Genomic DNA, 55052 nt, shown 5'->3' with positions numbered 1-55052 from the left:
GCCAGCGCGATCGCGCAGCGGTCGGCCAGGGCGATGTCGACCGGATAGAACTTCGGCGCCAGGTTCAGCGGCAGGCCGCGCCACTCGCGCCAGCGCTGCAGTTCCACCAGGCGATAGCGCTGCCGCGCCGGCGCGCGCTTGGCCAGCGGCAGGCCGCCGTTGGCGTCGAACAGCTCGAAGATCCTCACCGGCCGGTAGACGAGCCGCGCGCCGGTCTCGCGCGCGACGTCGAGCACGGCGGCATGGCCCAGGTAGGAGTACGGCGAGATCAGGCTGAAGTAGTAGTCGACGGTTTTCATGGCGAGGCGCCGCTCCCGCTCAAACGAGCACGCCGTCCTGCGCCCGGCCTTCGCGCACGAACGGGAACTTCACCACCCGCACCGGCATCTCCTTGCCGCGGATGTCGACGCGCACGCCGCCGCCGGCGCCGAACGCGAGCTCCCCGGCCGGCACCCGCGCCAGCGCGATCGCCTTGCCCAGGGTCGGCGAGAAGGTACCCGAGAGGATCTCGCCCTCGCCGTGCGGGGTCAGCACCTTCTGGCCATGGCGCAGCACGCCCTTCTCGTCCATCACCAGCCCGATCGTCTGCCGCGGCACGCCCTCGGCCTGCTGCTTCTCGAGCGCGGCGCGGCCGACGAAGTCGCGGCCGGCGTCGAGGGCGACGGTCCAGCCGAGCGCCGCCTCGTATGGGGTGACGGTCTCGTCCATGTCCTGGCCGTAGAGGTTCATGCCGGCCTCCAGGCGCAGCGTGTCGCGCGCGCCGAGGCCGCAGGGCTTCACGCCCGCCGCCAGCAGCGCGTTCCAGAACGCCACCGCCGCCGGCTCCGGCACCATCACCTCGAAGCCGTCCTCGCCGGTGTAGCCGGTGCGGGCGACGAACACCGTCGCGCCGTCGGCGGTGCGCGCCTCGGTGGCGGCGAAGCGGCCGAGCTTGCCGATGCGCTCGCGCTCGGCCGGATCGAGCAGGCCGATCGTCTTGGCGCGCGCGTTCGGCCCCTGCACCGCGACCATCGCGTAGTCCGGGCGCTCGCGGACCTCGACGCCGAAACCCTGCGCCTGGCCGCCGATCCACTCCAGGTCCTTGTCGCGGGTGGCGGCGTTGACCACCAGGCGGAAGAAGGCTTCGTCGAGGTAGTAGACGATCAGGTCGTCGATCACCCCGCCGTGGGCGTTGAGCATGCAGGTGTACAGCGCCTTGCCCGGCGCCTTGAGCTTGTCCACCGAGTTGGCCACCAGCATCCGCAGGAACTCGCGCACGCGCGCGCCGTGCAGGTCGACCACGGTCATGTGGCTGACGTCGAACATGCCGGCGTCGCCGCGCACCTGGTGGTGCTCCTCGATCTGCGAGCCGTAGTGGATCGGCATGTCCCAGCCGCCGAAGTCGACCATCTTGGCGCCGAGCGCGCGGTGGGTGTCGTTGAGGATGGTCTTCTTCTGGGTCATGTCGCGGCCGCGATGCTGGGAATGAGCCGGCGATTATCCCACGGCGCGGCGGGCGCCACCGGCGCGGCCTCCGCGCTGCGCGGCAAGCGCGCGCGGAGCCCGCGAGGCCGGGAACGTTCCTGCCGCGTCGCGCGGTCGGGCGCGTGCGGGCTCAGCCGTCGTAGCCGTGGCCCTCGTTGACGCAGCGCACGCCCGCGGGCGGGATCTCGCGCAGGCGCTCGCGGGCGAAGTCGAATTCCCAGGCGCGGTACACGGGCTCGTACCACTCGCCCTCGCCTTCCGCATCGACCCAGGCGAGCAGCGCCGGAGCGTCGCGGCCGTCGCGCAGGCAGCCGTGGAAGGCGAGCATGCGCCCGGGCGGCTGCGTCGGGCGTTCGAGCACGTCGAGCACGCGCCACTGGGTCTGGTTGCCTTCGTGGCCGATCGCCTTGAGCACCAGCACGTGGCTGAGCCGCGGCCAGTCCGGCCCGTGCGCGGAGAACGCGTAGGCGCAGATCGCCGAGGCCGCCGGATCGGCGCTCGCGCCCGCCGGCGCGGAGAAGCAACTGCCGCCCAGGTCCGGCAGCTCCGGCGGAAACGGCGGCACGGTGCGGCCGATCAGCGCCTCGGCCTTGGGCGGCGCGGCACCGGCGAACGCGGTCGGGCAGAACGCCGCCGCGATCGCCGCCAACACCGCCGCCGCTCCGCGTCCGCCCATCCGCTCGCCTCCGTCAACGCGCCGCTTCGACCCGCAGAACCATACCCTCGACCGCGACCACCCGCACCGCGGCGCCGGCCGGCAATTCCGGCCCGGTCACGTCCCAGTAGGCGTCGGCGATCTGCACCCGGCCGCGGCCGTCGACGATCGCCCGCTCCAGCGGCACCACCCGCCCGACCAGCGCCTCGGCGCGGCGGTTGAGCAATGGCCGATCGGTCTGCCGCCCGCGGCCGCGGAACCAGGTGCGGTAGACCTGGATCGAGACGAAGCTCAGCGCCACGAACGCGGCCACCTGGGCCAGAATCGACAGGCCGGGAAACAGCAGCACCAGCGCGAACACCGCGGCCGCGGCGAAGCCGAGCCAGAGCATGAACGCGCCCGGCGCCAGCGCCTCGGCGGCGAACAGCAGCAGCGCGACCGCCGCCCAGGCGACCGATTCCCAGCTCCACTGCATGGCTCAGCCCCCGCGCGGCGCCGGCGGCGCGGCGCGCCCGCCCTGCTGCCGTTCCAGCGCGTCCCTGGCCAGCTCGGCGATGCCGGCGAGCGAGCCGATCACCCCGGCCGACTCCATCGGCATCATCACGAACTTCTGGTTCGGCGCCTCGGCCAGGGCCTTGAACGCCTCGATGTACTTCTGCGCGACGAAGTAGTTGATCGCCTGCACGTTGCCCGAGGCGATCGCCTCGGATACCAGCTGGGTCGCCTTGGCCTCGGCCTCGGCCAGGCGCTCGCGCGCCTCGGCCTCGCGGAACGCCGCCTCGCGCTTGCCCTCGGCCTCGAGGATCGCCGCCTGCTTCTCGCCCTCCGCGCGCAGGATTTCCGACTGGCGATGCCCCTCGGCCTCGAGGATGTTGGCGCGCTTCTCGCGCTCGGCCTTCATCTGCCGCGCCATCGAATCGACCAGGTCGCGCGGCGGCTGGATGTCCTTCAGCTCGATGCGGTTGACCTTCACGCCCCACGGATGCGTGGCCTGGTCCACCGCGGTCAGCACCTTGGCGTTGATCTCGTCGCGCTTGGACAGCGACTCGTCCAGGTCCATCGAGCCGATCGCGGTGCGGATGTTGGTCATCACCAGGTTGAGGATCGCGATCTCCAGCTGCGCGACCTCGTAGGCGGCCTTGGCCGCGTCCAGCACCTGGAAGTAGACCACGCCGTCCACCTTGACCACGGCGTTGTCCTTGGTGATGACGTCCTGGCTGGGCACGTCCATCACCTGCTCCATCATGTTGATCTTGCGGCCGACGGCCTGGTAGACCGGCACCAGGAAATGCAGCCCCGGGCCCATGGTGTGGGTGTACTTGCCGAAGCGCTCGACCGTCCATTCGTAGCCCTGCGGCACCATCCGCACCGCCTTGAACAGGATGATCACCGCCGCGGCCAGCAGCACGATAGCCAGAATCGATTCCATGGATGTCCCTCCCTGTCGTTGGCGCGAGTATAGGCCGAAGGCGGACGCGGCCGGCGCTGCGACGGTCCGGCCCGCTGCCGCATCCAGATCATCGACATGCCGCCGTCACCGCGCCCCGACCCGACGCCCGAGCCGCCCCTGCCCGCCCCGGCGGAGGCCGCCGCGGCGGTGCGTTCGAGCTTCGCGATCGACGTCCCCGAGGCGCTGCTGGCGCGCGCCCGCGCCGGCGAGGCGGCGGCGTTCGAGCAGATCTACCGGCGTTTCGAGCGGCCGGTGTTCACCCTGGCGCTGCGCCTGCTCGGCGGCGCGCGCGACGAGGCCGCCGACGTGCTGCAGGACACCATGCTCAAGGTGCTGGCCAAGATCGGCGACTACCGCGGCGGCGAGGGCGGCGGACCGTTCTGGGGCTGGCTGCGGCAGATCGCGATCAACGAGGCGCTGATGCGCCTGCGCAGCCGGCGCCGGCACGAACACGAGCTGCCGCTGGACGAGGACTTCGCCGCGGCCGACGCCGGGCCCCTGCCGGCCGCGGCCGCGGATGCCGCGGCGCTGGCGCGCGCGCTGGCGCAGCTGCCGGCGGCCACCCGCAGCGTGCTCTGGCTGTACCACGCCGAGGGCTACACCCACGAGGAGATCGCCGCGCTGATGCAGCGCACCCCGAGCTTCTCCAAATCCCAGCTGGCGCGCGGCGGCCGCCGCCTGCGCCGGCTGCTCGAGCCGGAGACGGCCCATGCCTGACCTGACCCCCCGACACGATCCGCCTGAGGGCTGGCGCGAGGCCTTCGCCGCGCTGCCGCTGGAAGCGCCGCCGGCCGACCGCTGGCCGCAGGTGGCGCGCGCGCTGCAGGCGCGGGCGGCCACGGCGCGGCGCCGGCGCCCCCTGCTGTGGCTGGCCGCCGCGGCGACGGTCGCCTGCGCGGCGCTGCTGCCGTTGCGGCTGCAACGCCAGGCGCCGCCCGCGGGCGAGGACGCCGCGCCGGTGGCGGCGGTCCCGCGCGCGGCGCCCGACGCCGCTTCGGCCGCGTCGTCGCGCCAGCCGCCGGCGGCGCTCGCGCCGGGCCGCGCCGCGGCGCCTGTCCCCGTGCGCGCCGACGCCGCAACGGAGCGACTCGCCGCGGTGCCCGCGGCGCGGAGCGCGCCGGGCGGGGACGCCGGCACGGAGATGCCCGGGCCGGCCGCCGCCGCCTCCGCCGGCGAACGCGCAGTGGCGGCCGCCGCGCCCGGGAACGCCGACGCGGGAGCGCTGCGCGAGCTGCAGGCCGAATCGGCGCGGCTGGAGGCGCTGATCGCCCTCGCCCGCGACGAACGCGTGATGTCCGCCCGCGACGCTGCGCTCAGCGACGCGCTGGGCGCGCGCGTCGGCGCGATCGACGCGGCCCTGTCGCAGCCCCGGCTGGATGCGCAGGCGCGCGACGCGCTGTGGCGCCAGCGCGTGTCGGCGCTGCGCGAACTGGCCGCGATCGAGACCACCCAACGCTGGCTGGCCGCACGCGGCGAGCGCTACGACGGCGCCCTGGTCGCCGTCGACTGATGTCCCCCCCTTGCCCCCAGGTGACGACCGCCATGACGTTCCGCTCGCTCAAACCCGCTCTCCTCGCCGCCACCGTCGGCCTGCTGCTGGCCGGTGCCGCCGACGTCCACGCCGCCCAGGACGACGCGGCCAAGCGCCGCGAACTGGACGCCGCGCGCGCCGAGCTCGACCGCGCCGCCAAGCGCGTGGCCGAGCTGTCGCGCGAGCTCGGCGTGGCGGGCGCGCCCGACCTGGTGATCGAACGCCGGTTCCAGCCGCGTCCGGTGCTCGGCGTGGTGCTGGCGCCGGACCCCGCCGGCGGCGTGCGCATCGCCGCGGTCACGCCCGATGGCGGCGCGGCCAAGGCCGGCCTGCGCAGCGGCGACCGCGTGACCGCGATCGCCGGCAGGACGCTCACCGAAGCCGATCCGGTCGCGCGGGTCGAGCAGGCGCGCGCGCTGCTCAAGGACCTGAAGCCCGACCGGCCGGTCGCGCTGAGCTACCAGCGCGACGGGCGCGCGGCCCGGGTCGAAGTCAAACCGCAGATCGGCGAACGCGCGCTGGTGATCCGCGATGGCCGGCCGGCGCCGCGCCCACGCGGCCACGTCCACGTGATCGGCACGCCCGACGGCAGCCTCGACATCAGCGGCGATGCCTTCGAGCTCGCGCCGCTGGTCGATCCGCAGGTGCGCGAGGAGCTGCGCCGCCTGGCCCCGGCGCTGGCCTGCTCCGGCGACGGCTGCCGGCTGCCGGCACTGACCGATGCGCTGCGCTGGAACGGCCTCAACCTGGCCGCGGTGGACGCGCAGCTCGGCCGCTACTTCGGCACCGACCGCGGGGTGCTGGTGCTCAGCACCGGGCCCGACCTGAAAGGGCTGCAGGCGGGCGACGTGATCCGCAAGATCGACGGCGAGCCGGTGAGCTCGCCGCGCGAGGCGATGGCCCGGTTGCGCGCCAAGCCGGCCGAGAGCCAGGTGACCGTCGACTATCTGCGCGACCGCAAGCCCGCGAGCGCGCGCCTCACCGTGCCCAAGGGCCGGCCGCTGCTGCTGCCGCCGGCGCCGCCCGCGCCACCGGCACCGCCCGCGCCGCCGGCCGCCGCGCCGGAGCCGCCCAATCCTCCCGCGCCGCCGGCACCGCCCCAGGCGCCGCCCGGCGACGGCGTGGCGATTTCGATCTGAGGCCGCGCAGGTCCGGGGCGCGCTCGGCGCCTCGCCGGCGCCGCAGCGGACCGCCGCGGGCCCTCCGGCCGGTGGAGTCCAGCCCGCTCAGCGCCCGCCCGCCGCCGGCGCCGGCGCGCGCTCGACCCACTGGGCGAACACCGCGTCGACCTTCGCCTCGTCGGCGCGGCCGCCCTTCTCCAGCGCCCCGGCCTGCTCGAACAGCGGCACGATCATCGCCATGCCGTCGACCTTGGTCTTCAGGCGCAGGCCCGGCGGCCGCTCCAGGTACGCGGCCCAGCGCGCGCGGATCCCGGCCCAGTAGTCGCGGGTGGCCTCCCAATAGCGGTAGGCCGGGGCGAAGTCGACGTCCCGCGTCCTGCGGTAGTCGTTGAAGCCGAACTCGCGCGCCAGCTCCACCTGCGCGCCGTCCGGCTTGCGCAGCACCTTGGTGTTGAACTGCTCGTGGGTCCAGCCGTCCGGGGTGATGGTGTGGCGATTGACCGCGCGGATCGCGTTGTAGTCGTCGCGCTTGGTGTACTCGCGCCGCGGCAGCGGGCGCCAGCTCGGATCGCTGGTCCAGGTGGCGATGCCGTTGTCGTAGGTCCATCGGCCGGTGCCGCAGTAGCGCGGCGCGTCGCTGACCTCGTACACGCATTGCGTCCACGCGCCGCGGGTCTGCTCCGCCGGGAGCGGGCGCACGCGCCAGGTCTGGTCCTCGGCGAACTCGAACCGGCTCGGCGCCTCGTAGGTCCAGTCCTGGCGCCAGTGCTTGGTCACGTGGCCGCTCTCCGGGTCCACCAGGATGTGCTGCAGCACGATCCGGGCCGGCCCGTCCTCCACCACGATCACCGTCTCGTCGCCGCCGCTGCGCTGCGCCGGACGGCGCTCGTAGCCGGGTTGCAGCAGCACGGTCTCGTCGAAGGCGAAGTCGACCGCGTACTCGCCGCGCATGGCGAGGATCGAGGCGCGGTCGCGCGCGAGGTCGGCGGCCGGTTCGGCGGCGAAGGCCGGCAGGCCGGCGGCGGCGAGGGACAGGAGCAGGATCGGCGGGCTCGGGTTCATGGCGGGCTCTGGATGGACGTTCGGAAAGGAGGTCGGCGGCGGCGCGCGCTCACCAGTTCAGCGCCACGCTGACGCCGAAGGTGCGGCCGGGGCTGGTGTAGCGGTCGAGCACGGCGCTCGTGGCCGGCACGCCGCTCGGCACGTCGCCGGCGTCCCAGTACTTGCGGTCGCCGAGGTTGAACACGCCGGCGTCGACGGTCGCGCCCGGCGCGAAGTTCCAGTGCGCGAGCAGGTCGAGCACGCCGTAGCCCGGAATCTCGAACTGCCCGGACGCGGGCAGCTCGTCCTGGCGCGCGGCGAAGCGGCCGACCAGCTCCACGCCCCAGGCGTCGCGGTCGTAGGCCAGGCCGAGCGTCGCGCGCAACGGGTCGATCGACGCCAGCGGCGCGCCGGTGTCGCGGTTCTCGCCCTTCGACCAGGCCGCGGCGGCGCGCAGCGACCAGCCGTCCAGCGCCGGCGCCAGCCGGCCGAGCTCGACGCCGCCGCGCGCCTCGACGCCGTGGATCTCGGCGTTCTGGACGTTCTGCGACTGGAACACCATCAGCCCGCGCTGGTCGACGCCGACCAGCCGCTGCGATTCGATGAAGTCGTCGTAGCGGTTGTAGTAGGCGGAGGCCTCCGCGTGCGCCGCGTCGCCGGCGAAGCGGACGCCGAGCTCGACCCCGTCGCTGGTTTCCGGCTTCAGGTCCGGGTTCGGGATCGCGGTGTAGCCGAACTGCAGGTTGGTGAAGCCGAGATTGACGTCGTTGTACGGCGGCGCGCGGAAGCCGCGCTGGTAGCCGCCGAACAGCGACCAGTCCGGCGCGAAATGCCATACCGCGCCGAGCTTCGGCGAGACCCGGGTCTCGCGCAGCGGCGTCACCGCCACGCCCGGGTTGTCGGTGGCGAAGACCGGGTCGAGCTCGGGTTCGAGCTCGTAGCGGTCCACGCGCAGGCCCGGCACCAGCCGGAACGCGCCGCCGGCGAAGGCGATCTCGTCCTGCAGGTACAGCGCCGCCTGGGTGGTCTCGCTCACCGGGAAGTCGCGCACCGGGAAGGTGTCGGGCAGGATCGTGCTGCTGACCGCGCCGGTGGCCAGGTTGACGGCGCGGCCGTCGCGCTTCTGCCGGGTCTCGGTGCGGGTCAGCTCCAGGCCGTAGGTGAAGGCGTGCTCGACCGCGCTTGCCTGCAAGGTCTTGTGCGCCACCGCCTCCAGGCCGTACAGGCGCTGGTCGAAGTTGAACTCGCGCTCGCGCAGGGTCGGGTTGAGCTCGCGGCCGCCGGCCAGGGTGACGCGGCGCTCGCGGGTGCGCTGGGTGGTCTCGCTGTCCTGGCGATACACCTGCCACCGCAGCGCGCCGGCCAGGGCGGCGTCGAGCGCATCCAGCTCGTGCGCGAACGCCACCCGCGCGCGGGTCTGGTGATCGTCGCCGGTCTGCGCGAGCACCCGCGCGCTCGGCGGCGCGCCCGCGGCCATGGACACATCGCCCAGGGCGCTGAGCACGTCGGTGTCGACGCTGTCCTCGGTGCCCTCCACGGTGAGCTTGAAGCGCTGGTCCGCGTCCGGCGCGAACACCAGTTTGCCGAGCAGGCCGCGGCCGTCGCTCTCCTGCGGGTTGGGCGCGGTGCGCGCCGCGCCGGCGCTGCGGTTCCCGCCCCGGTTCTCGCGCTCCCGCCCCTGGCGGTGGCTCACCGCGACCAGGCCCGACCAGCGTTCGCCGCCGAACGCCGCGGTGGCGCCGGCGAACAGGCCGTCGTTCTCGCCCAGGTATCCGGCCTTCAGGCCGAAGTGGGCGTCCTTGCCCGGCGCCAGATAGTCCGACGGGTCCTTGGTGACGAAGGCGACCACGCCGCCGAGCGCATCGGAGCCGTACAGCGCGCTGCTCGGCCCGCGCACCACCTCCACCGCCTTGAGCGTGTCCAGGTCGACGAAGTTGCGGTTGGCGTTCGAGAAGCTGCCGATCGCGAACGCGTCGGAAACGGCGATGCCGTCGGTCTCGATGCGCACGCGGTTGCCGCCGAGCCCGCGGATGCGGATGTCGCCCAGGCCGAAGCGGCCGACGCCGGACGTGACGGTGATGCCGGGCTCGTAGCGGAACAGCTGGCGCAGATCCTGGGCGAGCTCGCGATCCATCCGTGCGCGGTCGATCGCGGTGACCACCGCGGGCACGTCGGCGAGCGCGCGCTCGGTGCGGGTGGCGGTGACGACGATGCGGTCGAACTCGCTGACGCCGGCGGCGGCCACGGTCGAAGCGGCGGAGGCGTCGCCCTCATCGGCGACGGCGGCGACCGGCAGGGCCAGCGCCAAGGCAACGGCAAGAACGGTGGGAACGGGAGGCATGCACGGACTCGGACGAAAGAAGGGCCGAGGCGGGCTGGCAGCCGTTCGGGACGGCGGGCTTGCGGGCCTGGAGAGAGGAGAACGCAGACGCGTGCGCCCGCCGGCGCGGCGCCCGGCGCAACGCGGGATGCAGCGCGGCGCGCGCTACTTGGTCAGGATCAGCTTGTCGTTGCGGGTGTGGCGCAGGCGGTAGATCTCGCCGCCGTGGCGGATCAGCACTTCGCGGCTGCCGCGCAGCAGCGCCTCGCTGTCGACGCAGGCGCCCGGCGCAGCGGCGGCGGAAGACAGGGCGATCGGGAGCACGGGGCGTTCGGCGCGCGGCTTCAGGTGCAACGTCGGGGTGCGCAGGGACATGGTCGTGGCTCGCTCGAGGGATCGCCAGTGATGATAATCATTCTCATTTGTGAGTCAACCGGGCTCACCTGCGCGCGGCGGTGGCCTTCCGCCGGGCGCACCGCTCTCCGGTCGCAGCGCCGGGTCCGTCCGCGCCGTCCGGGAACCGCCGCAGCGGCACGACCGCCCGCTGCGCGATGCGGGCCGCGGCGCTCAGCCGAGCGCCGCCTCGACCCGCTGCCATTCGCCCTCGCCCAGGCGTTCGGCCAGCTCCAATGCCTGCAGGTTCTGCAGCAACTGCTCGGGCCGGCTGGCGCCGAGGATCACGCTCGACACATGCGGGTTGCGCAGGCACCAGGCGATCGCCAGCGGCGCCGGGGCCGCGTCCAGTTCCTGCGCGACCGCGACGAAGCGGCGCGCGCGCTCGACCCGCTGCTGCTCGCCGAGCACGTTGCGCGCCAGCCACTGCAGCTGTTCCTGGCCGAGCCTGCTCTGCTCCGGCACGCCGGCGTTGTACTTGCCGGTGAGCAAGCCGGACGCCAGCGGCGACCACACCGTCGTGCCCATGCCGAACTCGGCGTACAGCGGCGCGTACTCGAGCTCGACGCGCTCGCGATGCAGCAGGTTGTATTGCGGCTGCTCCATGCTCGGCGCGTGCAGATGCGCGGCGCGGGCGACCTTGTGCGCCTCGCGGATCAGCGCCGCCGGCCATTCCGAGGTGCCCCAGTACAGCACCTTGCCCTGGCGCACCAGGGCGTCCATCGCCCACACGGTTTCCTCGACCGGCGTGTCCGGGTCCGGCCGGTGGCAGAAGTACAGGTCGAGGTAGTCCACCCGCAGGCGCTTCAGCGCGGCGTGGCAGGCGTCGGTCACGTGTTTGCGCGACAGCCCGCGCTGGGTCGGGCGCGGGCTCTCGGCGGCGCCGAAGAACACCTTGCTCGACACGCAGAAGCCGTCGCGCGGCAGGCGCAGGTCGGCGATCACGTCGCCCATCACCCGCTCGGCCTCGCCGTTGGCGTAGCCCTCGGCGTTATCGAAGAAGTTGATGCCGTGGTCCCAGGCCGCGGCGACCAGTTCGCGCGCGGTGGAGCGGCCGATCTGGGCGCCGAAGGTCAGCCAGGCGCCGAAGGACAGGGCGGACAGTTGCAGGCCGGAGGAACCGAGGCGGCGGTATTGCATGGCGGGGCTCCGTGGAGGTGGGGACATCGGCAGCGGACGAATTCGCGTCATTCCTGCCAATCCCGCGAAGGCGGGGAATCCGGCGGCTTCCGCGGCGACGGCCAAGGCCGACTGCGCCTTTGCGGGGACGACGGCAGGACGGCGGAAGCGCCGCACCCATTCCAGTGTAAGCCGCGTGCGGTTCACGCCGCGGGACGCTACAATGCGCGCACTTCCTCCTCCGGGGAGTAGCCCGCCCGGCGCGCAGCGCGTACCGGGCCTCTGCGTCAACACACTTGGCCGGCAGGCCATGGCGCAGGAACGGCCGCCGCATCGTCGACGCGCCGCGGGCAAGACCGAAGGCAGGCGTCGCGCGCAACCCGGGCCGGGCCGCGCGGCGTTTGCCTTCGCCTCGCGCGAATGCCCGGCCCCGGAGTCGCCATGGAGCCGTTCCCCTTTTCCGCCGCGCTGGTCTCGACCGGCACCGTCGCGCTCGCCGAGATCGGCGACAAGACCCAGCTGCTGGCGCTGCTGCTGGCCGCGCGCTTCCGCCGGCCGTTGCCGATCGTCGCCGGCATCCTCCTCGCCACCCTGCTGAATCACGCCCTGGCCGGTTGGCTCGGCGCCTGGGTCGCGCATTGGCTGCGCCCGGAAGCGCTGCGCTGGATCGTCGCCGCCAGCTTCCTCGCGGTGGCGCTGTGGACCCTGAAGCCGGACAAGCTCGACGCGGACGAGGCGCTGGCCGGGCGCGCGGCCGGGCACGGCGCCTGGCATGCGTTCGCGGCCACGACGGTGGCGTTCTTCCTGGCCGAGATCGGCGACAAGACCCAGGTCGCGACCGTGCTGCTCGCCGCCCGGCTCGCGCCGCTGTGGGAGGTGGTGGTCGGCACCACGGTGGGCATGCTGCTGGCGAACGTGCCGATCGTGCTGCTCGGCAGCCGGCTTGCCGAACGCCTGCCGCTGAAGGCGGCGCGCCTGGCCGCGGCAGCGCTGTTCCTCGCCCTGGCGCTGTGGGTGGCCTGGCGCGGGCTGGGCTGAGCCGCGCGTCCGCGCGCGCTATGCTCGACCGGCGTGGACGGGGACCGGCCAGGAGTGCGGGGACGCTGGCTGCGCGCCGCGGCGCGTTCGGCGCTGGACGTGGCGCGCGCGCTGCTGGCGCGCCCGGACGAAGTGATGCTGGAGACCGGCGCCGGCGGCGAGCTGGTGGTGGCGCGGCTGCGCCAGGTGCTGGCCGCGCTGCTGCTGGCCTTGCCGCTGGTGAACGCGCTGGGCGGCGGCGGCGTGCAGGAGACCATGATCGGCCTCGGCGGCGCGGTGTTCGTCAACGCCTTCGCCCTGCTCTGGCTGGCGCTGGCGCGGCGCAAGCGCCAGTTCCGCTGGCTGCCGTACGCGACCTCGGCCTTCGACGTCGGCGCCACCACGCTGGTGCTGATCGTACTGGCGCTGTACCACGTACCGGCCGGGCTCAATAGCCTGATCGTCTGGTGCGGCTACGTGCTCGCGATCCTGCTGACCGCGCTGCGCAGCGACGGCCGCGTGACCCTGTTCGCGGGCGCGCTGGCGATCGTCCAGTACGGGCTGCTGGTGCTGGCCGTGTTCGCGCTGGTGCCGTCGCCGGAGCGGCTGCTGTCGGCCGACTATGGCGCCGTCACCCCGGCCGGCCAGGGCCAGCGCCTGCTGTTGCTGGCGATGGTCACGCTGATCGTGGCGATGGTGGTGTACCGCATGCAGCGGCTGATCGAACTGTCCGGCACCGACGGCCTCACCCGGCTGCCGAACCGGGCCTGGCTGCAGTACCGCGCCCCGCGCCTGTTCGACAGCGTGCGCCGCGAGGGCGACAGCCTCACCGTGGCGCTGATCGACCTGGACCACTTCAAGCGCATCAACGACCGTCACGGCCACCACGCCGGCGACCGCGCACTGCGCCACGCGGCGTCCGTACTGCGCGAACTGGCGGAGCCCGGCGAATGGCCGGTGCGCCTGCACGGCGCCGAGTTCGTGCTGCTGCTGCGCAAGCCGCTGGGCACGGCCTGGGAGCGCGTCGATGCGATCCGGCGCGCGGTCGGCGAGCGCCCGTTCGAGCCCGAACGCGGCGCGGACCCGTGGCCGCTGAGCTTCAGCGCCGGCCTGGCCAGCTACCCGCACGACGGCGACGACCTGCCGCGCCTGTTGCGCCGCGCCGGCGACCGCCTGCAGCATGCCAAGCTCCACGGCCGCAACCGGGTGGTCGCGCGCGACGCCTGAGCTCCGCGGCGCCGGCTTGCCCCGCCCGCGCGCGTAAACTAGCCTGCGCCGCGGGCGGCGATGCCGCCGCGAAACTGAACGACATTTCCGTGGCCGCTGCGCCGGTCGCTGGGGGGAACTGAGTGGAAGCGATTGCCCGGGTGGCCTTCGGCCTGTTCGGACTGGCGGTGCTGATCGGCATCGCCTGGCTGTTTTCCAACAACAAGCGCCGCGTGGACTGGAAGCTGGTGGCCACCGGCGTGGTCCTGCAGGTCGCCTTCGCCGCGCTGGTGCTGCTGGTGCCGGGCGGCAAGGACGTGTTCGACGCGATCGGCCGCGGCTTCGTGCGCGTGCTCGGGTTCGTCGACGAAGGCTCGAAGTTCATCTTCGGCAACCTGATGGACACCTCGACCTACGGCTTCATCTTCGCGTTCCAGGTGCTGCCGACGATCATCTTCTTCGCCGCGCTGATGGGCGTGCTCTACCACCTCGGCGTGATGCAGGCGGTGGTGCGCGGCATGGCCTGGGTGATCACCAAGGTGATGCGGGTGTCCGGCGCCGAGACCACCAGCGTCTGCGCCAGCGTGTTCATCGGCCAGACCGAGGCGCCGCTGACGGTGCGGCCGTACATCCCGAAGATGACCGAGTCGGAGCTGATCACGATGATGATCGGCGGCATGGCCCACATCGCCGGCGGCGTGCTCGCCGCCTACGTGGGCATGCTCGGCGGCGGTGATCCCGCGCAGCAGGCGTTCTACGCCAAGCACCTGCTGGCGGCCTCGATCATGGCCGCGCCGGCCACGCTGGTGATCGCCAAGGTGCTGGTGCCCGAGACCGGCGAGCCGCTGACCCGCGGCACGGTCAAGATGGAGGTGGAGAAGACCACCGCCAACGTGATCGACGCCGCCGCCGCCGGCGCCGGCGACGGCCTGCGCCTGGCGCTGAACATCGGCGCGATGCTGCTCGCCTTCATCGCCCTGATCGCGCTGATCAACTGGCCGCTGACCTGGCTGGGCGAAGCCACCGGCCTGGCCGCGGCCCTCGGCAAGCCGACCAGCCTGTCGACGATCTTCGGCTACCTGCTCGCGCCGATCGCCTGGGTGATCGGCACGCCGTGGCAGGACGCGACCGTGGTCGGCAGCCTGATCGGGCAGAAGGTGGTGATCAACGAGTTCGTCGCGTACCTGCAGCTGGCCGACATCGTCAACGGCAAGGTGCCGGGCGTCGCCCTCACCGAGCAGGGCAGGCTGATCGCGACCTACGCGTTGTGCGGCTTCGCCAACTTCAGTTCGATCGCGATCCAGATCGGCGGCATCGGCGGGCTGGCGCCCGACCGGCGCCAGGACCTGGCGCGCTTCGGCCTGCGCGCGGTGCTCGGCGGCTCGATCGCGACCTTCATGACCGCGACCATCGCCGGCGTGCTCACTTCGTTCGCCTGAGCCATGGGCCGGGTCGTCGTCGTCGGATCCTTCAACGTCGACCACGTCTGGCGCGTGGCCGAGCTGCCGCGGCCGGGCGAGACGCTGAGCGGCGAATACCGCACCGGTCCCGGCGGCAAGGGCTTCAACCAGGCCACTGCCGCGGCCCGCGCGGGCGCCGCGACCGCGTTCGTCTGCGCGCTCGGCGAGGACGCCGGGGGACAGCTCGCCCGCGCCCTGGCGACGGCGGACGGCATCGACCTGCGCGACCTGCCCGGCCGCGCGCCGACCGGCACCGCCGGGATCTACGTCGGCGGCGACGGCCGCAACAGCATCGTGATCGGCCCCGGCGCGAACGCCGAGCTGTCGCCCGCCTTCGTCGAAGGCCAGGGCGATGCGGTCGCCGCCGCGGGCGCGGTGCTGGCGCAACTGGAGTCGCCCGTCGCCGCGGTGGAAACGGCGTTCCGCCTCGCCCGCGCCGCCGGCGCCACGACCCTGCTCAACCCGGCGCCGGCCGACGCCCTCGCGCCCGCGTCGCTGCTGGCGCTGGCCGACATCGTCACCCCGAACGAGAGCGAGTTCGCCGCGCAGCTGCGGCGCCATGCCGGCGAAGCGGTGGCCGCCGAGGCGCTGGGGCAGCTGGACGACGACGCGCTGCATGCGCACTGCCGCCGCCTGCTGCCGCACGGCACCGTCGTGGTCACGCTCGGCGCGCAGGGATGCTTCGTGTCCCATGCCGGCGTCTGCCTGCGCGGCGACGCGCACGCGCGCTACCGGGTGCCGGCCGCACCGGTGCGCGCGGTCGACACCACCGGCGCCGGCGACGCCTTCAACGGCGCGCTCGCCGCATCGCTCGCGTTGCGGCCGCATGCCGCGTTCGTCGAGCACGTGCGCTACGCCAACCGTTATGCCGGTCTTTCGACCGAACGCCCCGGCGCCGCGGCGGCGATGCCGCGCGACGCCGAGGTGCGGGCGCGCTTCGGCGGCTGAGGCCCACGCTCGCGCTCGTCGGCGCCGGGATCGGCGGCACTTCCACCGTTCGCGCGGGACGCGCCGCGCTTCCGCCGATGCGGCGACGGGCCTGCGCCGCGGCCGGCATGCGGCCGCTTCCTCTTGAGAATGGTTCGCATTAACATGGCCGGCCGACTTTCCGCCCGGAATCCGCAATGCCGCGCCGCACCCTGCTCGCCAGCGCCCTGCTGGCCGCCTCCGCCCTGCCCGTCCACGCCGACGAGGCCACCGACCTCGACCGCGTCACCGTCTCGGCGAGCACCAGCCGGATCCCGGATTCCGAAGCCGCCCTGCCGAACACCATCACCCTCATCGACCGGGTCCAGCTCGAGCAGCAGCTCGCCCTGACCCAGGACCTGTCGCAGGTGCTGGCCAACCTGATCCCGGCGTTCGCGCCGTCGCGGCAGAAGCTGTCGAGCGCCGGCGAATCGGTGCGCGGCCGCCAGCCGCTGTACATGATCGACGGCGTGCCGCAGTCGACGCCGCTGCGCGACGGCTCGCGCGACGCCCACACCATCGACCCGGCGATGGTCGAACGCATCGAGGTGATCCACGGCGCCAACGCGCTGCAGGGCCTGGGCGCGTCCGGCGGCATCATCAACATCATCACCAAGCGCGCGCCGAAGGGCGACGGCCGTTTCAACGAAGTGGCCGTCGGCGCCAGCAGCGCACTGCCGCGCCGCGACGACGGCGCCGGCTACCGCGGTTCCTGGCTGTACGGTGTCAAGCAGGGCGCGTTCGATTTCGTCGGCGGCGCGTCGTACGCGAAGGAGGGCCTGTACTACGACGGCGAAGGCCGGCCGATCGCGGTCAGCAACGTCCAGGGCGACCTGATGGACTCGGCCGCGAGCAACCTGTTCGCCAAGGCCGGCTGGACGTTCGACGAGCGCCGCCGCCTGCAGCTCACCGCCAGCCGCTACGAGCTCGAGGGCGACGGCGACTATACCGCGGTGTTCGGCGACAAGGACGCTGGCCTCCCGGCGACCTCGATCGAGGGCCGGCCGTCGCTGGCGCCGCCGCGCAACCTCTCGACCACGCTGTCGCTGGACTACACCGACAAGGCGCTGGCGGGCGGGTTCCTGCAGGCGCAGCTGTACTGGGCCGACTTCGAGGGCCGCTACGGTTCCAGCCGCTGGACCGACTTCTGGGGCCCGGGCACCGGCGTGTGGGACGACCAGTCGCAGAACGTGTCGGAGAAGCTCGGCGGCAAGTTCACCTGGTCGCGCGGCGACATCGCCGGCCTGCCGCTGCGCCTCACCCTGGGACTGGACGTGCAGCGCGACGAGACCTACCAGGAGCTGCTGGTCAGCGGCCTAAACTGGGTGCCGGTCACCACCTACACCTCGTACTCGCCGCTGCTGCAGGCCGAATACCGCGTCGGCCCGGTCCTGCTCACCGGCGGCCTGCGCTACGAGCGCGGCGAGCTGGAGGTCGACGACTACACCACGCTGCCGACCTACGGCAGCCGGTCCGTCGAAGGCGGCAAGCCGACCACCGAGGAGACCCTGCCCAACTTCGGCGCGGTCTGGGACGTCACCGGCAGCCTCAAGCTGTACGCCTCCTATTCGGAGGGCTACACCGTCGCCGACATCGGCCGGGTGCTGCGCGCGATCAACCGCCCGGGCCAGCGGGTCGACAACCTGGTGGACCTGCAGCCGGTGGTGGCCGACAACCGCGAGATCGGCCTGGACTACGACGACGGCCGCTGGAACGCGCACCTGGCCGCGTACTGGTCGGATTCGGACCTGGGCTCGGTGCTGGTCTACGATCCGGCCACCGACAGCTACAACGTCAGCCGGCAGAAGACCGAGATCGACGGCATCGAGGCGAACGTCGCCCTGCGCGTCACCGAAGCGGCGCGGATCGGCGTGGCCTACGCGCAGACCGACGGCCGCTACGACACCAACGCCGACGGCCGCGTCGACAGCGACCTGCAGGGCAACAACATCAGCCCGGACCGCGCGATCGCGTTCTGGGAGCAGCGCTGGAGCGACGCCGTCTCGACCCGGCTGCAGGCCAGCCGCGCCTTCGGCCGCACGTTCCGTAGCCGCACCGGCGGCGACGTCCGTTTCGACGGCTACACCACCGTCGACCTGCAGGCGTCCGTCGCGCTGCCCGTGGGCCGCCTGAACCTCGGCATCGAGAACCTGCTCGACGAGCAGTACATCACCTACTACTCGCAGACGGTGGGCGCGGACGACGATTACTTCTCCGGCCGCGGCCGCGTGCTGAGCGCCAGCTGGTCGCACCGGTTCTGAGCCCGATGCCGCGCGCCGACGCCGACGCCGCGAGCCCCGGCCTGGGTCGGCGCCTGCGCGCGGCGCTGTCCTGGCTGCACCTGTGGGCGGGCCTGAGCGTCGGCACGCTGTTCGCGCTGGTATCGCTGAGCGGCACGGTGCTGGTGTTCCACAGCGACCTGCTGCGCCTGCGCCATCCGCAGCTGGCGCAGCATGCGCCGGTCGCGGACGCCGCGGTGCTGGCGGGACTGGTCGAGCGCTGGGCGCCGCAGGGCCTGCGCTCGCTCGATCTGCCGCAGGCGGAACTGCCGGTCTGGCAGGGCTATTTCGAGGACGGCAGCCGCGCCTTGTTCGCGCCCGAGGACGGCGCACTGCTGCTGTACCGCACCACCCGCGACGACGCGCTGCTGTGGCTGCGCGACCTGCACACCCGCCTGCTCGGGGGCGAAACCGGCGAAGGGATCCTCGGCCTCGCCGGCTGGTGCGCGCTGGGCCTGCTGGCCACCGGCCTGTACCTGTGGTGGCCCAAGCGCGGGCGCCTGCTGGCCCAGCTCAAGCTGCACGCCGGGCCGCCCGTGCGGCGCTGGCTCACCTGGCATCGCAGCAGCGGCGTGCTCCTGTTGCCGCTGCTGCTGCTGGCGACGCTGACCGGCGTCGGCATGATCTACTCGGCCGGCTTCCGCGCCGCGCTGACCTCGGCGTTCGGCGGCAGCCCGGTGCCTGCGCCCGCGCAGGCGCAAGGCGGGGATGCGATCGCGTGGCCGGAGGTCCTCGCCCGGGCCGAACGCGGCCTGCCCGCCGCGCGCCTGAGCCGGGTTTCGGTGCCCAAGGCCGGCAGCGGCGCGGTGAACTTCCGCGTCCGCGCGGAAGGCGAATGGCACCCGGTCGGCCGCAGCCAGGTCGCGATCGCCGCCGACGGCCGCGGCGTGCTGCAGGTCTACGATGCGACGCGCAACGGCCTGGGGTCGCGCGCCAGCGACGCGATCTACCCGCTGCACATCGGCGCGGTCGGCGGGCCGGCGATGAAGTGGATCACCGCGCTGGCCGGGCTGCTGCCGAGCTTCCTGCTGGTCACCGGCTTCCTGTTCTGGCGCCGGCGCCGCGGGCATCGCTGAACGCGAGTACCGGCGGGCCGAGGGCCGGCGCTTGCTTCGATCGAGGCCTCTTCCCCGCGGCACTCGCCGGCGCTCGGCCAGCCCTCGGCCTGGTCCAGGCCGACCGCACCGCGCAATCGCCTTCCCCGGCCCGGACGCCGGGCGCGTTACACCGCCACCCCAGGGCCGCCCGGGCACGCTTCGGCCGGCCGCATCCGGGCTGCGAAAGGCCCTGCGGTAGAATCGCGGCTCCCCTCGCAGCGCATCGTCGCCCATGCTGCGCATCGGCTCCCACATCATCGCTCCCAACGTGATCCTCGCGCCGATGGCCGGGGTCACCGACAAGCCGTTCCGCATGCTGTGCAAGCGCCTGGGCGCGGGGCTGTGCGTCTCGGAGATGACCACGTCCGATCCGCGCTTCTGGAACACCGCGAAGTCGCGCCACCGCATGGACCACGAGGGCGAACCGGCGCCGGTCAGCGTGCAGATCGCCGGCACCGTGCCCCAGGTCATGGCCGAGGCCGCGCGCCACAACGTCGCCCACGGCGCGCAGATCATCGACATCAACATGGGCTGCCCGGCGAAGAAGGTCTGCAACGCCTGGGCCGGTTCGGCGCTGATGCGCGACGAGGCGCTGGTGGCGCGCATCCTCGAGGCGGTGGTCGGCGCGGTCGAGGTGCCGGTGACGCTGAAGATCCGCACCGGCTGGGCCGCGGACCAGCGCAACGCGCTGCGGATCGCCCGCATCGCCGAGGGCGCGGGCATCGCCGCGCTGGCGATCCACGGCCGCACCCGCGACCAGCACTACGCCGGCCAGGCCGAATACGACACCATCGCCGAGGTCAAGGCGGCGCTGTCGATCCCGGTGCTGGCCAACGGCGACATCGATTCGCCGCAGAAGGCGGCGCAGGTGTTGGCCCACACCGGCTGCGACGGCGTGCTGGTCGGCCGCGCCGCGCAGGGCCGGCCTTGGATCTTCCGCGAGATCGCGCACTACCTCGCCACCGGCGAGCGGCTGCCGGAGCCGCCGCTGACCGAAGTGCGCGACCTCCTGCTCGGCCACCTCGAGCAGCTGCACGCGTTCTACGGCGAGCAGGCCGGCGTGCGCATCGCCCGCAAGCACCTGGGCTGGTACGCCAAGGACCGGCCGGAGAACGCCGCCTTCCGCGCCGTGGCCAACCGCGCCGAGACCGCCGAGGCGCAGCTGCGCCTGACCCGCGACTACTTCGACGCCCTGATCGCCGGGGTGGCGCCGGCGCTGCCGGCCGCGGCGTGACCGGCGGTCAGCCGGCGCGGCGGGCGGGCGGCCGCCGCCCTTGAAAAAGCCGACCGCGGGACCGATGCCTCGGGCATGAACGAAGCCAACCCGACCTGCGACTTCCCCTACCTGCACGGTTTTTCGCAGACCGAGCAGGCGCGCCTGGTCAAGCAGGCGCGCATCGCCGAATCGACGATCTTCCGCAACATCGACTACGGCGGCGCCAAGCGCCTGCTCGAGGTCGGCAGCGGCGTCGGCGCGCAGACCGAGATCCTGCTGCGCCGCTTCCCGGAGCTGCACGTCACCTGCGTCGACCTGCACGAGAAGCAGATCGAGGCGGCCCGCCGCAACCTCGGCGCGATGCCCTGGTTCGACGGCCGCTACGCGCTGCAGCAGGCGGACGCCACCGACCTGCCGTTCGAGGCGCGCAGCTTCGACGCCGCGTTCCTGTGCTGGGTGCTGGAGCACGTGCCCTCGCCGGCGCGGGTGCTGAGCGAAGTGCGGCGCGTGCTCGCGCCGGGCTCGGCGATCTACGTGACCGAGGTGATGAACGCCTCGTTCCTGCTGGACCCGTACTCGCCGAACACCTGGCGCTACTGGATGGCGTTCAACGACTACCAGATCGACATGGGCGGCGACCCGTTCATCGGCGCCAAGCTCGGCAACCTGCTGCTGGCCAACGGCTACCGCGACGTCGCCACCGAAATCAAGACCTTCCACTTCGACAACCGCGAGCCGGCGCGGCGCAAGCAGATGATCGCGTTCTGGGAGGAGCTGCTGATGTCCGCCGCCGACCAGCTGATCGAGGCCGGCAAGGTCGACCGCGCCACCGTCGACGGCATGCACCGCGAGATGCAGACGGTGCAGAACGACCCGAACGCGGTGTTCTTCTACGCCTTCGTGCAGGCGCGGGCGACGGTGTATTGACCGCGGAACAGGACCGATCGGCCGGAACCGCGGCCGCGGAGCCGGCTAGATCGCGGCCAGCGCATAGCGCCCGCCCTCGCGCCGCACGTCCACGCGGCCGCCGTACGCGGCGCCGAGCAGTTCGGCGGTGAGCACGGCTTCGGGCGCGCCGTCGGCGAGCACGCGCCCGGCGCGCAGCAGGACCACCCGCCCGATCTCCGGCACGATCTCCTCGATGTGGTGGGTCACCAGCAGCAGGGTGATGCCCTGCCGCGCCAGCCCGCCCAGCGTCCGGAGCAGGCGCCGGCGCGCGACCGGATCGAGCCCGGCGGTGGGTTCGTCCAGCAGCAGCGCGCGCGGGCGGTGCACCAGCGCACGGGCGACCAGCACGCGCCGTGCCTCGCCGGTCGACAGCTCGGCGTAGCGGCGCCCGCGCAGGGCCAGCGCGTCGACCTGCGCCAGCGCGGCGCGCGCGCGTTCGCGCATGCCCGCATCGGCCACTTGCTCCAGCGCCAGGCTGGCGAAGAAGCCGGTCAGCACCGCGCTTTCCGCGTCCAGGCCGGCCATCTGCCGCAGGTCCAGGCCGAGGTCGCCGCTGACGATGCCGAGCTGCGAGCGCAGCCGCGCCACGTCCCACAGGCCCTGGCCCAGCACCCGCACGGGCGTCTCGCCTTCGCGGGCCAGCGGGTACAACTCGCGCGTGATCAGCTTGACGAAGGTCGACTTGCCGCTGCCGTTGGCGCCGAGGATCGCGGTGTGCTGGCCCAGCCCGATGCGCAACGACAGCTCGTGCAGCGCGCGCACCTCGCCGCGCAGCACGGTGGCGCGGTCGAGCTCGATCAGCGGCGCCGCCGCCGCGGGCGCGGCATCCCCCGGCGCCGGCATCGGCGGGGGCGCGCTCACCGCTGCGCGCCGGCGCCGGCGCGGGCGCCCGCGGGCACGCGCGACAGGTCCGCGGCCACCGCCTCCCGCGCCGGCGCCTCCGCGGGTTCGTGCCAGATGCGCCGCCACATCGCGCCGAGCCGGCGGCCGGCCTGCCACGGCCACTGCAGCTGCCGGGGCGGGATCTCGCGCCAGCCCTCGCCGTCGCGCTCGGCCACGGCGAAACGGAAGCTGTAGTCCGGCTCGGCGCCCATGCGCAGGTCCGACAGCACCAGCGCGCCGTCGCGCGCCTCGGCCTTCATGAAGCCGCGGTTGAACCAGTGCAGGCGCTGCACGCTCGGATAGTCGAACACCTGCGCCAGCGCGCGCACGTCCGAGCGGTAGGCGCGGAAGCGCATCGGCCCCCGGTCCGCGGCCAGCGAGCGCTCGCCCTCGACGAAGCCGTCCGGCGTCATCGCCACCACCCGCCAGAGCAGGATGTTGAACGGCATCGGCACCGAGAAGCGCGGCGCGTCGGCGAGGTTCAGTTCGGCGAGCGCGGCCTCGGCGTCGCGCTCGATCTTCGCCTTCGCCAGCAGCGACAGCCCCAGGTACGACGTGCTCAGGGCCAGCGCGAGCACCAGCGCCTTCTGCGCCCACGGCCGCGCGCGCGCGAACCAGGCCGCCGCGCAGCCGAACAGCAGCCATATCGTGTACAGCGGGTCGATGATGAACACGCTCGACCACATCGCCGGCCGGAACGGCAACGGCCACAGCAACTGGGTGCCGTAGACGGTGAACGCGTCCAGCAGCGGGTGGGTCAGCAGCGCCAGCTGGATCGCCCAGAACCAGCGCCGCGGCGCCTGCGCGACGCGGCCGCCGCGCGAGCGGCACCAGGCCCAGACCGCCCAGGCCACGAACGGCAGCACCAGCAATGAATGGCTGACGCCGCGGTGCCAGGTCATGCGCGCGACCGGGTCGTCGGTGATCAGGTTGACCGGCAGCACGTCGAGGTCCGGCAGGGTGCCGAGCGCGGCGCCGGCGAGCAGCGCGGCGCGGCGGTGTTGCGGCGGGGCGATGACGGCGGCCACGGCCGCGCCGAGCACGATCTGGGTCAACGAGTCCATGTGCGGAAGCTAGCAGCCCGGGTCGCGGGCCGGAATACCCGGAAGCGCCGGGCCGCCGGCCATGCCGCCTCGCGCGCCCGCCGCGATGGCGGCGCGGTGCGCGTCTCAGGCCGCGTGCGGCAGCGCGCGGGGCGCGGCCGGGCCGGACGCCGCCCGCGCCGGCAGTTCGGCCAGCGTTTCGCCGGTGTGGGCGAGCAGGCGCAGGGTGCCGTCCGGATCCTCGGCCAAGGCGGTCAGGCTTTCGACCCAGTCGCCGTCGTTGGCGTAGATCAGGCCCTCGCGCTCGCACAGCGCGGCGCGGTGGATGTGGCCGCAGACGATGCCATCCAGGCCGCGCCGGCGCGCGTCGTCCAGCCCGGCCTGGACGAAGCGGGCGATGTAGCGCTCGGCGGCGCCGCTGCGCCGCTTGAGGAACTCGGCCAGCGACCAGTAGCGCAGGCCGCAGGCGCGGCGGGCGTGGTTCAGCAGGCGGTTGCCACTGAGGATGCGGTAGTACAGCCAGTCGCCGAGCCGCTCCTGCAGGCCGCCGAAATGGGTGACCGCGTCGTAGTCGTCGCCGTGCACCACCAGCAGGCGGCGGCCGTCGGCGGTGGCGTGCACCAGGCGCCGGCGCACGCGCATGCGCGGCAGCGCCAGGCCGCAGAAGCGCCGGATCGGGCGGTCGTGGTTGCCGGGCACGTAGACGATCTCGGTGCCGGCGCGGCGCAACGCGTGCAGCGCCTCGACCACCCGGTTGTGCGCCGCGCTCCAGCGCGCGCGCCGCTGCGCCATCCACCACAGGTCGACGATGTCGCCGACCAGGTACAGGCGGTCGCAGCGCAGGCCGGCGAGGAACTCGGCCAGTTCGGCGGCATGGCAGTGCTTGGAGCCGAGATGCACGTCGGACAGAAACACCGCGCGGCGGTGCGGCGCGATCTCCGCCGCGCTCCGGCGCGCGCCGGAGCGGCGCGCGGGCCCGCCGCCCGGCTTCGCGGGGACGAAGACGCTCCGCGTCGCGCCGCCCCTGCCCGCCGCGCGAGCGAGGGCGGCGATCACGCCGCCACCTCGGCGGCCGCCGCGGCGCCGAGATAGCGCTCGCGCTTCCTCGGCCGCAGCCGGTGCAGATCGACCTCGATCAGGCCGTCCACCGCGTCGCTGAAGTCCGGATCGACGCCGAAGGCGAGGAAGCGCGCGCCGCCCGGCTCGCACAGTTCGGTGTACTGCTTGTACAGCATCGGCAGGCTCGCCCCTAGCGCGTCGAGGTTGTTCTTCAGCACCCGGAAGGCGGTGGCGGCGTCGAGCGCGTCGAACCGCGGCGGCGCGGCGCGGTAGGCGAACGGCCGCCGCGACTGCGCGCAGGCCTCGGCGCTGCCGTAGTAGCGCTGGTAGTAGGCGACGATCTGCTCGCGCGCCTCCGCCGGCAGCGCGGCGCTGATCGACACCGGCCCGAACAGGTAGCGCACGCCCGGATGCCGGCGCAGGTAGGCGCCGATGCCCTGCCACAGGTAGTCGATGCTGCGGCTGCCCCAGTACTCCGGCGCGACGAAGCTGCGGCCCAGCTCCATGCCGGCGGCGATGCGCGGGATCGCATCGTCGGCGTAGCGGAACAGCGAGGCGGTGTAGAGCCCGCCGAGCCCGCGCTCGGCCAGCACCCGCGCGCCGCGGGCGATGCGGTAGGCGCCGGCGATCCGGGCCGCGTCCTCGTCCCACAGCACGATGTGCTCGTACCAGGCGTCGTACACGTCCACGTCCAGGCGCTGGCCGGTGCCCTCGCCGACCGCGCGGAAGGTCAGCTCGCGCAGGCGGCCGATCTCGCGCAGCAGCGGCGATCCGGTCGGCAACCGGCCGACGCGGATCTGCTTGCCGTCGAAGGTGCGGCCGAGCAGTTCCATGCCTTCGACCCCGGCGCGCACGTCCGCCGGGTCGACCGCCTCGACCAGCGCCTCCGGCCCGTGCGCGCGCTCGCGCGGCGTGCCGATCGCGTACAGCTCGCGCCGCACCGCGCGCAGCAGCGCGCGCGCGTCGCCCCGCGCGGGCAGGGTCAGCGGCCGGCCGATGCGCAGCGCCAGCCGGCGCGCGCGGCGGGCGAACATCTCGCGCGCCAGCAGCGCGGTGCCGGCCGGCTTGAACAGCGCCGAGGCGCCGTAGAACAGCGCCGAATTGCGCGCCTCGATCCGCACCGGCAGCACCGGCGCGCCGGTCGTGCGCGCGAAACGCAGGAAGCCGCGCCGCCAGCGTCCGTCGGTGACGCCGCGCAGGCCGAAGCGCGCGACCTCGCCGGCGGGGAACACGATCACGCATTGCTCGGCGCGCAACGCCGCCTCGATCGCCTGCAGGCTGTCGGCGCCCGGGCGCCCGCCGAGGATGCGCACCGGCAGCAGCAGGCCCGACAGCGGCTGCAGCGCGCAGAGCAGGTCGTTGGCGACGATCTTCACGTCCGGCCGCACCCTGCCGACCAGGTCGAGCAGCGCCAGCGCGTCGAGCGCGCCGGAAGGATGGTTGGCGACGATCAGCAGGCGGCCGCGCTCGGGAATCCGGCGGACTTCCTCCGGCTCGGCCAGGTAGCGCACCTGCAGGTGGTCCAGCGCCGCGCCGACGAAGGCGAAGTCGCGCAGGTGGCCGTTGTCGCGCAGGAACTGCTCGACCTCGTCCAGCCGCGACCAGCGCCCGATCGTGCGCAGCAGCGGCCGCGCCAGCGCGGCGCGGCGGCCGCGGAACCATTGCGGAAAGCGCTCTTGCAGGCGGTGTTCGAACTGCAGCATGCGGGCTTCGCGGGGCGCCCCGGCAGGGATCGTCTCGGCGCGCAGCCTGCGCCGCGCCGGCGACAGCGAGTTGTCCGGATGGCGACAGCGGCGTGACAAGCGCCCGGGCATCCGCCACCGATGGCGGATTGGCGGATGCGATCCGCAGACGGCCGGGGACGCGCGAGGCATCGCCCGCCTCGCCTTTCCGTACGAACCGCGCCCGCCGGCGGGAAGCCGTGGCGAGGAAGGGCCGGCGCGGTTCGTTAAACGCGGGCTAACCCCGGGCCGGCGGCGGATGACGCAGAATGCGCCGACGCGGCCGAGGCTGTATCATGCGCCGCCATCCTTTCATCCGAATACGAGGATAAAGCCTCGATGTCCAGCTACCTGTTCACCTCCGAATCGGTGTCCGAAGGCCATCCGGACAAGATCGCCGACCAGATCTCCGACGCCGTCCTCGACGCCATCCTGGCCCAGGACAAGCGCGCGCGCGTGGCCTGCGAGACGCTGGTGAAGACCGGTGCCGCCATCGTCGCCGGCGAGGTCACCACCACCGCGTGGGTCGACATCGAGGCGCTGGCGCGCCGCATCATCAACGAGATCGGCTACGACAACTCCAACGTCGGCTTCGACGGCCACACCTGCGCGATCATCAACATGCTCGGCAAGCAGTCGCCGGACATCGCCGCGGGCGTGGACCGCAAGAAGCCGGAGGAACAGGGCGCCGGCGACCAGGGCCTGATGTTCGGCTACGCCTGCAACGAGGCGCCGGAGTTCATGCCCGCGCCGATCTACTACAGCCATCGCCTGGTCGAGCAGCAGGCCAAGATCCGCAAGAAGAAGAACTCGCCGCTGCCGTGGCTGCGCCCGGACGCGAAGAGCCAGGTGACCCTGCGCTACGACGGCGAGCACAAGGTGGTCGGCCTCGACGCCGTGGTGCTGTCCACCCAGCACGACCCGGGCATCAAGCACAAGGACCTGGTCGAGGGCGTGTACGAACACATCCTGCGCCCGGTGCTGCCGAAGAAGTGGCTGGAGTCGCTGCCGAAGAACAAGGTGCACATCAACCCGACCGGCATCTTCGTGATCGGCGGCCCGGTGGGCGACTGCGGCCTGACCGGCCGCAAGATCATCGTCGACACCTACGGCGGCATGGCCCGCCACGGCGGCGGCGCCTTCTCCGGCAAGGACCCGTCCAAGGTCGACCGCTCGGCCGCGTACGCCGCGCGCTACGTCGCCAAGAACATCGTCGCCGCCGGCCTGGCCGACAAGTGCGAAGTGCAGGTCAGCTACGCGATCGGCGTGGCCGAGCCGACCTCGATCTCGGTCACCACCTTCGGCACCGGCAAGATCCCGGACGAGAAGATCGAGAAGCTGATCCGCAAGCACTTCGACCTGCGCCCGTACGGGATCGTCAAGATGCTCGACCTGATCCATCCGATCTACCAGGACACCGCCGCCTACGGCCATTTCGGCCGCAAGCCGAAGGACGTGTCCTACGTCGACGCCGCCGGCAAGAAGCAGACCGCCACCGCGTTCTCCTGGGAGAAGACCGACAAGGCCGAGGAGCTGCGCAGGGACGCCGGCCTGAAGAAGTAAGCGCCGCCCCGCCGAGGGGAACGCGTGCAGGAATGGAACGGGCCGCATCGCGGCCCGTTTCCGTTGGCGCGTCCGTCGCTGCGGTTCCGGGCCGGCGCGAAGCGGCGGCGGAGCTCCGGCGGCCCGCCGCGGATGCGACGGCGCCGGCGGATTCGCGCCGCCCTCGCTCTCACCGCGGCGGCCGCGCCGGGACTCTCTTCCCGGCAGCGGGAAGCGCCGCTACATCCGCACCGTCACCGCCACGTCGCGGGCGCCGCCGACGCGTGCGGCCAGCACGTGGTCGCCGACGCGTTCGAACATCAGGTCGACGCGGGTACCGCCCACGTCCAGCCGCTCCACCCGCAGGCGGTCCACGCCCCAGGGCAGGTGCGGGTGGTCGACCGTGATCTCGCCGCGCCAGGCGTCCACCCGCAGGCCCAGGCAGGCCTGCAGCAGCATGAACACCGAACCGGCCGACCAGGCCTGCGGCAGGCAGGCCACCGGATACGCGATCGGCGGCTCGCCGGTCATCCGCGGAAAGCCGCAGAACAGTTCCGGCAGGCGCATGCCGAAGTGGGTCGCGGCCTCGAACACCTCGCCGAGCAGGCGCATCGCCTGGCGGCGCGCGCCGTAACGGGCCATGCCCGCCGCGCACAACGCCACGTCGTGCGGCCACACCGAGCCGTTGTGGTAGGACATCGGGTTGTAGCGCGGCTGGTCCGAGGCCAGCGTGCGCACGCCCCAGCCGTTGTCGAACGCCGGCGAGCACAGGTGCGCGATCACCCGCTGCGCGCGGTTCGGGTCGGGCAGGCCGACGTACAGCAGGTGCCCCGGATTGGAGGCGCGCACCCGGCACATCCGCCCTTCGCCGTCGCGGGCCAGCGCGTAGAAATCGAGCGCCTCGTCCCAGAAGCGGGCCTCGACCACGGTGCGGATGCGTTCGGCGCGCGCGCGCCAGCGCAACGCGCCCTCCAGGTCGCCGCGCAACCGCGACAGTTCGGCCATCGCCTGCAGCGCGGCGAACGCGTAGCCCTGCACCTCGACCAGCGCGATCGGCCCCACCGGCATGCGGCCATCCTCGTGGAACACCGAGTCGTCGCTGTCCTTCCAGCCTTGGTTGGCCAGGCCGGTGGCCTCCCCGCGCGCATAGCTGAGCAGGCCGTCCGCGTCGGCGTCGCAGTTGCGCTCGATCCAGGCGGTGGCCTCGAGCAGCGCCGGCCACAGCGCGTCGAGGAAGGCGCGGTCGCCGTCGCGCGTGAAGTACTCGCCGGCCAGCAGCACGAACAGCGGCGTGGTGTCGACGCCGCCGTAGTACAGCCCGAACGGCACCTCGCCGAGCGCCGCCATCTCGCCCTTGCGCGCCTCGTGCATGATCTTGCCCGGCGCGGAATCCCGGAACGCGGACTCCTCGCGCGCCTGGCGCTCGGCGAGGAACGCCAGCACGCCGCGCGCCAGCGCCGGGTCGATCCACAGGGTCTGCAGCGCGGTGATCACCGCGTCGCGCCCGAACGGCGTCGAGAACCAGGGGATGCCGGCGTAGGGGTACGGGCCCGACGGCAGGTCGCTGGCGAGCAGGGCGATGTCGATGCGCGACCGCTCCAGCCATGCGTCGAACAGCAGGCCGCCGCCGCGCAATCGCGCGCCGGAGCGGCGGCGCGCGCGCAGCGCGCGCCGGGCCCGGATCGCCGCGGTGCGGAAACGCTCGCGGCCGGGCCGCTGCAGCTCGGCGCCGATCTCCAGGTACAACTCGAACTGGCGCCGCGGCGGCAGCCAGCGCTCGAAGCGCACCGCGTTCTCGGTCAGCGCGGTCGGCGCCTCCGAGAACGCGATCGTGGTGCTGCGCGCGACGCCGTCCAGGCCGTCGTAGCGCAGCACCACGGCATCGGTGTCGAACTCCGCCGGCGGGAAGCGGCCGCGCGCGGCGCGCTCCAGCCCGCGCACTTCGAACAGGTCGCGGAAGTCGGCGCCGAATTCGATCTGCAGCGGCACGAACACGTCGTTCTCGGCGTAGTTCGTGCAGGCGATGCTCTCGTACAGGCGTCCCTTCCAGAGGAAGCGCGTGCGCTCGATGTGGATCACGCCCTGCGCCGCCGGGTTGCCGCCGATCGGCGGCAGCGGCCGGTTGGTCAGGTGCGCGTTGAACAGCACCTTGTCCTGCGCGATCGCGGCGCTGAGCAGGGTCGGCGAGTCGCCGTCCAGCCGCAGGCGCAGCCGCGAGAGCGTGCGGGTGCCCTCGTGGAACAGCCCGTCGCCCTCGCCGCTGATGTCGCCCAGCGCGTCGCAGACCAAGAAGGTGTCGCCGTCCTTGAGCGAATAGCTGGCTTGGCTGGCGCCCGGAATCGTGGTCGGCATGCGTGGCGGACCCGCGTGCTCAGGCGATGCGGGCCAGGTTCCGCTCCGGCGGCGACGACGCGCCGGCCAGGCGCCGGTACAGGTCGAGGTAGCGCTGCGCCATCACCGACGCCGAGAAGCGCCGCTCGAACACGCGCCGGATCTCGGCGCGGTCCAGCTCCGGCAGCCGCTTCACCGCCTCCACCGCCTGCTCGTGCGACTCGACGATGAAGCCGGTCACGCCGTGGTCGATGACCTCGCGCACCGAGCCGCGGTTCCAGGCGATCACCGGCGTGCCGCAGGCCATCGCCTCGATCATCACCAGGCCGAACGGCTCCGGCCAGTCGATCGGGAACAGCAGCGCGCGCGCGTTGCCGAGGAAGCCGCGCTTGTCGGCCTCGCCGATCTCGCCGATGAAGGTCACGCCGCTGCCGTCCAGCATCGGCTCGATCCGGTCGTGGTAGTACACCCGGTCGGCCACGTCGACCTTGGCGGCGACGCGCAGCGGCACGCCGGCGTCGCGCGCGATGGCGATCGCGCGGTCGGGGCGTTTCTCCGGCGAGATGCGGCCGAGGAAGGCCAGGTAGCCATCGCTGGGCGACGGCACCGGCGCCAGCAGGTCCTTGGGCAGGCCGTGGTGCACCGTGCCGATCCACTTGGCGAAGCGCAGCGGCAGGCGCTGCTGGTCGGAGATCGACACCAGCGGGTAGCGCGGCCAGCGGCGGTAGGTTTCGGTGAGGTCGGCCAGGTCGAGGCGGCCGTGCAGCGTGGTCAGGGTGCGCTCGGCGATGTCCTCGAACATCGGGAAGTGCAACAGGTCGACGTGGAAATGCAGCACGTCGAACTCGCTCGCGCGGCGGCGGACCTCGTGCAGCATCGCCAGGTGCGCGGCGACGTCGGACTTGAGCGGTTCCGGATCGAGGCGGATCGCGCATTCGCGCGAAGGGACCAGGCGCGCGCGCGTGGCGCTGTCGCCGCTGGCGAACACGGTGACGTCGTGGCCGAGGTCGACCTGCGCGTCCGCCAGGTAGGCGACGATGCGTTCGGTGCCGCCGTACAGGCGCGGCGGCACGGACTCGTACAACGGGGCGATGTGGGCGATGCGCATACCGCGTCTCCAGGGCTGCTGCGGCCTCACTCGGCCCGGGTGATCGGGATGCGCCGGCCGGTCTGCGCGCGCGGGTTCCTGGGCAGGGTCACGGTCAACAGGCCGTTGCGGAACTCGGCCCGCACCTGCTCCCAGTCGACGTCGACGTCCAGCGGCACGCGCCGCTCGAAACGGCCGTAGTAGTACTCGCTGTAACGGCGGCCGGCGTCCTCGCGCGAGTCGCGGCGCTCGCCGCGCAGCACCAGCGAATCGCCCTCGTGCAGCACCTCGACGTCGTTCTCGCTCAGGCCCGGCAGCTCGGCGGTCAGCACCACCTCGCGGTCGGTCTCGCTCAGCTCGACGCTGGGCCAATCCATCTCGCGGTCGAAGAAGCCGCCGAAGCGCGACAGCGGCCGGTCGAACTGGCGCATCATCTCGTCGAACCAGCGGTCCATCTGCCGCTGCAGGCTGGTGAACGGCTGGCGTTCCGCGCGGGTCGCGAAGGCGCGATCCCGATAGCGTGGGGTCAACTGCCTCATGTCGAGCTCCTCCTCGTGAACCGTGGAATCGCCGCGGGCGCGAGCCGCCGGCGCGGCGCGCGTGCGGCGCAACGCGGACGGATGCGGAGTTGCGGAGCGAGCGCTGAGTATGCGCCGGCGGTTTTGAAGAGCGCGTGCACGACCGCGTTTCCCCGCGACCGCTCCGCGGAGCGCGTCGCCCGCGGCTGCGCTCTTCGCTTAGGGGCAGGCGCGGCGGGTTTCAAGAGGCGTGCCACGCGGCCGCCGCGTTCAGCCGCGTCGAGGCCGCGTAAAGCCGCCGCCCGCCCCTCGCCCACCGGCGCCGCTACAATGGAGCGCTCAGCCGAGGGGCGCTGCGACCGCCGGAGACTCTCCGCCGGCCAGGCTCGGCCAAGCCACAACGGCGCCCGGTTCGTCCTCAACCGCCTCTCCCGTCGCGGGGGAGGCCTCAAAGAAACCGGAGCACAAACGCCATGAACGCCGTCGCCAAGACGTTTTCCACCGCGGGCGATTACAAGATCGCCGACCTCTCCCTGGCCGACTGGGGCCGCAAGGAGATCGACATCGCCGAGCACGAGATGCCCGGCCTGATGGCGATCCGCCGCAAGTACGCGCCGGCCAAGCCGCTCGCCGGCGTGCGCGTGACCGGCTCGCTGCACATGACCATCCAGACCGCGGTGCTGATCGAGACGCTGAAGGACCTGGGCGCCGACGTGCGCTGGGCCAGCTGCAACATCTTCTCGACCCAGGACCACGCCGCCGCGGCGATCGCCGCCGCCGGCACGCCGGTGTTCGCCTGGAAGGGGGAGACGCTCGAGGAGTACTGGGACTGCACCCTGGCCGCGATCAGCTTCCCCGGCGGCAAGGGCCCGCAGCTGGTCGTCGACGACGGCGGCGACGTGACCCTGCTGATCCACAAGGGCTACGAGCTGGAGAACGGCTCGGACTGGGTGGACACCCCCTCCTCCAGCCACGAGGAGCAGGTGATCAAGGACCTGCTCAAGCGCGTCCACGCCGAGCGCCCGGGTTTCTGGGGCGAGGTGGTCAAGGAGTGGAAGGGCGTCTCGGAGGAGACCACCACCGGCGTGCACCGCCTCTACCAGCTGGCCGAGGCCGGCAAGCTGCTGGTGCCGGCGATCAACGTCAACGACTCGGTCACCAAGAGCAAGTTCGACAACCTGTACGGCTGCCGCGAGTCGCTGGCCGACGGGCTCAAGCGCGCGATGGACGTGATGCTGGCGGGCAAGGTCGCGGTGGTGTGCGGCTACGGCGACGTCGGCAAGGGCTCGGCGCACTCGCTGCGCGCCTACGGCGCGCGCGTGGTGGTCACCGAGATCGACCCGATCAACGCCCTGCAGGCGGCGATGGAGGGCTTCGAGGTCAACACCGTCGAGAGCACGCTCGGCCGCGCCGACATCTACGTCACCTGCACCGGCAACAAGGACGTGATCACGCTCGAGCACATGCAGCGGATGAAGGACCAGGCCATCGTCTGCAACATCGGCCATTTCGACAACGAGATCCAGGTCGACCGGCTCAACGCCTCCGGCGCCACCCGGCTCAACATCAAGCCGCAGGTGGACAAGTACACCTTCCCCGACGGCCGCTCGATCTTCCTGCTCGCCGAGGGCCGCCTGGTGAACCTGGGCTGCGCCACCGGCCACCCGAGCTTCGTGATGTCGAACTCGTTCTCGAACCAGACCCTGGCGCAGATGGACCTGTGGGCCAACCGCGACAAGTACGAGGCCAAGGTCTACATCCTGCCGAAGAAGCTGGACGAGGAAGTCGCGCGCCTGCATCTGGAGAAGATCGGCGTGAAGCTGACCCAGCTCACCCCGGACCAGGCCGCCTACCTCGGCGTGCCGGTGGAGGGGCCGTACAAGCCGGAGCACTACCGCTACTGAGCGGGCAGTCCCCCTTGGAGGAAACCGAACGGGCGCCGGAAGGCGCCCGTTCTTCGTTTCGCCCGCGCGCGGGCCGGGCGCCGGGGGCGTCCGTGCCGGCACCCGCCGCAGGCCGGCAGGACCGCCCGCGCGGATTCACAGGGCGAGCCGCTCCCTCAACTCCCGCGCCTGCCGCCGCGACACCTCGACCAGGCTGCCGTCCTTCAGGGTGAGCTCGTAGCCGTCGCCGACCGCCAGCTCGATGCGTTCGACCATGCGCAGGTTCACCAGCGTGTTGCGGTTGGCGCGGAAGAACAGCGCCGGGTCCAGGCGCGCTTCCAGCGCGCTCAGGCTGCGCGGCAACAGCGCGCTTTCGCCGCGGAACCAGACCCGCGCGTAGTTGCCGTCCACCACGATCCGGCTGATCTCGCGCAGGGCGACGAACCAGCAACGTTCGCCCTCGCGCAGGAACACCTGGTCGTCGCGGCCCAGCGTGCCGCGCGGCGCGGGCGCGGCCGACGCCGCCGCGGCGCGGCGGGCGCGGGCGCGGGCCACCGCCGCGGCGAGGCGTTCGGGCACCACCGGCTTGACCAGGTAGTCGAGCGCGTTGGCCTCGAACGCCCGCACCGCATACCGGTCGTAGGCGGTGGTGAATACCACCATCGGCGCGGCGTCCAGGCCGTCGAGCACGTCGAAGCCCGTGCCGGACGGCATCTGGATGTCGAGCAGCACCAGGTCGGGGCGCCAGCGCTCGATCGCCGCCCGCGCCGCCGGCACGTCGTCGGCCTCGCCGACGCATTCGACCCGGTCCAGCTCGGCCAGCAGCGTGCGCAGTTCCCGTCGCGCCAGCCGGGTGTCGTCGACGATCAGCACGCGCAGGACCTCGCTCATTGCGCGATCTCCAGCCGGGCCAGCACGCGCGGCCCGTTCTGCCGCAGTTCGAAGCGGTGGCCCGGTTCGCGCGCCAGGCGCGCGCGCAGGTAGGCGAGCCCCACGCCGTGGCCGGGCGTCGCGGCGCCGAGCCGGCCGGGGTTGCTGACCTCGACCGCCAGCCTGTCGCCCTCGCGCCAGGCGGCCACCCCCAGCTCGCCGCCGCCCGGCGTGCAGGCGATGCCGTGCTTGATCGCGTTCTCGACCAGCAACTGCAGCAGCATCGGCGGCAATTGCGCGTCCAGGGCGTCGCCGGCGACATCGCAGTGCACGCGCAGGCGCTCTTCGTAGTGGACGCGCTCGACCGCCAGATAGTCGTCGACCACGGCCAGCTCCTCGCGCAGGGTGGCCGACTCGCGCTGGCTGTGCTCCAGCGAGTGGCGCAGGATGTTCGACAACCGGGTGACCACTTCCCGGGCCCGCGCGGTGTCCTCGTTGATCAGCGCCCGCAGGTTGTTGAGCGCATTGAACACGAAGTGCGGATTCAGCCGTGCGCGCAGGGCGTCCAGCTCCAACGCGCTGCGCTGCGATTCGGCGCGCAGCCGGGCCAGCTCGCTTTCGCGCCGGTGCCGGAGCAGGTGCCAGCCGCTCCACAGCGCCAGCCAGAGGCCGAGGAACACCGACACCTGCAGGGTGTAGGCGAGCATCTCGCGCGGCCCGTAATCGTCGCCACGGGGCAAGTCGAGGAAGCCCGCCGCATCGGCGCCGACCAGCACCCCGCGCGCCATCAATTGCAGCAGGAAGGCGCCGAGCGCCAGGCCCGCCGCCAGCCGTACCAGCAGCGCGGCCGGGCTCAGCGCGAACCAACGCCGGCGCAGGGCCAGCAGGCGCAGCGCACCGCTGGCCAGCCACAGGCCGGCGCCGAGCGCGGCCGCCAGCCAGATCGCGACCCGCTCCGCGCCGGCCGCGCCGGCGCCCAGGAAGGTGAACCAGGTGAATCCGGCGTAGCCGGCGGCCGGCAGCAGGTTGAGCACGGCGAAACGGAGGTCGGCACGCGTCATGGAGCGATCCGGTCGGGGCGGCGATCGTCTGCGGCGGCGCTAGCGGCCCTCGGCGCGCGCGCCACCGTCGCGCTCATCCGCCGCGGCGATGAATTCGCGCACCTGCGCCTGCAGCCACTGCGGATCATCCCACATCAGGAAATGGAAGCCATCGCGGCTGAGCTCGATGCGCACGCCGTCGAGCCCGGCATACTGGCGGCGCAACATCGCCCGGCTCATCTCCTCGGTCACTCCGTAGTGGGCGTAGCCGGCCCACGAGGCCAGCACCAGGGTCGGCGTCCTGATCGCGCCCAGCTGCGCGCGCAGGTCGGTGGTCATCAGCTCGTACATCGCCTTGGCGCCGGTCTCGCGGTCGCTCGCCCGGCCCCAGGCGACGATGGTGTCGACCCGCTCCGGCGAGCGCGAGAACACCGACATCATCTGCCGGTACTGCGCCGAGTCGCGGTCGCCGTGCAGCAGGGTCTGGCGCAGCTGCTCGGCGACGGGCCTGCTGTTCTCCACCGTCGCCTGCGGGTTGATCCCGGCCGGCATGAACGGCAACGAATCGACGATCACCAGCCGCTCGATCGCCTGCGGCGAGGCAATCGCCATCTGCAGGGCCAGGAAGCCGCCGAGGCTGTGGCCGACCACCACCGGCCGCTGCAGCCGGCGCTCGCGCAGGTAGGCGAGCAGCCGGTCGCGCATCGCCGGCAGGAATGCGTCGGTCGCGACCGGCTCCAGGCCGGCGAAGCCGGGCAGTTGCACGATGTGGCACTGCACCCGGCTGGCTTGCAGGGCCGCGCAGGTTTCATCCCAGACGCCGGCGGCGCTGTTGAGTCCGGGGATCATCACCACCGGCCGGCCCTCGCCGATCACTTCGACTTGCAGGTCGCGGAAGCGCTCGGGCGCGGCCTCGGCGGCCGCGGCGGCGAACAGGGAGGCGGCAGCCAGGGCCAGGCCGAAACGGAGGGAGCGGACACGCATACGCATGGGGAGTCTCCAAGGACGGGGCAAGACAGCTTCGCCGCGCCGGCACCCGTCGTGGTGCGGCGGGTGAGAAACGGCCCAGGCGCGCCGCGGGCGGCGCTCCGGCGGCCGCGAGCGGCGCCCGCCCTGCCCGCGCGAAGATCCGTTTTCATCGATCAAGATGAAGCGATAGACTTCCAGGCCTGTCCACACCGGCCGCCGCGATGCCCCGCGTCCCGATCAGCTTCGAGTTCTACCCGCCCAAGACCGAGGAACAGCGCGCACAACTGGACAAGACCGCGGCCCGGCTCAAGCCGCGGCGACCGGAGTACGTGTCCTGCACCTTCGGCGCGGGCGGCTCGACCCTGAGCTACACCCCCGAGACGGTCGGGCACCTGCACCGCGCGCACGGCTTCGACGCCGCCCCGCACCTGTCCTGCGTCGGCGGCACCCGCGCCGAGCTGGCCGAGCTGCTGCGACGCTACCGCGCCATGGGCTGCCGCCGCATCGTCGCCCTGCGCGGCGACCTGCCCTCGGGCATGGGCCACACCGGCGACTTCCGCTACGCCTCGGAACTGGTGGAATTCATCCGCCGCGAGCACGACGGCCATTTCCACATCGAGGTCGGCTGCTACCCGGAATGCCACCCGCAGGCGGACGACGCGCTCGCCGACCTGCGCCACTTCAAGGCCAAGGTCGACGCCGGCGCCGACGGCGCGATCACCCAGTACTTCTACAACGCCGACGCCTATTTCCGCTTCGTCGACGACGCGCGCCGGCTCGGCGTGGCGGTCCCGATCGTGCCCGGGATCATGCCGATCGCGAACTTCACCCAGTTGCGCCGCTTCTCCGAGACCTGCGGCGCCGAGATCCCGCGCTGGATCGGCAAGCGCATGCAGGCCTTCGGCGACGACGCCGGGGCGATCCGCGAGTTCGCCGCCGACCTGGTCGCGAACCTGTGCCAGCGCCTGATCGACGGCGGCGCGCCGGCGCTGCACTTCTACACGCTCAATCTGTCGCGACCGACGCTGGCGGTGCTCGCCCGCCTCGACTGAGCGCGGGCACGGCCGCGCGTGCGCGGCCGTTTCGCCGGCGTTCAAGGTGAACGCGCGCGTGCGCACGCGCCGTCCACCGGCCGCCGCCGAGCATGCGCGCAGGTTCCAACGCGCGCTCGCCCATGCGTCTTCTCGCCGTGCTCGCGCTGTGCATCGCCGCATCGGCGCAGGCCGCCTCGCTCGGCATCCAGCGCTGCCGCGGCGGCGACGGCGCCACGATCTACACCGATACCGCCTGCGCCGCGCTCGGTGCGCGCGCCGAGCCGATCCGCGGCGAGCTGCTGGAGCGGCTGGCGCGCGAGAACGCACGCGCTGCCGGCGAAGGCGGCCTCGCCGGCAGCGGCCTGCTCGCGCGCGCGGGCGAGGCGGAGCAGCTCGCCGCCTTGTCGCACATGACGCGCTCCCCCGCCGCGGGTTGCGCGCGCACGCCGCGGCAGCTGACGCTGAACCTGCAAGGCGCGCTGATGCTCGGCGACGTCAACCGCGTCGCCGAGAGCTACCACTGGACCGGCCTCGACCACCGCCAGGGCCAGCGGGTGCTGGCGCGGCTGCAGCGCCTGGCCGGCAAGCCGCTGCTGCACGCCGACTACGTCGACGCGCGCATCGGTCCCTTCGCGGCCACGGACGCCGGCATCCTGCAGCTGACGCTCGGCGACGGGAACGTGCCGACCGTGGTCGACTTCGACGTGCGCCGGCATTCCGGCTGTTACTTCGTCGAGTTCTGAACGCGCACGCCGGCCTGTTCGCCGCAGGCGCGCGCGGCTAGGCTGTGGCGCATGCCTCGCCCGTCGCTCGCGCTGCTCGCCCCCGCCTTCGCCCTTGCCTTCGCCGCCGCGCCTGCCTGGGCGCAGCAGATCCGGCGCTGCACCGGCCCGGACGGCGAGGCGGTGTTCACCGATCGCCGCTGCGAGGAGCTCGGCGGCGTCGACCGCCGCCCGCCGGCGGCCGATGCCGCGCGTGCGCCGCGCGGCGGCTGCGCGCGGACCCTGGAAGCACTGACCGGCGAGATCGCCACCGCCTTCGACGGGCGCGATCCCAATCGCCTCGCCGCCGTCTACCACTGGGCCGGCATGTCCGGCAGCGCCGCCTACGCGATCATGGAACGGCTGGATGCGCTGGTGCGCCGGCCGCTGGTCGCGATCGTGCCGGTGCTGCCCGCCGCCCCCGAGCCGCCGCCGGGCGAATGGCGCACGCTCGGCGGCGCCGGCGGGGACGCCGACACCGATCTCGATCCGGACACGGGCCTGGAGGAGCCGCACCCGCCGGCGCGCGCGGCCGCGCCGGTGGCGCTGCGCCTCGAGCAAACCCTCGGCGACGGTGTCACCCCGAGCCGCACCGTGTTCGCCTTGCGCCGCCACTTCGGCTGCTGGTGGGTGCGGTTCTAGCGCGGGACCGGGACGCCCAACCCGCACCCCGGCGCTCGCAGGGCGCGAGGACGCGCAGCGGCGCGTAAGCGCGCCGCTCCCGCCCCGCAAACGTAAAGAGGGTTGCGAAAGCAGCGCGGGGTCGCTCGCAGGCATGCAGGGTTGCGCTGCCGGCGCGCGCTCTTTTCCGTCTGTTCCCGCGCGCCTGCTTCCCGCCTGCCTCCTCTCCCATTCCATTCCCTCTCCCGCTTGCGGGAGAGGCCCGGCAAGGGCGCGGGCCAACGCAATGGCCGCCTCTGCCGCGTTCGAACGTGGTTCCATCGCCAGCCCTGCCGCCGGCTTGCCGGCAGCCCGTGGCAGGCCCCGCCGGGCCGATGCACACCGCGTCCGCGCATCGCGCCCGAAGCCTCGCCGGAATCGCCGGAGGCGGCTCACCCGCTTGCCAAGCTCCTTATGCGTCCCTACTCACCCGCCTGCCGCGCGCTTCCCGCCCCTCGCCTTCGCGAGCGGGAGCGCGAGGACCCGCTGCCGGGACCGGCCGCGGCATGCGGGCGCGCGCCGCGCCCCGTTTAAACTAGCGTTCCTTCCGTCCGCCGCGAGACCGCGATGAGCCTGCAGTACCCCGAATGGATCTGGCACAACGGCCGCATCAAGCCGTGGGCCGAGGCCACCACCCACGTGATGTCGCACGCGCTGCATTACGGCTCGTCGGTGTTCGAGGGCATCCGCTGCTACCAGACCGCGAACGGGCCGGCGATCTTCCGCCTGACCGACCACAACAAGCGCCTGTTCGCCTCGGCCAAGATCTACGACATGCCGATGCCGTACTCGCTGGAGCAGATCAACCAGGCCTGCCGCGAGGTGATCGTGGCCAACGGCAACGCCACCGACTACCTGCGCCCGGTGGCGTATCGCGGCCTGGGCGGCTTCGGCCTGGCCGCGGACACGCCGACCGAGGTTGCGGTCGCCACCTGGCGGATGGGCCAGTACCTCGGCGCCAGCGTGGTCGAGAGCGGCATCGACGCCTGCGTGTCGAGCTGGCAGCGCTTCGCCCCCAACACCATCCCGGCCGGGGCCAAGGCCGGCGGCAACTACCTGTCCGGGCAGCTGGTCGCGCGCGAGGCGCGCCGGCTCGGCTTCGGCGAGGGCATCGCCCTGGCCGCGACCGGCCTGCTCAGCGAGGGCGCCGGCGAGAACCTGTTCCTGGTGTTTGACGGCGTGCTGCACACCACCCCGGTGTCGGCGGCGCTGCTCAACGGCATCACCCGCAACTCGATCATCACCCTGGCCCGCGATGCCGGCATCGCCGTGGTCGAGCGCGACCTGCCGCGCGAATACCTCTACCTGTGCGACGAGCTGTTCATGTGCGGCACCGCCGCGGAGATCACCCCGATCCGGTCGGTCGACGGCCGCCAGGTCGGCGAGGGCAGGCCGGGCCCGGTGACGCGCCGCATCCAGGAGCTGTTCTTCGGCCTGTTCGATGGCCGCACGCCGGACCGGTACGGCTGGCTGGAGCCGCTTTGAAGCGAGGCACGAACGGGGAGGAACGGGAATGAGAAAAGCCCGTCTTTGTCCCCGTTCCTGGCTCCGTCTTACGCCGGCAGGCTGATCCGGGCCTGTGAAGCGCGGAGCTGGTGGAGGGGCGAGAGAAGCCCCTCTTCTCTCTTCCCCCGATTCGCGTTCTTCGCTCCCCGCTTCCTGTCGGCACGACCGATCCGGGCCGCTTGGGGCGGAGAAGAGCCCCTACTCCCCGCTCCTCGTTTCACCCGCCTGGCGCCTGCCCGGCATGCTGCACGTTGCCCGGCCGCGCGTCGAAGCGCAGCGTGGCGACCACGCCCCGGGCCTCGCCCGGGCGCACGTGCACGTCCCAGCCGTACAGGTCGCACAACCGGCGCACGATCGACAGGCCGATGCCGCCGCCCTGCGAATGGCCGGCATGGGTGCCGCGGTAGCCGCGCTGGAACAGCTTGGCCGCGTCCTCGGCGCTGAGGCCGGGGCCGGAGTCGATCACCTCGACCGAGGTCGGATGCAGGCGCACCACCACCTCGCCCTGCGGCGTGTACTTGACCGCGTTGCCGACCAGGTTGCCCAGCGCCACCGCGATCGCCGCCTCGGGCGCGTCGACCACCAGGCCGCGCTCGCCTTCGATCCACAGCTCCAGCGGTTTGCCGCCGAGCTGGGCGCGGTGCGCGTCCAGCAGTTGCTCGGCGACCTTGGCCACGTCGCTGGAGCCGTGCCCGCGCTCGTTGCGCGACAGCAGCAGCAGCGCGCTGATCAGGTCGGTGCACTGCTGCTCCGCGCGCTTGATCCGCAGCAGGCGGTTGCGGGTCTTCTCGTCCAGGTCCGGGCGCGACAGCAGCAGCTCGACCGCGCCCTTGATCACCGCCAGCGGGGTGCGCAACTCGTGGCTGACGTCGGCGTTGAACTCGCGGTCGCGCTGCACGACCTCGGTCAGGCGCGCGGCGTAGTCGTCCAGCGCCTCGGCGAGCTGGCCGACCTCGTCGTCGGGGAAGTGCGCGGCCAGGTTCTCCGGCTCGGCGCTGCGCCCGGACCGCTTGAGCCGGTTGGCCAGCTCGGTGACGGGGCTCATCACCCGCGACGCCGACCACCAGCCGACCAGCAGCGACAGCAGGGTGAACACGACCACCGAGGCGTAGATCGCGCGCTGGAACTGCGCCTCGCCCCGGGAGGTCTGGGACATGTCGTAGGCGAGGAAAAACCAGGCACGGGGCGTCTTGCGCACGGCCAGCTTGTAGTTGAGCGGCTTGCCTTGCTCGTCGGTGCCGACGATGCCGTGGATGCCGTCGGGAAGCCGGTACCACTCGGGCCGGTTGATCCGGACCATCTCGAACTTGTCCGGCGTATAGACGAACGCACGGATCTGGTCGACCGCGAACTCGAGATTGTCCGGGTCGAGCTCGAACTGGCGCGCGGCCTGCTCGATGTTGCGGTTCATCATGTCCTCGACCAACTGGTTCTCCACGCGGTTGCGGGTCCAGTTGGTCGCCCACGCGAACAGCGCGGTCAGGCCGAAGCCGAGCAGGACGAAGGCGAGGATGATGCGGCTGCGCAGCCGGCGCCGGAAGCGCTTGCGGCTCCGGCGCCGCGCCGGAGCGGCGGGTTCGTCGGCGGTCGCCAAGCGGTTATCCGTTGCTGCTCTCGGGCGCGGCGATGCGGTAGCCGATGCCATGGCGGGTCTGGATCAGCGGCACGTCGAAGGGCTTGTCCAGCACCGCGCGCAGGCCGTGGATGTGCACGCGCAGGCTGTCGGAATCGGGCAGCTCCTCGCCCCAGACCCGGGTCTCGAGCTCCTGGCGGGTGACCACGGCGGGCGAGGCCTCCATCAGCGCCTGCAGGATCTTCAGCGCCGTCGGGTTCAGCTGCAGCAGCTTGCCCTGGCGCCGCACTTCCAGGGTGTCGAGGTTGTACTCCAGGTCGGCGACGTTCAGCACCCGGGTCTGCACGCCGCGGCCGCGACGGGCGAGCGCGTTCAGCCGCACCTCGACCTCCTGCAGCGCGAACGGCTTGATCAGGTAGTCGTCGGCCCCGGAATCGAACCCGGCCAGCTTGTTGTCCAGGCTGTCGCGCGCGGTCAGCATCAGCACCGGGGTCTGCTTGCGCGCTTCGTTGCGCAGCTTGCGGCAGACCTCCAGGCCGTCCAGCCCGGGCAGGTTCAGGTCGAGCACGATCGCGTCGAAGTCGTGGACCACCGCCAGGTGCAGGCCGGTGATGCCGTCGGCGGCGAAGTCCACCGTGTGGCCGCGGTCCTCGAGAAAGTCGCCGAGGTTGGCCGCGATGTCCTGGTTGTCTTCGATCACGAGGATGCGCATGGAGTCTTCCTGAAAGCGGGTGGGGGTTCGACCGCGCCGCCGCGGGCGCGGTTCCGGCGCGAATCGCCCGGATTCTGCCAGAGCGCCAAGCCCGCGCCGCTCACCGCCCGTGGATGCGGCGCCGGCGGGACGCGGGCAAACAAAAGCCCAGGGCGGTGCCGCCGCGCCTGGGCCAAAAAGGTATTGCCCCGATTACCGTAACCTGCTTGGTCCAGATCGCTGACGTGGATTGCGGCAGTGCTGCGGCCCGGACAACGCTACGCCCCCGCCGATTAAGGGCCCGTTAAACGGGGGTCGGGCGGCGAGCCGGAAGCCCGTGACCTCGTGCGCAGAACGGCGCCATCTTCGTCGCAAATGCGCCGAACTTCGGCCAACTTCCGATAATTCACTTTTCCCGCGCGATCCGCTGCTGCTCGGCGCGGCGCTGCCGGACGGCGACGTAGCGGACGATCTCCCCGGCCACGTCGGCCCCGGTGGCCTCCTCGATGCCCTCCAGCCCGGGCGAGGCGTTGACCTCCAGCACCAGCGGCCCGCGCGCGGAGCGGATCAGATCGACGCCGGCGATGCCCAGGCCCAGCACGCGCGCGGCGCGGATCGCCACGTCCTGCTCGGCCGCGGTCGGCTTCACGCCCTTGGCGGTGCCGCCGCGGTGCAGGTTGGAGCGGAAGTCGCCCTTCGGCGCCTGCCGCTTCATCGCCGCCACCACCTTGCCGCCGACCACGAAGCAGCGCAGGTCGGCGCCCTTGGCCTCGGCGACGAACTCCTGGACCAGGAAGTTCGCGTACAACCCGCGCAGCGCCTCGATCACCCCGCGCGAGGCCGAAAGCTTCTCGGTCAGCATCACCCCGGCGCCCTGGGTGCCCTCGTTGAGCTTGATCACGTGCGGCGGCGGCCCGAGCATCGACAGCAGGTCGTGGGTGTCGTCGGGGTTGTCGCCGAACACCGTGGTCGGCATGCCGATGCCGGCGGCGGCCAGCAGCTGGTGGCAGCGCAGCTTGTCGCGCGCGCGCAGGATCGCGTCGGAGGAGTTCGGCGTCGAGGTGCCCATCAGCTCGAACTGGCGCAGCACCGCGGTGCCGTAGCGGGTGACCGAGGCGCCGATGCGCGGGATCACCGCGTGATAGCCGGCGATTGGCCGGCCCTTGTAGTGCAGGCTGAACCCGTCGCTGGCGATGCGCAGGTAGCAGCGCAGCGGGTCGAGCACGCGCACGCTGTGGCCCAGCTCGCGCGCGGCCTCGACCAGGCGCCGGGTCGAATACAGCTTGCTGTTGCGCGAAAGGATCGCGAGTTTCATGGGGGACTTCGGCGGGAAAGGAAGGACGGAGGGGCCAAGCGCGCGCGGGCGCCGTCGTGGACGATGCGCGTGCCCCGCCCCGCCGGCCCGGGCCGGCCGTGCATGAACGAGCGCGCCGGGTCGACCGTGAACAGCCGCGCCATCGCGGTCCGCCCGAGCAGCATCGGGAAGCGCATGCCGCCACGATCGGTCAGGTTTATTTCGATTTCGCGTTCGACCCCGGCCAGCCGCAGCCGGGTGCGCAGGAACACGCGCCGGGTCCGGCGGCCGCCGGAGTCGGTGACCTCGCGCTCGTCGTACACCGGCGCCGCCACCTCGATCGCCTCGCCGCCGGCCAGGTCCGGGCGGATGCTGAAGCCGACCCAGGGCGCGCCGGCCTCGACGAAACGCCACTGCCGGTCCACGTGCAGCGCCGAACTGCGCGCGCCGCTGTCGATCTTGGCCCGCGCCGCGGCGATGCCGAGATCGGGAAGCGCCACCCATTCCCGCCAACCGAGCACGATCCTCGCCATCGCCTTCTCACTTTCGGCCGGTCCAGCCCGCCGCCGACGCGCGGCTGCGGCACGAAAAAACGGCGGCCACTGTGCGTGGGCCGCCGTTACGGGCGTGTGGAGCGGGTGATGGGAATCGAACCCACGTTAGCAGCTTGGGAAGCTGCAGTTCTACCATTGAACTACACCCGCGCTGCGGCGAAGTCTATGCCGGGCCGCGGCGGATTGGCAACGCGTCGACGGCGCGGCGGGCGAGGCCGCCCCGGCGCCGCGCCCATCGGCGGGACGGCGTCCTGGCGGGTCGCGACGCTCCGTTCAACGCCCGCCCCTGCGTCCGCGGGGACGGGCGCCGGGCGCCCGCGAGCCGGGAGGCGCTTCGCTCAGAAGCTGCCGCCCAGGCTCAGGTACACCGTCGCGTCGTTGCCGCCCTTCTGGCCGACGGTGACGCGGGTGCCGACGTCGGCGTTCAGCCCGAACAGCGTGCTGCGCGCGCCGAAGCTGAGCGTGCCGTAGTCGCGGTCGAACTCCAGCCCCGGCACGGCGTACGGCGCCAGGCCGGGCACCGAGCGCAGCTGCGCGTAGGCCTGGTCCTCGCCGTCCTCGAACTCGTGGTCGTAGGTCAGCTTGGCGTACGGGCGCAGATGCGCGCCGTGCGCATAGTCCACCTGCCAGCCGACGCTGCCGATGAGCGAATCGAACTCCTGCTTCGGGAACGCCAGCGCGGTCGATTCGGCGCTGTCCTCGGCGTAGCCGTCGACCTCGATGCGCTGCGACAGCAGGCCGACCACCGGGCCATGGCGCAGCGCGCCTTCGCCGAAGTTCCAGCCGGCGTTGACCGCCGCCGACAGGTTGCTGCCGTCCGGCGAGCCGCGGTGGGTGCGCGAGGTCGGGCCGAGCACGACGCGGCGCTCCACGTCGAAGCCGAGCCGGGTGTAGCTGAGCTGGGCGTCGACCCAGGCGGCGCCGCCGGACCAGCCCAGGTAGCCGCCGAGGCTGGTGTCGTCCTGGTCGAACTCGCCGCCGTTGCGGCCCCAGTCGAGCTTCTGCCGGCCGTAGCCGACGAAGCCGCCGTACACCAGGCGGCCGCTGGCCCAGTCGACGCCGAAGCTCAACGTCGGCCCCATGCCGTCGTAGAGGTCGCCGTCGCCGTAGCGCTGCGAGTCGCCGCGGACGTCGGCCCACCAGCGCGCACCGGCGCCTTCCGGCCGCGCCTGCAGCTGCGCGGCGACGCGGTCGGCGCGCGCGCGCCCGACCGTGGCCGCCGAGTGCGGCAGCACCGCGAGCTGCCGCGGCGCCTCGAGGACCGACACCGCGTAGTCGGCCATCACCGCATGCGCCTTGGACGAGGGGTGCACGCCGTCGGCGAACAGGTAGGTGTCCGGCGCGTTCGGCGCGGCATAGGTGGCCGGGTTGCAGGTCAGCGACTGCGCGGTGACCTGCGGCTGGCAGGCGGTGCCGGTGACGTTGACGATGCCGTAGGGCGCCGGATCGGCGGCGATTTCCTGCAGCAGGTGGAAGGTGTCCAGCGGGATGACGCGCGCACCGGCCGCGGCCAGGCCGCCGAACAGCGCGTCGTTGTAGGCGGTGGCCAGGGCCGTGCCCTGCGCCTGCGCGGCCGCGCCCTGCGCGCGGAACTGCGGGGTGATGCCCAGGTCCGGGATGTTCGGCACCAGCACGTAGCGCGCGCCGGCATTCTGCAGGGTCATCACGTTGCCCACCTGGGCCGTCACCGCGGCGCCGACGATGGCCTGCGCCTGGGCCGGATTGGCGGCCGCCGCGAACAGGTCGTTGGCGCCGCCCCAGACGGTGTACAGCGCATGGGCGTCGGCGCGCCCGCCGTTGGCGGCGAGGTGGTTGCCGATCTGCGTGCGCAGCGACAGGGTCGGCAGCAGCCCCGGCCGGTCGGTGGCGACCAGCGCGCCGCCGATGGCGTAGTTGCTGCCGCCCTGGTTGACGCTGGTCGCGTCGGTGCCGTAGCGGCCCGCGAGGTACTCGGCCCAGACCAGGCCCGGGTTAGTGGTGAAGCGGCCGAGGATCGCCGCCGACGGGTTCGCCGCGACCAGCACCGGGCGGAAGTAGCCCGAGTCGGTCAGGCTGTCGCCGAAGAAGATCGTCTGCGAATAGGTCTGGGCGAAGGCCGGCGCGGTCGCCAGCGCGAGCGCGGCGGCCAGCAAGGTGCGGACAGGCTTGGTCATGAAGGTCCCTGATGTGATCGTGTGGTCCGGGTCCGGCCGGGCATACGCCCGCGGATGGAGGCGCATCGAAGCATGGCCGCCGCGCCCGCTCAAGCCGCACTGCGGCAAAGCGCGCTGGCCGCGCCGCGGCGCGCGCGCGACAATGCGCGCATGGACATCGTACTCAACGGCGAGCCGCGCGCGGTCGCGGCGGACATCACCGTGCTGCAGCTGCTGCAGCTGGAAGGCCTGGGCGAGCGCCGCGTGGCGGTCGAGGTGAACGGCGCGATCGTGCCGCGCAGCCGCCACGGCGAGCACGTGCTCGCCGCCGGCGACCGGATCGAGATCGTGCACGCGCTCGGCGGCGGCTGAGCGACGCGACGCGGGCGAAAAAAGGCGCGTTCGCCGCGGTTCCGGCCGGCGCGCTGGTACCATGTAGCGATGACGTCCCTGACCGCTCTCGCGCCGGCCGACGACGCGCTCGTCATCGCCGGCAAGCCCTACTCCTCCCGCCTGCTGACCGGCACCGGCAAGTTCGCCGACCTCGAGCAGACCCGCCTGGCCACCGAGGCCGCCGGCGCGCAGATCGTCACCGTCGCGATCCGCCGCAGCAACATCGGCCAGAACCCGGGCGAGCCGAACCTGCTCGACGTGCTGCCGCCGGACCGCTACACCATCCTGCCCAACACCGCCGGCTGCTACACCGCCGAGGACGCGCTGCGCACCTGCCGCCTCGCGCGCGAGCTGCTCGACGGCCACAACCTGGTCAAGCTGGAGGTGCTGGGCGACCAGAAGACCCTGTACCCCGACGTGGTGCAGACGCTGGACGCCGCCGAGCGGCTGGTCAAGGACGGCTTCGAGGTCATGGTCTACACCTCCGACGACCCGATCCTGGCCAAGCGCCTGGAGCAGATCGGCTGCGTCGCGGTGATGCCGCTGGCGGCGCCCATCGGCTCGGGCCTGGGCGTGCAGAACAAGTACAACCTGCTGGAGATCGTCGAGAACGCCAAGGTGCCGATCATCGTCGACGCCGGCGTCGGCACCGCCTCCGACGCGGCGATCGCGATGGAGCTGGGCTGCGACGGCGTGCTGATGAACACCGCGATCGCCGGCGCGCGCGATCCGGTGCGGATGGCGCACGCGATGAGGCTGGCGGTCGAGGCCGGCCGCGCCGCGTTCCGCGCCGGCCGCATCCCGCGCAAGCGCTACGCCAGCGCGTCCTCGCCGGTCGACGGGTTGATCGGATGAGGCTGCCTCACGGGTCGGGCGCGCTCGCCCTCTCCGGCAAGCGGGAGGGCCGGTCGCCGCAGCGCTCCGATCGCGCGGGAGCGGCGGCCGGCAGGCCGGTCGCGATGCCGCTCTCGACGGAACGGGGGTGAGCGGACGATGAAGGAAGCCCATCCCCCCAAGCCCTTCACCGTCGAGGAAGGCCGCCGCCAGGTGCGCAGCTTCGTGCTGCGCCAGGGCCGCTTCACCGAGGCGCAGCAGCGCGCGTTCGACGAACTGTGGCCGCGCTACGGGCTGGATTACCGGGGCGAGCCGCGCGACTTCGACGCCGTGTTCGGCCGCCGGGCGCCGCGCGTGCTCGAGATCGGCTTCGGCAACGGCGAGGCGCTGCGCTACGCCGCGCAGCGCGACCAGGCGCGCGACCTGATCGGGGTCGAGGTCCACGCGCCGGGCGTCGGCCGCCTGCTCAACGGCCTGGCCGCCGACGGCAGCGACAACGTGCGCGTGTACCGGCACGACGCCGTCGAGGTGCTGCGCCACGAGATCGCCGACGCCGCCCTCGACGAGATCCGCATCTACTTCCCCGACCCCTGGCACAAGAAGCGCCACCACAAGCGCCGCCTGGTCCAGCCCGAGTTCGCCCGGCTGGTCGCCGCCAAACTGGCCCCGGGCGGGCGCTTGCACCTGGCCACCGATTGGCGGGACTATGCCGAGCAGATGTGGGACGTGCTCGACGCCACGCCCGGGCTGGCCAACCGCGCCGGCCCGCGCGGCGCGGTGCCGCGGCCGGAGTGGCGCCCGCAGACCCACTTCGAAAGCCGCGGCCTGAAGCTGGGCCACGGCGTCTGGGATCTCCTCTACGACAGAACTCCGTGATCCGGGATTCGAGATTGGTGATCGTCCGCCCCCTTGAGCCGACTCCGGCCTGCCGCCCCGCAGGCCGGTGCGCCTGCCGCCGCGAATCGCGAATCCCGCATCACGAACCACGCGCCTGATGGACACCGCGCTGACGCTCACCACCGACATGAAGCTCGTTCTCGGGCTGGTGGGCTTCACGATGGTGATGTTCCTGTTCGAGCGCATCCGCGCCGACGTGGTCGCGCTGGTGGTGCTGGTGCTGCTCGGCCTGTCCGGCCTGGTCGAGCCGGACGAGCTGTTCAACGGCTTCTCCGGCCACGCGGTGCTCAGCATCATCGCGACCATGATCCTCGGCGCCGGGCTGGACCGCACCGGCGCGCTCAACCGCCTGGCCGGCTGGCTGCTGCGCCGCGCGCGCGGGGTCGAGCAGCGGCTGCTGCTGCTGACCAGCGCGGTGGCCGGGATCAATTCCTCGATCATGCAGAACCCGTCGGTCATGGCGCTGTACATGCCCGTGGCCTCGCGCCTGTCCTCGCGCACCGGCGTGACCCTGCCGCGGCTGCTGCTGCCGATCGCCGCGGCGATCGTGATGGGCGGCGCGCTGACGATGGTCGGCAACTCGCCGCTGATCCTCCTCAACGACCTGCTGATCGCGGCCAACGCCAACCTGCCCTCCGGCGCGGCCACGCTGGAGCCGCTGAAGATGTTCGCGCCGCTGCCGATCGGCCTGGCGCTGCTCGCCGCGTCGCTGGCCTACTTCCACTTCTTCGGCGACAAGCGCCTGCGCGACGAGGACGGCAAGGGCGTGACGCCGGCGCGCACGCAGAGCTATTTCGCCAAGGCCTACGGCATCGACGGCGACGTCTACGAGCTCACCGTCACCGCCGACAGCCCGCTGGTCGGCATGTCGCTGGGCGAGGCCGAGTCGCTGCGCGGCGCGCCGCTGCTGCTGGCGCTGAAGAGCGACGGCGAGGCGCGCCTGGCGCCGCCGGCGGACACCCGCATCTGGGTCGGCAGCGTGCTCGGGGCGATGGGGCCGCGCCAGCAGGTCTCCGACTACGCGCAGAACCATTTCCTGCGCATGAGCTCGCGCCTGCGGCATTTCGGCGACCTGTTCAACCCGAGCCGCGCCGGCATCTCCGAGGCGGTGGTGCCGGCGACCTCGAAGTTCATCGGCAAGACCGGCCGCGACCTGCAGCTGCGCCGCCAGCTCGGCCTGAACCTGCTGGCGATCAACCGCGACAAGACCGTGCTGCGCGAGAACGTGCGCGACGTGGCCCTGCGCGCCGGCGACATGCTGGTGTTCCACAGCATCTGGACCGACCTGGCCGAGGCCGCGGCGAGCAAGGACCTGGTGGTGGTCACCGACTACCCCAAGGGCGAGCAGCGCCCGCACAAGTTCAAGATCGCGATGGCGATCTTCGCCGTGGCGATGCTGCTGGCGCTGTCCTCGCGCCTGCCGGTGTCGCTGGCGCTGATGACCGGCGTGGCCGGCATGCTGATCGCCGGCGTGCTGCACATCGACGAGGCGTACGCGGCGATCAACTGGAAGACCGTGTTCACCATGGCCTGCCTGATCCCGCTGGGCTGGGCGATGGACTCCAGCGGCGCGGCCGCCTGGGTGGCCGGCCACACCATCGAGCGCCTGCCGCAGGGCACGCCGATCTGGCTGCTGGAGATCCTGCTCGGCCTGCTGACCACCGCGTTCTCGCTGGTGATCAGCCACGTCGGCGCGACCATCGTGGTGGTGCCGCTGGCGATCAACCTGGCCCTGGCCGCCGGCGGCAACCCGACCGCGTTCGCGCTGATCGTGGCGCTGTCGGCCTCGAACAACTTCATGACCGCGTCCAACCCGGTGATCTCGATGATCACCGGCCCGGCCGGCTACACCGGCAAGGAGCTGTGGAAGATCGGCGCGCCGCTGTCGCTGATCTACACCGCGGTCAGCGTGGCGATGGTGAACCTGCTGTTCTGACCGCCCCTCCCGACGAATCCGAGGACCGCATGCCCATTTTCCGATCCGCCGCCCTGCTCGGCGCCGCGCTGGCCGTCCTCGTCCCGGCGCCGCGCGCGGCCCCGCCTCCCCCCCTGGTCGCGGCGCGCGCCGCGCTCAACCTCGCGGGGGCGAAGGCCGTGCTCGCCGCGGCGGAAGCCGAAGCGCTGCGCCAGCGGCTGCGCGTGACCATCGCGGTCGTCGACGACGCCGGGCGCCCGCTGCTGCTGCAACGCATGGACGGCACGCCCCCTTCGAGCGTCGAAGTCGCGCTGGCGAAGGCGCGCCACGCGGTCGACTATCGGCGCGACACCGTCTTCCACCAGGACCTGCTCGAAAAGAACGCGCTGGCGGTCCTGGCGCTGCCGGGCGCGCTGCCCATCGAAGGCGGGGTGATGCTGCGCCACGGCGGGGACGTCGTCGGCGCGATCGGCGTCTCGGGCGCGCCCTCGGCGAAGGACGGCGAGATCGCGCGCGCCGGCGCGGCGGCGCTGGCCGCGGCGGGCGGCGACTGAGGCCTCAATCCAGCCAGACCGCGCCGTCGCGCACGCTGACCGCCACCGCGCGCAACGCCTCGCCGCGGCAGGGGCCGGCGACGCAGACGCCGCCGTCGAGCTCGAAACTGGCGCCATGCGCGGCGCACACCAGCAGGCCGTCGCGGCTCTTGAGGAACTGGCCCGGCGCCCAGTCCAGGCGCCGGCCGGCGTGCGGGCAGATGTTGAGCCAGGCGCGCACGCGCTCGCCCTCGCGGTACAGCAGCAGCGACTCGGCGTCGCCGTCGATGGTCGCCGCGGCTTCGGCGAAACCGCCGTCCGGCAGACGCTCCAGCGCCAGCAGCGGCGCCGCTTCCGCGATCCCCGCCGCATCGCTTAACGAAGTTCTCACACCCTCGCTCATACCTGGACCGATACTCGCCTGCCCGGCGCCAACCGCCGCATTGTGTCACGACGTCGATGTTCGCCCAGAGTTTCCGTTTCGATCACGCCCAGTTCCAGGCGCGCATGCGCTCGGCCTTCGAGCCGCGCAAGCCGCGCCATCGCCTGCTGCGCTTCGCGTTCGGGCTGGTCGGCCTGGCCGTGCTGGCGGTGCTGGTGATGTTCAGCGTGGTGCTCGGCGCGGCGATGATCGGCGCCGGCCTGCTGTACAAGCTGTGGAGCAGCCGCGGCCGCGCCGCCGCGCGCGCGCCGCGGGTGGTCGAGGCCGAGTACCGGGTGGTCGAGCCCGCGGCGCTGCGCCAGCCGTCCGGCTCCTCCGCCGAAGTCCGCTGAAGTCCATGGCGGACGTGTTCGCGGCACCGCCGCAACCGCGCGTGCCGGTGCGGGGCGGCGGCGAGTTTCCGATCCACCGCATCTACTGCGTCGGCCGCAATTTCGCCGAGCACGCGCGCGAGATGGGCGCGGCCGCGCCGGCGTCCGCCGCCGAGCGCGGCCATCCGGTGTTCTTCCTCAAGCCGGCCGATGCCGCGACCGTGGACGAAGCGGTGCCCTATCCGCCGGGCACCGCCGAGCTGCACCACGAAGTCGAACTGGTGGTCGCGCTCGGCCGCGACGCCGGTCCGGGCGTGCTCGACCCGGCCGACGCCCACGCGCTGGTGTTCGGCTACTCGGTCGGGCTCGACCTGACCCGGCGCGACCTGCAGAGCGCGGCCAAGGCCAAGGGCCTGCCCTGGGACACCGGCAAGGCCTTCGACTGCGCGGCGCCGCTGGGCGCGATCGTGCCGGCCGCGCAGACCGGCGAGCTCGGCGCGCGCGCGCTGAGCCTGGAGGTCAACGGCGCGCTGCGCCAGCGCGGCAGCCTCGCCGACCTGATCTGGAACGTGCCGGAGATCCTGCACGAGTTGTCCAGGCTGTACGCGTTGCGCGCCGGCGACCTGGTGTTCATGGGCACGCCGGCGGGCGTGGGGCCGCTGCGCGTCGGCGACCGCTTCCGCGCGCGCCTGGACGGCGTGGTCGAGCGCAGCGGCCGGATCGTCGCCGGCGCATGAGGTCCGTGCGCGCGGTCGTTGTCGCGGCGGCAGCGCGCGGATCACAATGGGCTTCGGGTCCGGGCGCAGGCCGCGCCCGGAGCGTCCGGCCGGAGCCGAGTTCTCGGGCCATCACTAGGAGGCAGCGCAGCCCATGGGCATGATCAGCGAATTCAAGGAATTCATCTCGCGCGGCAACGTCGTCGATCTCGCCGTCGGCGTGGTGATCGGCGCCGCGTTCGGCAAGATCGTCACCGCCCTGGTCGACGGCATCGTGATGCCGGTGATCGGCTTCGTCACCCAGGGCAACGCCAGCGTCAGCGACTGGCGCTACGTGCTGCGCCCGGCGCAGCTCGATTCGGCCGGCAAGGAGGTGGCCGCCGAGGTGGCGGTCCGCTACGGCCTGTTCCTGCAGACCGTGCTCGACTTCCTGCTGATCGCGCTGGTGATCTTCCTGTTCCTGAAGGCCTACAACCGCGTGCGCAAGCCGGCGCCGGCGCCGGCCACGCCGGAGGACGTGCTGCTGCTGCGCGAGATCCGCGACGCGCTGAAGAACAAGCCCTAGGCCCGCGGACCAGCCCGTCTGCGCGTGCCGGCGACGCCGGGCCGCGCGGGCGGCCGCGCCGCGGACCGGCGGCGCCGCATGCGTGCCGCGGCAGCCCCCGCCGCGGCGATCCGCGCCTCCGGCGGCGCATCGCGCGCCCCGCGCGGCCCCACGCCGACGCGCGCGCCGCGCGGCGCGTCGGCGATCGCGCCACCGCGAACGGCCCGATCCCGCACACGGCGCGTATGACCGACGACACCCCTCGGCCTCGGCCCGTCTTGCTACGCTCGCGGCTTCGTCTTCGTCGTAGGGGAGCCCTCGAAATGCGCGTACCGCCGTTCGCGACCATCGCCGTCCTGCTGACCGCCGCGCTGGGCGGCCCGGTCCTCGCCGCCGGGCGCGAGACGCGCATTCCGGAACCGGCCCTGGCCACGGCGGCGCAGCTGCGCGAGAAGGCCCTGGCCAGCGACCTGGGCTACCGCATCGTCGAATCGCTGACCACCGAAGTCGGGCCGCGCCTGGCCGGCAGCGAGGCCGACGCGCGCGCGGTCGCGTGGGCGGTGGCCAAGTTCAAGGAGCTCGGCTTCGACAAGGTGTGGACCGAACCGGTCACCTTCCCCAAGTGGGAGCGCCGCAGCGAGAGCGCCCGCGTCGTCGGCGCGCATGCGCAACCGCTGGCGGTCACCGCGCTCGGCGGCAGCCCGGCGGGCACGGTCGAGGCCGAGGTGGTGCGCTTCCCCGACCTGGCCGCGCTGGAGGCGGCGGCGCCCGGCTCGCTGGCCGGCAAGATCGCCTTCGTCGACTACAGGATGGAACGCGCGCGCGACGGCAGCGGCTACGGCCCGGGCGGACGGGTGCGCAGCCGTGGCCCGTCGGCGGCGATCCGCGCCGGCGCCGCGGCCTACCTGATGCGCTCGGCGGGCACCGATTCGCACCGCATGCCGCACACCGGCATCACCCGCTTCGACGAGGGGCTGACGCCGATCCCGTCGGCGGCGCTGGCCGCGCCCGACGCCGACCAGCTGGCGCGGCTGCTCGCGCGCGGCCCGGTCAAGGTGCGGCTGGCGCTGGATTGCGGCTGGGACGGCAGCTACACCTCGCAGAACGTGATCGGCGAGATCCGCGGCAGCCAGGCGCCGGACGAGGTGGTGCTGATCGGCGGGCACCTGGATTCCTGGGACCTCGGCACCGGCGCGATCGACGACGGCGCCGGCGTCGGCCTGACCATGGCGGCGGCCAAGCTGATCGGCGAGATCAAGCCGCGGCCGGCGCGCACCATCCGCGTGATCGCCTTCGCCAACGAGGAACAGGGCCTGCACGGCGGCAAGGCCTACGCGGCCAGGCACGCCGCCGACGTCGCCAAGCACCAGATCGCGGCGGAGAGCGACTTCGGCGCCGGCCGCATCTACGCGTTCTCGACCTCGGCGCCGGAGCACGCCAAGGCCGCCGAGGCGCAGATCGCGCAGGCGCTGGCGCCGCTGGGCATCGAGCACCGGCCCGGCAAGGGCGGCCCCGGCCCCGACCTCGGCCCGTTCGCGCAGCAGGGCCTGGCCTGGGCCTGGCTGGCGCAGGACGGCACCGACTACTTCGACCTGCACCACACGCCGGACGACACCCTCGACAAGATCGATCCGCGGGCGCTGGCGCAGAACGTGGCGGCCTACGCGGTGTTCGCCTACCTGGCCGCGTCGGCCGAGGGCGACTTCGGCAGCACCGCCCGGCCGCAGCCGCAAGCGCAGGAGTAGCCGCGTCCGCGGGCCGCATGTCGCAGCGTCACGACGATTTCGGCGACATCGCCGTCGACCCGATCACCGGCCTGCACCGGCTCGGCGCGAACGGCCCCAGCCTCGCCACCGCGATCGCGGTGGCCGGCGCGACCAGGCGCCGCATCGCCCTGCTGCACATCGACGTGGACATGTTCCGCTCGATCAACACCAACATGGGCGCGACGGTGGGCGACCAGGCCCTGGCCGCGATCGCCCAGCGCCTGCGCCGCGCGGTGCCGCGCGACGGCTGGCTGTGGCGGTTGAGCAG

52 protein-coding genes, 1 tRNA gene and 1 riboswitch (2 of these 54 cut by a window edge) are annotated in these 55052 nt (G+C 73.0%); of the genes, 27 read left to right on the top strand and 26 right to left on the bottom strand.

The features are described from left to right. The 5 genes from EDC50_RS00550 to EDC50_RS00530 form a co-directional block, all read right to left on the bottom strand. Positions 1 to 299, bottom strand: the 5' end (the start) of a protein-coding gene (locus tag EDC50_RS00550) for a 2-hydroxychromene-2-carboxylate isomerase (RefSeq protein ID WP_123768537.1). It extends 322 nt beyond the left edge of the window; only the first 299 of its 621 coding nucleotides appear in the window; the start codon lies at positions 297 to 299; its stop codon lies off the left edge, out of view. Positions 300 to 318: 19 nt separating this feature from the next. Further along, a complete protein-coding gene (gene gcvT / locus EDC50_RS00545) occupies positions 319 to 1443 on the bottom strand; it encodes a glycine cleavage system aminomethyltransferase GcvT (RefSeq protein WP_123768536.1) in 1125 nt (374 codons plus the stop codon). Between the two features lie 151 nt (positions 1444 to 1594). Then, the gene (locus tag EDC50_RS00540) at positions 1595 to 2140 is read right to left on the bottom strand and encodes a hypothetical protein (protein WP_123768535.1); all 546 of its coding nucleotides are present in this window, start codon (positions 2138 to 2140) and stop codon (positions 1595 to 1597) included. A 13-nt stretch (positions 2141 to 2153) separates the two neighbouring features. Further along, on the bottom strand, positions 2154 to 2594 hold the full coding sequence (locus EDC50_RS00535; RefSeq protein ID WP_123768534.1) for an NfeD family protein: 441 nt from the start codon (positions 2592 to 2594) through the stop codon (positions 2154 to 2156). 3 nt (positions 2595 to 2597) lie between these two features. Then, positions 2598 to 3548 carry an SPFH domain-containing protein gene (locus EDC50_RS00530; RefSeq protein ID WP_123768533.1) on the bottom strand — a complete coding sequence of 317 codons (951 nt, stop codon included), beginning with the start codon at positions 3546 to 3548 and terminating at the stop codon, positions 2598 to 2600. 96 nt (positions 3549 to 3644) lie between these two features. Between EDC50_RS00530 and EDC50_RS00525 the strand changes: the two genes are divergently transcribed. From EDC50_RS00525 to EDC50_RS00515, 3 genes are read left to right on the top strand one after another with little or no spacing between them, the layout of a single operon-like run. Beyond that, on the top strand, positions 3645 to 4286 hold the full coding sequence (locus EDC50_RS00525; RefSeq protein ID WP_123768532.1) for an RNA polymerase sigma factor: 642 nt from the start codon (positions 3645 to 3647) through the stop codon (positions 4284 to 4286). After that, entirely contained in the window at positions 4279 to 5079 is an 801-nt protein-coding gene (locus tag EDC50_RS00520) for a hypothetical protein (RefSeq protein ID WP_123768531.1), read from the top strand. Before EDC50_RS00525 ends, EDC50_RS00520 begins: the two co-directional genes overlap by 8 nt. A gap of 32 nt (positions 5080 to 5111) precedes the next feature. Continuing rightward, complete coding sequence (locus tag EDC50_RS00515; protein ID WP_170167576.1) at positions 5112 to 6239, top strand: PDZ domain-containing protein; 1128 nt, start codon at positions 5112 to 5114, stop codon at positions 6237 to 6239. 87 nt (positions 6240 to 6326) lie between these two features. Here the strand turns inward: EDC50_RS00515 and EDC50_RS00510 are convergent, their stop codons facing one another. The 4 genes from EDC50_RS00510 to EDC50_RS00495 form a co-directional block, all read right to left on the bottom strand. Then, positions 6327 to 7283, bottom strand: coding sequence for a DUF6607 family protein (locus tag EDC50_RS00510; RefSeq protein ID WP_242003098.1), 957 nt, complete (start codon positions 7281 to 7283; stop codon positions 6327 to 6329). A 49-nt stretch (positions 7284 to 7332) separates the two neighbouring features. Further along, entirely contained in the window at positions 7333 to 9603 is a 2271-nt protein-coding gene (locus tag EDC50_RS00505) for a TonB-dependent hemoglobin/transferrin/lactoferrin family receptor (protein WP_123768529.1), read from the bottom strand. 144 nt (positions 9604 to 9747) lie between these two features. Beyond that, positions 9748 to 9957: a hemin uptake protein HemP gene (gene hemP / locus EDC50_RS00500; RefSeq protein WP_123768528.1), complete on the bottom strand. Its 210-nt coding sequence runs from the start codon at positions 9955 to 9957 to the stop codon at positions 9748 to 9750. A gap of 192 nt (positions 9958 to 10149) precedes the next feature. Next, a complete protein-coding gene (locus EDC50_RS00495; RefSeq protein WP_123768527.1) occupies positions 10150 to 11115 on the bottom strand; it encodes a potassium channel beta subunit family protein in 966 nt (321 codons plus the stop codon). 420 nt (positions 11116 to 11535) lie between these two features. Here EDC50_RS00495 and EDC50_RS00490 point away from each other — a divergent pair, with 420 nt between their 5' ends. The 8 genes from EDC50_RS00490 to EDC50_RS00455 all read left to right on the top strand — a co-directional run bounded on the left by EDC50_RS00490 (position 11536) and on the right by EDC50_RS00455 (position 21262). After that, positions 11536 to 12132 carry a TMEM165/GDT1 family protein gene (locus EDC50_RS00490; protein WP_199742142.1) on the top strand — a complete coding sequence of 199 codons (597 nt, stop codon included), beginning with the start codon at positions 11536 to 11538 and terminating at the stop codon, positions 12130 to 12132. A 54-nt stretch (positions 12133 to 12186) separates the two neighbouring features. After that, on the top strand, positions 12187 to 13338 hold the full coding sequence (locus tag EDC50_RS16825; RefSeq protein ID WP_123768525.1) for a GGDEF domain-containing protein: 1152 nt from the start codon (positions 12187 to 12189) through the stop codon (positions 13336 to 13338). A 122-nt stretch (positions 13339 to 13460) separates the two neighbouring features. Further along, positions 13461 to 14756, top strand: coding sequence for a NupC/NupG family nucleoside CNT transporter (locus tag EDC50_RS00480; RefSeq protein ID WP_123768524.1), 1296 nt, complete (start codon positions 13461 to 13463; stop codon positions 14754 to 14756). Positions 14757 to 14759: 3 nt separating this feature from the next. Next, entirely contained in the window at positions 14760 to 15725 is a 966-nt protein-coding gene (locus tag EDC50_RS00475) for a ribokinase (protein WP_123768523.1), read from the top strand. Positions 15726 to 15901: 176 nt separating this feature from the next. After that, complete coding sequence (locus EDC50_RS00470; RefSeq protein ID WP_123768522.1) at positions 15902 to 18004, top strand: TonB-dependent receptor; 2103 nt, start codon at positions 15902 to 15904, stop codon at positions 18002 to 18004. Between the two features lie 5 nt (positions 18005 to 18009). Next, positions 18010 to 19098, top strand: a complete 1089-nt coding sequence (locus EDC50_RS00465; protein WP_123768521.1) for a PepSY-associated TM helix domain-containing protein — start codon at positions 18010 to 18012, stop codon at positions 19096 to 19098. Positions 19099 to 19351: 253 nt separating this feature from the next. Continuing rightward, the gene (gene dusB, locus EDC50_RS00460) at positions 19352 to 20353 is read left to right on the top strand and encodes a tRNA dihydrouridine synthase DusB (RefSeq protein WP_425477852.1); all 1002 of its coding nucleotides are present in this window, start codon (positions 19352 to 19354) and stop codon (positions 20351 to 20353) included. A gap of 75 nt (positions 20354 to 20428) precedes the next feature. Then, entirely contained in the window at positions 20429 to 21262 is an 834-nt protein-coding gene (locus EDC50_RS00455) for a class I SAM-dependent methyltransferase (RefSeq protein ID WP_123768520.1), read from the top strand. A 45-nt stretch (positions 21263 to 21307) separates the two neighbouring features. Here the strand turns inward: EDC50_RS00455 and EDC50_RS00450 are convergent, their stop codons facing one another. The 4 genes from EDC50_RS00450 to olsF all read right to left on the bottom strand — a co-directional run bounded on the left by EDC50_RS00450 (position 21308) and on the right by olsF (position 25970). Continuing rightward, positions 21308 to 22126: an ABC transporter ATP-binding protein gene (locus EDC50_RS00450; RefSeq protein WP_170167596.1), complete on the bottom strand. Its 819-nt coding sequence runs from the start codon at positions 22124 to 22126 to the stop codon at positions 21308 to 21310. Positions 22127 to 22140: 14 nt separating this feature from the next. Continuing rightward, positions 22141 to 23229, bottom strand: coding sequence for a metal-dependent hydrolase (locus EDC50_RS00445; RefSeq protein WP_123768519.1), 1089 nt, complete (start codon positions 23227 to 23229; stop codon positions 22141 to 22143). 105 nt (positions 23230 to 23334) lie between these two features. Next, entirely contained in the window at positions 23335 to 24123 is a 789-nt protein-coding gene (locus tag EDC50_RS00440; protein ID WP_425477851.1) for a UDP-2,3-diacylglucosamine diphosphatase, read from the bottom strand. A gap of 137 nt (positions 24124 to 24260) precedes the next feature. Continuing rightward, entirely contained in the window at positions 24261 to 25970 is a 1710-nt protein-coding gene (gene olsF, locus EDC50_RS00435) for a bifunctional ornithine lipid synthase OlsF (RefSeq protein WP_123768518.1), read from the bottom strand. 357 nt (positions 25971 to 26327) lie between these two features. On the opposite strand from olsF, the gene metK reads away from it, so the two are divergent. Then, a complete protein-coding gene (metK, locus tag EDC50_RS00430; protein ID WP_123768517.1) occupies positions 26328 to 27551 on the top strand; it encodes a methionine adenosyltransferase in 1224 nt (407 codons plus the stop codon). A 219-nt stretch (positions 27552 to 27770) separates the two neighbouring features. Here metK and EDC50_RS00425 read toward each other — a convergent pair whose 3' ends face one another. From EDC50_RS00425 to EDC50_RS00415, 3 genes are read right to left on the bottom strand one after another with little or no spacing between them, the layout of a single operon-like run. Continuing rightward, positions 27771 to 29882 (bottom strand): amylo-alpha-1,6-glucosidase, encoded by a 2112-nt coding sequence (locus tag EDC50_RS00425; RefSeq protein ID WP_123768516.1) that lies wholly within the window; start codon positions 29880 to 29882, stop codon positions 27771 to 27773. A 19-nt stretch (positions 29883 to 29901) separates the two neighbouring features. After that, the gene (locus EDC50_RS00420) at positions 29902 to 30969 is read right to left on the bottom strand and encodes a glycosyltransferase family 4 protein (RefSeq protein ID WP_123768515.1); all 1068 of its coding nucleotides are present in this window, start codon (positions 30967 to 30969) and stop codon (positions 29902 to 29904) included. 26 nt (positions 30970 to 30995) lie between these two features. Then, positions 30996 to 31487: an Hsp20/alpha crystallin family protein gene (locus EDC50_RS00415; protein WP_123768514.1), complete on the bottom strand. Its 492-nt coding sequence runs from the start codon at positions 31485 to 31487 to the stop codon at positions 30996 to 30998. 318 nt (positions 31488 to 31805) lie between these two features. Further along, positions 31806 to 31882, top strand: a riboswitch (S-adenosyl-L-homocysteine riboswitch). 57 nt (positions 31883 to 31939) lie between these two features. Between EDC50_RS00415 and ahcY the strand changes: the two genes are divergently transcribed. Then, positions 31940 to 33370, top strand: a complete 1431-nt coding sequence (gene ahcY, locus EDC50_RS00410) for an adenosylhomocysteinase (protein ID WP_123768513.1) — start codon at positions 31940 to 31942, stop codon at positions 33368 to 33370. A 135-nt stretch (positions 33371 to 33505) separates the two neighbouring features. On the opposite strand, the gene EDC50_RS00405 is transcribed toward ahcY, so the two are convergent. From EDC50_RS00405 to EDC50_RS00395, 3 genes are read right to left on the bottom strand one after another with little or no spacing between them, the layout of a single operon-like run. Further along, positions 33506 to 34240 (bottom strand): LytR/AlgR family response regulator transcription factor, encoded by a 735-nt coding sequence (locus EDC50_RS00405; protein WP_123768512.1) that lies wholly within the window; start codon positions 34238 to 34240, stop codon positions 33506 to 33508. After that, a complete protein-coding gene (locus tag EDC50_RS00400; protein WP_123768511.1) occupies positions 34237 to 35280 on the bottom strand; it encodes a sensor histidine kinase in 1044 nt (347 codons plus the stop codon). The genes EDC50_RS00405 and EDC50_RS00400 overlap by 4 nt, the downstream gene beginning before the upstream one ends. A gap of 39 nt (positions 35281 to 35319) precedes the next feature. Further along, positions 35320 to 36249, bottom strand: coding sequence for an alpha/beta fold hydrolase (locus EDC50_RS00395; protein ID WP_242003089.1), 930 nt, complete (start codon positions 36247 to 36249; stop codon positions 35320 to 35322). 200 nt (positions 36250 to 36449) lie between these two features. Here EDC50_RS00395 and metF point away from each other — a divergent pair, with 200 nt between their 5' ends. The 4 genes from metF (at position 36450) to EDC50_RS00375 (ending at position 40168) form a co-directional block, all read left to right on the top strand. Further along, a complete protein-coding gene (metF, locus tag EDC50_RS00390; protein WP_123768510.1) occupies positions 36450 to 37280 on the top strand; it encodes a methylenetetrahydrofolate reductase [NAD(P)H] in 831 nt (276 codons plus the stop codon). A gap of 122 nt (positions 37281 to 37402) precedes the next feature. Then, positions 37403 to 38005, top strand: coding sequence for a hypothetical protein (locus EDC50_RS00385; RefSeq protein ID WP_123768509.1), 603 nt, complete (start codon positions 37403 to 37405; stop codon positions 38003 to 38005). 51 nt (positions 38006 to 38056) lie between these two features. Then, on the top strand, positions 38057 to 38665 hold the full coding sequence (locus EDC50_RS00380; RefSeq protein WP_123768508.1) for a DUF4124 domain-containing protein: 609 nt from the start codon (positions 38057 to 38059) through the stop codon (positions 38663 to 38665). Positions 38666 to 39250: 585 nt separating this feature from the next. Further along, positions 39251 to 40168, top strand: coding sequence for a branched-chain amino acid transaminase (locus tag EDC50_RS00375; protein ID WP_123768507.1), 918 nt, complete (start codon positions 39251 to 39253; stop codon positions 40166 to 40168). A gap of 238 nt (positions 40169 to 40406) precedes the next feature. Here the strand turns inward: EDC50_RS00375 and EDC50_RS00370 are convergent, their stop codons facing one another. The 6 genes from EDC50_RS00370 to EDC50_RS00345 form a co-directional block, all read right to left on the bottom strand. Beyond that, entirely contained in the window at positions 40407 to 41834 is a 1428-nt protein-coding gene (locus tag EDC50_RS00370; protein ID WP_123768506.1) for a sensor histidine kinase, read from the bottom strand. Next, positions 41788 to 42474: a response regulator transcription factor gene (locus EDC50_RS00365; protein WP_123768505.1), complete on the bottom strand. Its 687-nt coding sequence runs from the start codon at positions 42472 to 42474 to the stop codon at positions 41788 to 41790. The genes EDC50_RS00370 and EDC50_RS00365 overlap by 47 nt, the downstream gene beginning before the upstream one ends. A 385-nt stretch (positions 42475 to 42859) precedes the next feature. After that, the gene (rimK, locus tag EDC50_RS00360) at positions 42860 to 43768 is read right to left on the bottom strand and encodes a 30S ribosomal protein S6--L-glutamate ligase (RefSeq protein ID WP_123768504.1); all 909 of its coding nucleotides are present in this window, start codon (positions 43766 to 43768) and stop codon (positions 42860 to 42862) included. Then, a complete protein-coding gene (locus tag EDC50_RS00355; RefSeq protein WP_123768503.1) occupies positions 43765 to 44280 on the bottom strand; it encodes an ATP-dependent zinc protease family protein in 516 nt (171 codons plus the stop codon). The genes rimK and EDC50_RS00355 overlap by 4 nt, the downstream gene beginning before the upstream one ends. Before the next feature lie 97 nt (positions 44281 to 44377). Continuing rightward, positions 44378 to 44451, bottom strand: a tRNA-Gly gene (locus EDC50_RS00350). Positions 44452 to 44639: 188 nt separating this feature from the next. Further along, positions 44640 to 46430: an autotransporter outer membrane beta-barrel domain-containing protein gene (locus EDC50_RS00345; protein WP_170167595.1), complete on the bottom strand. Its 1791-nt coding sequence runs from the start codon at positions 46428 to 46430 to the stop codon at positions 44640 to 44642. 174 nt (positions 46431 to 46604) lie between these two features. On the opposite strand from EDC50_RS00345, the gene thiS reads away from it, so the two are divergent. The 5 genes from thiS to EDC50_RS00320 all read left to right on the top strand — a co-directional run bounded on the left by thiS (position 46605) and on the right by EDC50_RS00320 (position 51026). Next, the gene (gene thiS / locus EDC50_RS00340) at positions 46605 to 46805 is read left to right on the top strand and encodes a sulfur carrier protein ThiS (protein WP_123768501.1); all 201 of its coding nucleotides are present in this window, start codon (positions 46605 to 46607) and stop codon (positions 46803 to 46805) included. 78 nt (positions 46806 to 46883) lie between these two features. Continuing rightward, positions 46884 to 47681, top strand: a complete 798-nt coding sequence (locus EDC50_RS00335) for a thiazole synthase (RefSeq protein ID WP_123769575.1) — start codon at positions 46884 to 46886, stop codon at positions 47679 to 47681. Positions 47682 to 47819: 138 nt separating this feature from the next. Next, positions 47820 to 48536 carry a tRNA (guanosine(46)-N7)-methyltransferase TrmB gene (gene trmB / locus EDC50_RS00330; RefSeq protein ID WP_123768500.1) on the top strand — a complete coding sequence of 239 codons (717 nt, stop codon included), beginning with the start codon at positions 47820 to 47822 and terminating at the stop codon, positions 48534 to 48536. A 118-nt stretch (positions 48537 to 48654) separates the two neighbouring features. Next, positions 48655 to 50493: an SLC13 family permease gene (locus tag EDC50_RS00325; protein WP_123768499.1), complete on the top strand. Its 1839-nt coding sequence runs from the start codon at positions 48655 to 48657 to the stop codon at positions 50491 to 50493. After that, on the top strand, positions 50421 to 51026 hold the full coding sequence (locus EDC50_RS00320; RefSeq protein ID WP_123768498.1) for a GlcG/HbpS family heme-binding protein: 606 nt from the start codon (positions 50421 to 50423) through the stop codon (positions 51024 to 51026). The genes EDC50_RS00325 and EDC50_RS00320 overlap by 73 nt, the downstream gene beginning before the upstream one ends. A gap of 4 nt (positions 51027 to 51030) precedes the next feature. On the opposite strand, the gene EDC50_RS00315 is transcribed toward EDC50_RS00320, so the two are convergent. Next, complete coding sequence (locus EDC50_RS00315; RefSeq protein ID WP_199742135.1) at positions 51031 to 51366, bottom strand: Rieske (2Fe-2S) protein; 336 nt, start codon at positions 51364 to 51366, stop codon at positions 51031 to 51033. Positions 51367 to 51464: 98 nt separating this feature from the next. On the opposite strand from EDC50_RS00315, the gene EDC50_RS00310 reads away from it, so the two are divergent. The 5 genes from EDC50_RS00310 to EDC50_RS00290 form a co-directional block, all read left to right on the top strand. Then, positions 51465 to 51779 (top strand): hypothetical protein, encoded by a 315-nt coding sequence (locus EDC50_RS00310; protein WP_123768496.1) that lies wholly within the window; start codon positions 51465 to 51467, stop codon positions 51777 to 51779. 5 nt (positions 51780 to 51784) lie between these two features. Further along, positions 51785 to 52495 (top strand): fumarylacetoacetate hydrolase family protein, encoded by a 711-nt coding sequence (locus EDC50_RS00305; protein WP_123768495.1) that lies wholly within the window; start codon positions 51785 to 51787, stop codon positions 52493 to 52495. Positions 52496 to 52628: 133 nt separating this feature from the next. Beyond that, the gene (mscL, locus tag EDC50_RS00300; protein WP_123768494.1) at positions 52629 to 53039 is read left to right on the top strand and encodes a large-conductance mechanosensitive channel protein MscL; all 411 of its coding nucleotides are present in this window, start codon (positions 52629 to 52631) and stop codon (positions 53037 to 53039) included. Between the two features lie 302 nt (positions 53040 to 53341). Beyond that, positions 53342 to 54763 carry a M28 family peptidase gene (locus EDC50_RS00295; RefSeq protein WP_123768493.1) on the top strand — a complete coding sequence of 474 codons (1422 nt, stop codon included), beginning with the start codon at positions 53342 to 53344 and terminating at the stop codon, positions 54761 to 54763. 17 nt (positions 54764 to 54780) lie between these two features. Further along, positions 54781 to 55052: the start of an EAL domain-containing protein gene (locus EDC50_RS00290; RefSeq protein WP_123768492.1), read on the top strand. Its footprint extends 1462 nt past the window's final position; 272 of the gene's 1734 nt are visible here — the first part of the coding sequence; its start codon is at positions 54781 to 54783; its stop codon lies off the right edge, out of view.

It is taken from the genome of Vulcaniibacterium tengchongense, assembly GCF_003814555.1.
Taxonomy (GTDB): Bacteria; Pseudomonadota; Gammaproteobacteria; order Xanthomonadales; family Xanthomonadaceae; genus Vulcaniibacterium; species Vulcaniibacterium tengchongense.
Note: the sequence above shows the minus strand (reverse complement) of the source record. Positions and strands in the feature narration are given on the sequence as shown.

Bases quoted from the DNA above. Each gene is read 5' to 3' on its own strand.
- olsF (WP_123768518.1), bottom strand. From the start codon at position 25,970: ATGCTGCAGTTCGAACACCGCCTGCAAGAGCGCTTTCCGCAATGGTTC.
- EDC50_RS00505 (WP_123768529.1), bottom strand. From the start codon at position 9,603: ATGCCTCCCGTTCCCACCGTTCTTGCCGTTGCCTTGGCGCTGGCCCTG.
- EDC50_RS00470 (WP_123768522.1), top strand. From the start codon at position 15,902: ATGCCGCGCCGCACCCTGCTCGCCAGCGCCCTGCTGGCCGCCTCCGCC.
- EDC50_RS00530 (WP_123768533.1), bottom strand. From the start codon at position 3,548: ATGGAATCGATTCTGGCTATCGTGCTGCTGGCCGCGGCGGTGATCATC.
- EDC50_RS00425 (WP_123768516.1), bottom strand. From the start codon at position 29,882: ATGCCGACCACGATTCCGGGCGCCAGCCAAGCCAGCTATTCGCTCAAG.
- EDC50_RS00310 (WP_123768496.1), top strand. From the start codon at position 51,465: ATGTTCGCCCAGAGTTTCCGTTTCGATCACGCCCAGTTCCAGGCGCGC.
- trmB (WP_123768500.1), top strand. From the start codon at position 47,820: ATGAAGGAAGCCCATCCCCCCAAGCCCTTCACCGTCGAGGAAGGCCGC.
- EDC50_RS00395 (WP_242003089.1), bottom strand. From the start codon at position 36,249: ATGCGTATGCGTGTCCGCTCCCTCCGTTTCGGCCTGGCCCTGGCTGCC.
- EDC50_RS00510 (WP_242003098.1), bottom strand. From the start codon at position 7,283: ATGAACCCGAGCCCGCCGATCCTGCTCCTGTCCCTCGCCGCCGCCGGC.
- EDC50_RS00520 (WP_123768531.1), top strand. From the start codon at position 4,279: ATGCCTGACCTGACCCCCCGACACGATCCGCCTGAGGGCTGGCGCGAG.
- EDC50_RS00295 (WP_123768493.1), top strand. From the start codon at position 53,342: ATGCGCGTACCGCCGTTCGCGACCATCGCCGTCCTGCTGACCGCCGCG.
- EDC50_RS00365 (WP_123768505.1), bottom strand. From the start codon at position 42,474: ATGCGCATCCTCGTGATCGAAGACAACCAGGACATCGCGGCCAACCTC.
- EDC50_RS00380 (WP_123768508.1), top strand. From the start codon at position 38,057: ATGCCTCGCCCGTCGCTCGCGCTGCTCGCCCCCGCCTTCGCCCTTGCC.
- dusB (WP_425477852.1), top strand. From the start codon at position 19,352: ATGCTGCGCATCGGCTCCCACATCATCGCTCCCAACGTGATCCTCGCG.
- EDC50_RS00375 (WP_123768507.1), top strand. From the start codon at position 39,251: ATGAGCCTGCAGTACCCCGAATGGATCTGGCACAACGGCCGCATCAAG.
- EDC50_RS00325 (WP_123768499.1), top strand. From the start codon at position 48,655: ATGGACACCGCGCTGACGCTCACCACCGACATGAAGCTCGTTCTCGGG.
- EDC50_RS00405 (WP_123768512.1), bottom strand. From the start codon at position 34,240: ATGAGCGAGGTCCTGCGCGTGCTGATCGTCGACGACACCCGGCTGGCG.
- EDC50_RS00305 (WP_123768495.1), top strand. From the start codon at position 51,785: ATGGCGGACGTGTTCGCGGCACCGCCGCAACCGCGCGTGCCGGTGCGG.
- EDC50_RS00525 (WP_123768532.1), top strand. From the start codon at position 3,645: ATGCCGCCGTCACCGCGCCCCGACCCGACGCCCGAGCCGCCCCTGCCC.
- EDC50_RS00370 (WP_123768506.1), bottom strand. From the start codon at position 41,834: ATGGCATCGGCTACCGCATCGCCGCGCCCGAGAGCAGCAACGGATAAC.
- EDC50_RS00495 (WP_123768527.1), bottom strand. From the start codon at position 11,115: ATGCAATACCGCCGCCTCGGTTCCTCCGGCCTGCAACTGTCCGCCCTG.
- mscL (WP_123768494.1), top strand. From the start codon at position 52,629: ATGGGCATGATCAGCGAATTCAAGGAATTCATCTCGCGCGGCAACGTC.
- EDC50_RS00355 (WP_123768503.1), bottom strand. From the start codon at position 44,280: ATGGCGAGGATCGTGCTCGGTTGGCGGGAATGGGTGGCGCTTCCCGAT.
- metF (WP_123768510.1), top strand. From the start codon at position 36,450: ATGCCCCGCGTCCCGATCAGCTTCGAGTTCTACCCGCCCAAGACCGAG.
- EDC50_RS00475 (WP_123768523.1), top strand. From the start codon at position 14,760: ATGGGCCGGGTCGTCGTCGTCGGATCCTTCAACGTCGACCACGTCTGG.
- EDC50_RS00515 (WP_170167576.1), top strand. From the start codon at position 5,112: ATGACGTTCCGCTCGCTCAAACCCGCTCTCCTCGCCGCCACCGTCGGC.
- ahcY (WP_123768513.1), top strand. From the start codon at position 31,940: ATGAACGCCGTCGCCAAGACGTTTTCCACCGCGGGCGATTACAAGATC.
- rimK (WP_123768504.1), bottom strand. From the start codon at position 43,768: ATGAAACTCGCGATCCTTTCGCGCAACAGCAAGCTGTATTCGACCCGG.
- EDC50_RS00465 (WP_123768521.1), top strand. From the start codon at position 18,010: ATGCCGCGCGCCGACGCCGACGCCGCGAGCCCCGGCCTGGGTCGGCGC.
- EDC50_RS00420 (WP_123768515.1), bottom strand. From the start codon at position 30,969: ATGCGCATCGCCCACATCGCCCCGTTGTACGAGTCCGTGCCGCCGCGC.
- EDC50_RS00415 (WP_123768514.1), bottom strand. From the start codon at position 31,487: ATGAGGCAGTTGACCCCACGCTATCGGGATCGCGCCTTCGCGACCCGC.
- EDC50_RS00490 (WP_199742142.1), top strand. From the start codon at position 11,536: ATGGAGCCGTTCCCCTTTTCCGCCGCGCTGGTCTCGACCGGCACCGTC.
- hemP (WP_123768528.1), bottom strand. From the start codon at position 9,957: ATGTCCCTGCGCACCCCGACGTTGCACCTGAAGCCGCGCGCCGAACGC.
- EDC50_RS00455 (WP_123768520.1), top strand. From the start codon at position 20,429: ATGAACGAAGCCAACCCGACCTGCGACTTCCCCTACCTGCACGGTTTT.
- EDC50_RS00385 (WP_123768509.1), top strand. From the start codon at position 37,403: ATGCGTCTTCTCGCCGTGCTCGCGCTGTGCATCGCCGCATCGGCGCAG.
- EDC50_RS00445 (WP_123768519.1), bottom strand. From the start codon at position 23,229: ATGGACTCGTTGACCCAGATCGTGCTCGGCGCGGCCGTGGCCGCCGTC.
- EDC50_RS00535 (WP_123768534.1), bottom strand. From the start codon at position 2,594: ATGCAGTGGAGCTGGGAATCGGTCGCCTGGGCGGCGGTCGCGCTGCTG.
- metK (WP_123768517.1), top strand. From the start codon at position 26,328: ATGTCCAGCTACCTGTTCACCTCCGAATCGGTGTCCGAAGGCCATCCG.
- thiS (WP_123768501.1), top strand. From the start codon at position 46,605: ATGGACATCGTACTCAACGGCGAGCCGCGCGCGGTCGCGGCGGACATC.
- EDC50_RS00400 (WP_123768511.1), bottom strand. From the start codon at position 35,280: ATGACGCGTGCCGACCTCCGTTTCGCCGTGCTCAACCTGCTGCCGGCC.
- EDC50_RS00450 (WP_170167596.1), bottom strand. From the start codon at position 22,126: ATGCCGGCGCCGGGGGATGCCGCGCCCGCGGCGGCGGCGCCGCTGATC.
- gcvT (WP_123768536.1), bottom strand. From the start codon at position 1,443: ATGACCCAGAAGAAGACCATCCTCAACGACACCCACCGCGCGCTCGGC.
- EDC50_RS00540 (WP_123768535.1), bottom strand. From the start codon at position 2,140: ATGGGCGGACGCGGAGCGGCGGCGGTGTTGGCGGCGATCGCGGCGGCG.